The sequence below is a fragment of the Gemmatimonadaceae bacterium genome (assembly GCA_020852815.1).
In the GTDB taxonomy this organism is placed as follows: Bacteria; Gemmatimonadota; Gemmatimonadetes; order Gemmatimonadales; family Gemmatimonadaceae; genus SCN-70-22.
Genome location: JADZAN010000025.1, coordinates 1 through 56,430 on the forward strand (window position 1 = coordinate 1; position 56,430 = coordinate 56,430).

At 69.8% G+C, this 56,430-nt stretch carries 51 protein-coding genes and 2 tRNA genes; 31 read left to right on the forward strand and 22 right to left on the reverse strand.

Features of this window, described 5'->3' with window-relative positions:
- Positions 1–1,846 (reverse strand): S9 family peptidase (locus IT359_14830; GenBank protein MCC6930258.1); only part of this gene is annotated, 1,846 nt, incomplete at its 3' end.
- 314 nt (positions 1,847–2,160) lie between these two features.
- Between IT359_14830 and IT359_14835 the strand changes: the two genes are divergently transcribed.
- Both IT359_14835 and IT359_14840 read left to right on the forward strand, forming a co-directional pair.
- Entirely contained in the window at positions 2,161–3,549 is a 1,389-nt protein-coding gene (locus tag IT359_14835) for an amidase (GenBank protein ID MCC6930259.1), read from the forward strand.
- Positions 3,550–3,600: 51 nt separating this feature from the next.
- Positions 3,601–3,885 carry a 4a-hydroxytetrahydrobiopterin dehydratase gene (locus tag IT359_14840; GenBank protein MCC6930260.1) on the forward strand — a complete coding sequence of 95 codons (285 nt, stop codon included), beginning with the start codon at positions 3,601–3,603 and terminating at the stop codon, positions 3,883–3,885.
- 147 nt (positions 3,886–4,032) lie between these two features.
- On the opposite strand, the gene IT359_14845 is transcribed toward IT359_14840, so the two are convergent.
- The 8 genes from IT359_14845 to IT359_14880 form a co-directional block, all read right to left on the reverse strand.
- The gene (locus IT359_14845; GenBank protein ID MCC6930261.1) at positions 4,033–4,710 is read right to left on the reverse strand and encodes a Bax inhibitor-1/YccA family protein; all 678 of its coding nucleotides are present in this window, start codon (positions 4,708–4,710) and stop codon (positions 4,033–4,035) included.
- Between the two features lie 175 nt (positions 4,711–4,885).
- Positions 4,886–5,692 (reverse strand): DUF4097 family beta strand repeat protein, encoded by an 807-nt coding sequence (locus tag IT359_14850; GenBank protein MCC6930262.1) that lies wholly within the window; start codon positions 5,690–5,692, stop codon positions 4,886–4,888.
- Positions 5,693–5,720: 28 nt separating this feature from the next.
- Positions 5,721–6,821, reverse strand: coding sequence for a DUF4097 family beta strand repeat protein (locus IT359_14855; GenBank protein MCC6930263.1), 1,101 nt, complete (start codon positions 6,819–6,821; stop codon positions 5,721–5,723).
- 40 nt (positions 6,822–6,861) lie between these two features.
- A complete protein-coding gene (locus IT359_14860) occupies positions 6,862–7,719 on the reverse strand; it encodes a zf-HC2 domain-containing protein (protein ID MCC6930264.1) in 858 nt (285 codons plus the stop codon).
- Positions 7,716–8,288 carry an RNA polymerase sigma factor gene (locus IT359_14865; protein ID MCC6930265.1) on the reverse strand — a complete coding sequence of 191 codons (573 nt, stop codon included), beginning with the start codon at positions 8,286–8,288 and terminating at the stop codon, positions 7,716–7,718. The genes IT359_14860 and IT359_14865 overlap by 4 nt, the downstream gene beginning before the upstream one ends.
- Before the next feature lie 176 nt (positions 8,289–8,464).
- Positions 8,465–9,178 (reverse strand): HAD-IA family hydrolase, encoded by a 714-nt coding sequence (locus IT359_14870; protein MCC6930266.1) that lies wholly within the window; start codon positions 9,176–9,178, stop codon positions 8,465–8,467.
- A 15-nt stretch (positions 9,179–9,193) separates the two neighbouring features.
- Entirely contained in the window at positions 9,194–11,746 is a 2,553-nt protein-coding gene (locus tag IT359_14875; GenBank protein ID MCC6930267.1) for a DEAD/DEAH box helicase, read from the reverse strand.
- 89 nt (positions 11,747–11,835) lie between these two features.
- Positions 11,836–15,354, reverse strand: a complete 3,519-nt coding sequence (locus tag IT359_14880; GenBank protein ID MCC6930268.1) for a hypothetical protein — start codon at positions 15,352–15,354, stop codon at positions 11,836–11,838.
- A gap of 121 nt (positions 15,355–15,475) precedes the next feature.
- Here IT359_14880 and IT359_14885 point away from each other — a divergent pair, with 121 nt between their 5' ends.
- Both IT359_14885 and IT359_14890 read left to right on the forward strand, forming a co-directional pair.
- Positions 15,476–16,870: a sigma 54-interacting transcriptional regulator gene (locus IT359_14885; protein MCC6930269.1), complete on the forward strand. Its 1,395-nt coding sequence runs from the start codon at positions 15,476–15,478 to the stop codon at positions 16,868–16,870.
- Between the two features lie 17 nt (positions 16,871–16,887).
- Complete coding sequence (locus tag IT359_14890; protein MCC6930270.1) at positions 16,888–18,132, forward strand: hypothetical protein; 1,245 nt, start codon at positions 16,888–16,890, stop codon at positions 18,130–18,132.
- Between the two features lie 6 nt (positions 18,133–18,138).
- Here IT359_14890 and IT359_14895 read toward each other — a convergent pair whose 3' ends face one another.
- Positions 18,139–19,410 (reverse strand): dicarboxylate/amino acid:cation symporter, encoded by a 1,272-nt coding sequence (locus IT359_14895; protein MCC6930271.1) that lies wholly within the window; start codon positions 19,408–19,410, stop codon positions 18,139–18,141.
- A gap of 86 nt (positions 19,411–19,496) precedes the next feature.
- On the opposite strand from IT359_14895, the gene IT359_14900 reads away from it, so the two are divergent.
- From IT359_14900 to IT359_14930, 7 genes are all read left to right on the forward strand, one after another.
- Positions 19,497–19,859, forward strand: a complete 363-nt coding sequence (locus tag IT359_14900) for a hypothetical protein (GenBank protein ID MCC6930272.1) — start codon at positions 19,497–19,499, stop codon at positions 19,857–19,859.
- Positions 19,860–19,893: 34 nt separating this feature from the next.
- The gene (locus IT359_14905) at positions 19,894–20,496 is read left to right on the forward strand and encodes a CoA pyrophosphatase (protein ID MCC6930273.1); all 603 of its coding nucleotides are present in this window, start codon (positions 19,894–19,896) and stop codon (positions 20,494–20,496) included.
- Between the two features lie 48 nt (positions 20,497–20,544).
- On the forward strand, positions 20,545–22,086 hold the full coding sequence (locus IT359_14910; protein MCC6930274.1) for a serine hydrolase: 1,542 nt from the start codon (positions 20,545–20,547) through the stop codon (positions 22,084–22,086).
- Positions 22,087–22,140: 54 nt separating this feature from the next.
- On the forward strand, positions 22,141–23,178 hold the full coding sequence (locus tag IT359_14915) for a polysaccharide deacetylase family protein (GenBank protein MCC6930275.1): 1,038 nt from the start codon (positions 22,141–22,143) through the stop codon (positions 23,176–23,178).
- Between the two features lie 136 nt (positions 23,179–23,314).
- The gene (locus IT359_14920) at positions 23,315–24,733 is read left to right on the forward strand and encodes an Nramp family divalent metal transporter (GenBank protein MCC6930276.1); all 1,419 of its coding nucleotides are present in this window, start codon (positions 23,315–23,317) and stop codon (positions 24,731–24,733) included.
- Complete coding sequence (locus IT359_14925; GenBank protein ID MCC6930277.1) at positions 24,721–25,182, forward strand: universal stress protein; 462 nt, start codon at positions 24,721–24,723, stop codon at positions 25,180–25,182. The genes IT359_14920 and IT359_14925 overlap by 13 nt, the downstream gene beginning before the upstream one ends.
- Positions 25,179–25,910 (forward strand): metal-dependent transcriptional regulator, encoded by a 732-nt coding sequence (locus tag IT359_14930; protein ID MCC6930278.1) that lies wholly within the window; start codon positions 25,179–25,181, stop codon positions 25,908–25,910. The genes IT359_14925 and IT359_14930 overlap by 4 nt, the downstream gene beginning before the upstream one ends.
- 48 nt (positions 25,911–25,958) lie before the next feature.
- Here IT359_14930 and IT359_14935 read toward each other — a convergent pair whose 3' ends face one another.
- The 3 genes from IT359_14935 to IT359_14945 form a co-directional block, all read right to left on the reverse strand.
- Entirely contained in the window at positions 25,959–26,315 is a 357-nt protein-coding gene (locus IT359_14935) for a hypothetical protein (GenBank protein ID MCC6930279.1), read from the reverse strand.
- Between the two features lie 139 nt (positions 26,316–26,454).
- Positions 26,455–26,709: a hypothetical protein gene (locus tag IT359_14940; GenBank protein MCC6930280.1), complete on the reverse strand. Its 255-nt coding sequence runs from the start codon at positions 26,707–26,709 to the stop codon at positions 26,455–26,457.
- 123 nt (positions 26,710–26,832) lie between these two features.
- The gene (locus tag IT359_14945) at positions 26,833–27,702 is read right to left on the reverse strand and encodes an SPFH domain-containing protein (protein MCC6930281.1); all 870 of its coding nucleotides are present in this window, start codon (positions 27,700–27,702) and stop codon (positions 26,833–26,835) included.
- 105 nt (positions 27,703–27,807) lie between these two features.
- On the opposite strand from IT359_14945, the gene IT359_14950 reads away from it, so the two are divergent.
- The 6 genes from IT359_14950 to IT359_14975 all read left to right on the forward strand — a co-directional run bounded on the left by IT359_14950 (position 27,808) and on the right by IT359_14975 (position 32,566).
- Entirely contained in the window at positions 27,808–28,617 is an 810-nt protein-coding gene (locus tag IT359_14950) for a DUF72 domain-containing protein (GenBank protein ID MCC6930282.1), read from the forward strand.
- A gap of 150 nt (positions 28,618–28,767) precedes the next feature.
- The gene (locus IT359_14955; GenBank protein ID MCC6930283.1) at positions 28,768–29,202 is read left to right on the forward strand and encodes a GspH/FimT family pseudopilin; all 435 of its coding nucleotides are present in this window, start codon (positions 28,768–28,770) and stop codon (positions 29,200–29,202) included.
- Positions 29,199–29,642 carry a hypothetical protein gene (locus IT359_14960; GenBank protein MCC6930284.1) on the forward strand — a complete coding sequence of 148 codons (444 nt, stop codon included), beginning with the start codon at positions 29,199–29,201 and terminating at the stop codon, positions 29,640–29,642. The genes IT359_14955 and IT359_14960 overlap by 4 nt, the downstream gene beginning before the upstream one ends.
- Positions 29,624–30,523: a prepilin-type N-terminal cleavage/methylation domain-containing protein gene (locus tag IT359_14965; protein MCC6930285.1), complete on the forward strand. Its 900-nt coding sequence runs from the start codon at positions 29,624–29,626 to the stop codon at positions 30,521–30,523. The genes IT359_14960 and IT359_14965 overlap by 19 nt, the downstream gene beginning before the upstream one ends.
- Before the next feature lie 139 nt (positions 30,524–30,662).
- Positions 30,663–31,697 (forward strand): hypothetical protein, encoded by a 1,035-nt coding sequence (locus IT359_14970; GenBank protein MCC6930286.1) that lies wholly within the window; start codon positions 30,663–30,665, stop codon positions 31,695–31,697.
- A gap of 155 nt (positions 31,698–31,852) precedes the next feature.
- Positions 31,853–32,566, forward strand: a complete 714-nt coding sequence (locus IT359_14975; protein MCC6930287.1) for an SURF1 family protein — start codon at positions 31,853–31,855, stop codon at positions 32,564–32,566.
- Here the strand turns inward: IT359_14975 and IT359_14980 are convergent.
- Positions 32,563–33,477 carry a DMT family transporter gene (locus IT359_14980; protein MCC6930288.1) on the reverse strand — a complete coding sequence of 305 codons (915 nt, stop codon included), beginning with the start codon at positions 33,475–33,477 and terminating at the stop codon, positions 32,563–32,565. The genes IT359_14975 and IT359_14980 overlap by 4 nt on opposite strands.
- Complete coding sequence (gene mgtE / locus IT359_14985; protein ID MCC6930289.1) at positions 33,474–34,856, reverse strand: magnesium transporter; 1,383 nt, start codon at positions 34,854–34,856, stop codon at positions 33,474–33,476. Before mgtE ends, IT359_14980 begins: the two co-directional genes overlap by 4 nt.
- 234 nt (positions 34,857–35,090) lie before the next feature.
- On the opposite strand from mgtE, the gene IT359_14990 reads away from it, so the two are divergent.
- Positions 35,091–37,685, forward strand: coding sequence for a carbohydrate binding family 9 domain-containing protein (locus IT359_14990; GenBank protein ID MCC6930290.1), 2,595 nt, complete (start codon positions 35,091–35,093; stop codon positions 37,683–37,685).
- A gap of 66 nt (positions 37,686–37,751) precedes the next feature.
- Here the strand turns inward: IT359_14990 and IT359_14995 are convergent, their stop codons facing one another.
- On the reverse strand, positions 37,752–38,024 hold the full coding sequence (locus tag IT359_14995) for a heavy-metal-associated domain-containing protein (GenBank protein ID MCC6930291.1): 273 nt from the start codon (positions 38,022–38,024) through the stop codon (positions 37,752–37,754).
- Positions 38,025–38,048: 24 nt separating this feature from the next.
- Between IT359_14995 and IT359_15000 the strand changes: the two genes are divergently transcribed.
- The 5 genes from IT359_15000 (at position 38,049) to IT359_15020 (ending at position 42,536) form a co-directional block, all read left to right on the forward strand.
- Positions 38,049–38,945 (forward strand): NAD(P)-dependent oxidoreductase, encoded by an 897-nt coding sequence (locus IT359_15000; protein ID MCC6930292.1) that lies wholly within the window; start codon positions 38,049–38,051, stop codon positions 38,943–38,945.
- A gap of 46 nt (positions 38,946–38,991) precedes the next feature.
- A complete protein-coding gene (locus IT359_15005) occupies positions 38,992–40,239 on the forward strand; it encodes a cysteine desulfurase-like protein (protein ID MCC6930293.1) in 1,248 nt (415 codons plus the stop codon).
- 49 nt (positions 40,240–40,288) lie between these two features.
- Positions 40,289–41,464 carry a hypothetical protein gene (locus IT359_15010; GenBank protein ID MCC6930294.1) on the forward strand — a complete coding sequence of 392 codons (1,176 nt, stop codon included), beginning with the start codon at positions 40,289–40,291 and terminating at the stop codon, positions 41,462–41,464.
- Between the two features lie 328 nt (positions 41,465–41,792).
- Positions 41,793–42,209 (forward strand): DUF2203 domain-containing protein, encoded by a 417-nt coding sequence (locus IT359_15015; GenBank protein ID MCC6930295.1) that lies wholly within the window; start codon positions 41,793–41,795, stop codon positions 42,207–42,209.
- A gap of 51 nt (positions 42,210–42,260) precedes the next feature.
- Positions 42,261–42,536, forward strand: a complete 276-nt coding sequence (locus IT359_15020; protein ID MCC6930296.1) for a hypothetical protein — start codon at positions 42,261–42,263, stop codon at positions 42,534–42,536.
- 33 nt (positions 42,537–42,569) lie between these two features.
- On the opposite strand, the gene rnz is transcribed toward IT359_15020, so the two are convergent.
- Positions 42,570–43,535 (reverse strand): ribonuclease Z, encoded by a 966-nt coding sequence (gene rnz, locus IT359_15025; protein ID MCC6930297.1) that lies wholly within the window; start codon positions 43,533–43,535, stop codon positions 42,570–42,572.
- Positions 43,536–44,072: 537 nt separating this feature from the next.
- On the opposite strand from rnz, the gene IT359_15030 reads away from it, so the two are divergent.
- Entirely contained in the window at positions 44,073–44,429 is a 357-nt protein-coding gene (locus tag IT359_15030; protein ID MCC6930298.1) for a hypothetical protein, read from the forward strand.
- Here IT359_15030 and IT359_15035 read toward each other — a convergent pair.
- Positions 44,426–45,907 (reverse strand): deoxyribodipyrimidine photo-lyase, encoded by a 1,482-nt coding sequence (locus IT359_15035; protein MCC6930299.1) that lies wholly within the window; start codon positions 45,905–45,907, stop codon positions 44,426–44,428. The genes IT359_15030 and IT359_15035 overlap by 4 nt on opposite strands.
- Positions 45,908–46,194: 287 nt before the next feature.
- On the opposite strand from IT359_15035, the gene IT359_15040 reads away from it, so the two are divergent.
- A tRNA-Ala gene (locus IT359_15040) sits at positions 46,195–46,267 on the forward strand.
- 227 nt (positions 46,268–46,494) lie between these two features.
- Here the strand turns inward: IT359_15040 and IT359_15045 are convergent.
- Positions 46,495–47,784, reverse strand: coding sequence for a hypothetical protein (locus IT359_15045; GenBank protein MCC6930300.1), 1,290 nt, complete (start codon positions 47,782–47,784; stop codon positions 46,495–46,497).
- 127 nt (positions 47,785–47,911) lie between these two features.
- Here IT359_15045 and IT359_15050 point away from each other — a divergent pair.
- A tRNA-Gln gene (locus IT359_15050) sits at positions 47,912–47,984 on the forward strand.
- 65 nt (positions 47,985–48,049) lie between these two features.
- On the opposite strand, the gene IT359_15055 is transcribed toward IT359_15050, so the two are convergent.
- Entirely contained in the window at positions 48,050–51,094 is a 3,045-nt protein-coding gene (locus IT359_15055; protein ID MCC6930301.1) for a PAS domain S-box protein, read from the reverse strand.
- Positions 51,095–51,438: 344 nt separating this feature from the next.
- Between IT359_15055 and infA the strand changes: the two genes are divergently transcribed.
- From infA to IT359_15075, 4 genes are all read left to right on the forward strand, one after another.
- On the forward strand, positions 51,439–51,657 hold the full coding sequence (infA, locus tag IT359_15060; protein MCC6930302.1) for a translation initiation factor IF-1: 219 nt from the start codon (positions 51,439–51,441) through the stop codon (positions 51,655–51,657).
- 10 nt (positions 51,658–51,667) lie between these two features.
- Positions 51,668–51,922 carry a hypothetical protein gene (locus IT359_15065; protein ID MCC6930303.1) on the forward strand — a complete coding sequence of 85 codons (255 nt, stop codon included), beginning with the start codon at positions 51,668–51,670 and terminating at the stop codon, positions 51,920–51,922.
- A 125-nt stretch (positions 51,923–52,047) separates the two neighbouring features.
- A complete protein-coding gene (locus IT359_15070; protein MCC6930304.1) occupies positions 52,048–52,707 on the forward strand; it encodes an ATP-binding protein in 660 nt (219 codons plus the stop codon).
- A gap of 2 nt (positions 52,708–52,709) precedes the next feature.
- Positions 52,710–53,828 carry a VOC family protein gene (locus tag IT359_15075; protein ID MCC6930305.1) on the forward strand — a complete coding sequence of 373 codons (1,119 nt, stop codon included), beginning with the start codon at positions 52,710–52,712 and terminating at the stop codon, positions 53,826–53,828.
- Here IT359_15075 and IT359_15080 read toward each other — a convergent pair.
- On the reverse strand, positions 53,825–54,400 hold the full coding sequence (locus IT359_15080; GenBank protein ID MCC6930306.1) for a hypothetical protein: 576 nt from the start codon (positions 54,398–54,400) through the stop codon (positions 53,825–53,827). The genes IT359_15075 and IT359_15080 overlap by 4 nt on opposite strands.
- Positions 54,401–54,621: 221 nt before the next feature.
- Here IT359_15080 and IT359_15085 point away from each other — a divergent pair, with 221 nt between their 5' ends.
- On the forward strand, positions 54,622–55,755 hold the full coding sequence (locus IT359_15085) for a hypothetical protein (GenBank protein ID MCC6930307.1): 1,134 nt from the start codon (positions 54,622–54,624) through the stop codon (positions 55,753–55,755).
- Here IT359_15085 and IT359_15090 read toward each other — a convergent pair.
- Positions 55,749–56,366, reverse strand: coding sequence for a GNAT family N-acetyltransferase (locus tag IT359_15090; GenBank protein MCC6930308.1), 618 nt, complete (start codon positions 56,364–56,366; stop codon positions 55,749–55,751). The genes IT359_15085 and IT359_15090 overlap by 7 nt on opposite strands.
- Between the last annotated feature and the right edge of the window lie 64 nt (positions 56,367–56,430).

A 56,430-nucleotide genomic window follows, 5' to 3' on the forward strand; every position in this document is an offset into this window, starting at 1 on the left:
ACTCCCAGTTGATCACGGGATAGAAGGCCAGCGCGGCGCGGAAGCGATCGGTGTGGCCAATCATCCACGCGGTGAGGACGCCGCCACCGCTCCCGCCGGTGACGAAGAGGTTCTTCTCGTCGATGTACCCCTTGGCGATCACCGCATCCACGCCGGAGTTGAGGTCGTAAAAGTCGTCACCCGGATACGCGTGATGGATGAGGTTCCCGAACGTCTCGCCGTAGCTCGTGCTCCCGCGCGGGTTGGTGTAGAGCACCACGAAACCGTTGGCCGCCATGACCTGCTTTTCCTCATCGAAGCGGTCGCCGTAGTTGGCGAACGGCCCGCCGTGGATCTCGAGGATGAGCGGGTACTTGCTGCGCGGGTCGAAGCCCGGCGGCTTGATGATCCACCCCTGGATCTTCCGCTTGTCCTTCGACGACTCGTACCAGATCTCCTCGACGGCGCCGAGGGTCTTTTCCCCGAGCACGTCGGCATTGATCGACGTGAGCGTGCGGGCCGGGGGCAACGGGACCGCCGCGTTAGGCGCCACCGCCGGCGCCAGCGCCACCTCCGACGCGACGGACGGCGTGCTGAGCGTGTAGGCGATGCGCCCGTCACGTGCAACGGAGAACGACCCGCCGCTGTACGCCGAGTTCCCGGTGCCGAGGTTGCGGACCACGATGCGCCACGTCCCGTCGAGCGCAATGCGGGCAACCTTGGTGTTCCCGGAATCGTCCACGGTGACGTAGACGGCGCGCGAGTCGGCGCTCCACACGGGGCTCCCGACGCTGCGATCCATCGCCGTGGAGATGGCCCGCTTTCCCGAACCGTCGGGCATCATCACGTAGAGCAGGGTGTTCTGGTATCCCTGCTTGCGATCGTCGTACCCGACCCACGCGATGTAGCCTCCATCGGGTGACGCGGCCGGTGACTGGTCGGGACCGAAGCGATCGGTGAGGCGGCGATGCGTCCCCGAGGAGACGCTGAAGGCGAAGAGGTCGGTCTCGCGGGCGTTCCATTCCGGGTTCTCGCCCCGACGTGCCGCCAGGAGCAACTCGCGCCCATCCGCACTCCACGCCACCGCCCCGCCGCCATACACCTGCCCGCCGTGCTGGAAGTCGCCGCTCGTGACCTGGCGCGCCGTCCCCCCCTCGGCCGGGACCACGAAGGCGTGCACGAAGCCGCTGGGCAGCTCGCCCAGCTGGTCCTGCCGGAAGACGAGGCGGTCGGTGTACTTGGGTGGGGGAGACCACGTTGCGCCTGGCGGAGGCGCGAGCGGTGTGCCGACCACCAGCGCCGGCCGCGGGACCAGCTGCAGGAAGGCGAGCTGCGTCCCGTCGGGCGACCAGGCTGGGGCACTCGGCGCCGTCGCCGCGTTGGTCACCGCCAGCGCGTCGCCGGTGTCCATCCACCGCACCCATAGCTGCGCACTCCCGCCCCGGTTGGAGACGAAGGCCAGGCGCTTCCCGTCCGGTGACCACGCGGGAGAGTCCTCGCTGAACTTTCCCGAGGTGAGCGGACGATGCCCGCTCCCGTCGCTCTTTACCAGCCAGATGTTGCTGTAGCGACGGTCGGTCATCGGGTCGCTCCAGCGGCGCACGTAGGCAATCCAGCTTCCGTCAGGGGAGATGGCCGGGTCGGCGGCGTACTCCAACTGGAAGATGTCGGCGGGGGAGAGGAGAGAAATGCGACGATCGGCGGAGGAGGATGTGCCTTGCGCCGCGAGTAGCGCCGGCAACAGCGCGGCCACGGCGCCCAGTGCGCGGAGCGCGCCCAGTGCGCGGAGCGCGCCCGATTTGCGGAAGGCGCCCAACGTGCGTCGCATTGGCTGGGCAGGAGCGGTGGGGATGTGGATGTGTTGCATGGCGAGCCTCGAACGGAGAGGTCGAATGGTGCGCCTGTGAGGCACCAGGGCCGGGAAGCGACGAGAGGCAGAACGTGCGCAACGGCGGTTCCGCCGGCAACACCGTGAACACCGCAAACACCGCAAACACCGCAGGGAATGCTGGGGCGCAGGACCGCTTGCACGACCGCTGGCGACGAAATCGCCCCCATGAGTCGCCTATTGGAGGGGAACCGATCATCTTTCAGGGGCGGCTGAAGCCGCCGGAGGCGCAACGACGATGCTCCGGCGAGGCTGCGACGTCCCGCACGTCCCGAATCACGTTCCCGACGAGCATGTCCGCCCTTACGCCCTTTACGGACCTCCAGGATATCGCCAAGGCCGTCACGCACCGGCAGGCCTCCCCGGTCGACCTCGTGCGCGACATCCTCGACGCGATCGGCCGTCACAATCCGTCGCTCAACGCCTACATCACGGTCACCGGCGATGCGGCCCTCGAGGCGGCGGACAAGGTGGAGAAGCTGGTGGCGGCCAAGAAGGATCCGGGGCCGCTGGCCGGCGTCCCGATCGCGATCAAGGACCTGATCCTCACGAGCGACGCGCCGACGACGGCGGGGTCGAAGGTGTTCGGCGACGGGATTCCCGCGGGCGACGAGGCGCCGGTGGTGAAGCGGCTGCGCAAGGCGGGGGCGATCATCCTCGGGAAGACGAACCTGCACGAGGTGGCGTTAGGCGTGACCTCGGCCAACGAGCACTTTGGCCCGGCGCGCAACCCATGGAATGCCGAGCACGTGGCGGGCGGGTCGAGTGGTGGTTCGGGGGCGGCGGTGGCCGCGGGGCTGTGCGCGGCCGCGGTGGGGACCGACACGCGCGGCTCGATCCGCATCCCGGCGGCGTGCTGCGGCGTGACGGGCTTCAAGCCGACCTACGGGCTCCTGCCTAACGAAGGGATCGTTCCGCTGTCGCCCTCGCTCGACCATGTGGGTCCCATGACGCACACGGTGGCCGACGCGGCGATCATGCTGGGCGTCATGACCGGGGCCAAGGGCGGGGTGGAGCGATTCGTGAAGGCGCTGCGCCACAGCAGCAAGGGGCTCGTCGTCGGGGTGTCGGAGTACCACCTGCGCGACCTCGACGGCGAGATCGCCAAGGCGATCGACAAGGCGCTCAAGGTGCTGCGCCCGCTGGTGAAGGAAATCCGCGACGTCGAGATCCCGGCGTTGGAGGGGGCGCAGGAAGCCTCCGGCGTCATCACCGCCAGCGAGGCGATCGCCTACCACGATCGCTACCTCAAGCACAACCCGGCGGCGTACGGCCCGCTGGTGCGCAAGCGGCTCGAAGGGGGCTACAAGCACAGCGCGCTGGACTACCTGAATGCGATGGCCCGCCGCGAGACGGTGCGCGCCGCGTTCGCGCAGACGTTCGCCGAAGTCGACGTCCTCGTGGGGGCCACGCTCCCCGCGCTCCCGCCGCGCATCAACGAGCAGGTGGTGCACATCGATGGGCGCGAGGTGAACGCGGTCGAGGCGTTCACGCGCTTCAACGCGCCGCAGAACCTGGCCGGACTCCCGGCGCTGAGCGTCCCGTGCGGATTGGCGAAGGGGCTCCCCATCGGGCTGCAGTTCTTTGCCGCCGAGGGGGCAGACGAACAGGTGCTGGCCATCGGCGCCGCCTTCCAGCGCGAAACGCACTGGCACCAGCGCCGCCCGCCCATCGCTCGCTGAAGTATCTTCGTGCGGTCGTTGCTTTCTTCCCACGCCCCGTGAGTGGCTGACATGGCCTCGTCGCTCCCGCTGTCGGACATCGAGATCCAGCGCGAACTCGGCTCGCTCCCCGGTTGGGCGCGGCGCGCCCAGGCGTTGGTCAAGACGTTCACGTTCCCGGCCTTCCCCGCAGGGATCGATTGGGTGCGACGCGCCGCCGATGCCGCCGAGTCGATGAACCACCACCCGGACATCGACATTCGCTACACGCGCATCACGGTCACGCTTTCGACGCACGACGCGGGAGGGATCACGACGAAGGACCTGGCGCTCGCCCGCGCGCTCGACGCGCTCTGAGCGCGCGCCGGTCGTCCGCCGGTTGCGCGTCGGCCGCGAGCACGGCACGATGCACGTGAAAGACGACGGCCCCGGTCGCATGACCGGGGCCGTTCACGTTTGCCCTACCGATCGGTTGCCGGCGCGCCGGTCACCGCGTGCCCCAGCTCACTCGCGACGCCCGCCGAGGAGCTGGAGGATGGCGAGGAACATGTTGAGCAGGTCGAGATAGATCGTGACCGCGGCCTGCACGTAATCATCCGGGCCAAAGACGTTGCGAAGGCGCCACGTGTCGAAGACCAGGAGTCCGCTGAAGACCAGGACGGTCGCGCCGGCAAGCCAGAGCGACGCGGTCTGGTTCTGGAAGAACAGGTTGAGGAGCGACGTGGCGATGAGGACCCACAGCCCCACGCTGAAGAACGCCCCCCATGCCGAGAAGTCGCGGCGCGAGACGAAGGCGTAGATCGTGAGGATGCCGAAGGCGCTCGCGGTAAGGAGTCCGGCCTGCCCGATGACCCCCGGGCTGTTGCGCCCGTAGACGTACAGGATCGGGGAGATCGCCAACCCTTCCACGAAGGTGAAGAGGAAGACGAGCCCCAGATTGGCGGGGAAGGCGTTGCGGAACTTGAGCGCCAGCAGCAGCGGGGCGAACATCCCGATCACCGTGATGAACGGATGCCGGGCGACGGCCGCCATGATGCCGGGCTGCGACATGGCGAAGGCGGCGCCACCAATGGTTACCAGGATGCTGGCGAAGACCAGCGCGTAGGTCCGGCGCACGAGCGTCGCTCGCTCGGCACCCGTGCGAACTGCGACGCCCGGGAAGGGGCGGGCCGAGATGCCCATCTCAATCTCCTGCAGTGGGGGGACGCCGAATTCTACCGTCCGGACCGCAGGGACGGGTAGGACGACCGATGAATCGATCGCGTTCTCCCCTATGTACCCGTCACAGGGGGGTGGAGTTCGCGCGCAGGGCTGAGCGGGGTGGAGCGGGGGGGAGCGGGGGGAGCGCGAGGAGCGGTTACATCTTCCGGATGTCGACCGAGCCGTTGACGGTCGAGACCTTGAGGCGCTGACCTCCCTTGCCGATGGTGGCCCGGATGTGGCGCGGGTTGATGCGGCCGGAGATGGTGAGGGGGAAGTCGGACTGCACGCGCCCGTTCACGGTGCGCATGTCGAGGTCGGCGTTGAGCGAGGCGGGGAGCTCGATCGTCACGGAGCCGTTGACCGTCTCGAACTCGAGGTCCTCGGTCCCGGTATCGCGCATGCGGACATCGATCCCGCCGTTGACGGTCGTGGCGCGCACCGGGCCGCCGTTCGTGTAGGCGGTGATGCCGCCGTTCATGGTGCTGGCGTCGACCTCGGAGGTGGCGCCCTCGATGTGGAGCGAGCCGTTCACCGAGGAGGTGACGAGCTTGACGCCGTCGGGAAGTCGGACGGTGAACTCGACGGAGACCTCGTTTCGCCGGTTCCATCCATTCTCACCGCGACTGCGGTAGCCCTCTTCGTCGCAGGACGCGTTGTTGGTCCAGAAGGCGCAAATGAGGATGTCGTCGTTGTTGGATCCCTTCTTGACCTCGATGCGGACGGCGTCGCCGGAGCCGCGGCGCACGCGCTTCTCGGCGGTGACTTCGGCCTTGTCACCCGAGGCGCGTTCGACGCGAATGGCGCCGTTGAGGTTGCGGACAAGGAGCCAGCGGCCACGGGGGATGCGCCCTTCCCAGGAGAAGTCGGGATTCCCCTGCGCCGTGGCCGGGCGCGCGAGTGCGGCGGTCGTGCCGAGGGCGAGGATGGCGAGCGCGAGGGCGCGATGCGCGAGCGGCTTCACGGGGAGCGTCTCCTGGGCCTGGTGGTGCCTAACGCTTGCGGATCTGGAGGTCGCCGCTGAAGGTCTCGGCGACGATGCGCGGGCCGCCGCTGCCGACGGTGAACTCGAAGCGGCGCGGGCGGCGCAGGGAACGGTCGCCCGGCTGCAAGGTGATGGGGAAGTCGGAATCGAGTTCCCCGCTGTAGGTCTCGACGGCGAAGCGGGCGTTGGCGGAGGAGGGGATGGCCAACTCGATGTTGCCGGAGTGCGAGTTGAACTCGTAGCGCCCGTCGCCCGAGATGCTGCCGGAGAAGGTGATGTCGCCGCTGGTGGTGGATGCCTCGATGTCGCGCGACACCACGTGGCCCAGCTGAATGTCGCCGCTGGTGGTGTTGGCGTGCAGTTCCCCCTCGACGTCATCCAACTCGATGGTGCCGGACACCGAGGAGACGTCGATGGTACCGCGGACCTTGCGCGCCGACACGTCGCCGGACACCGACGACAGCTCGACGCGGCGCGTGGCATCCTCCACCATGACGTCGCCGCTGGTGGAGTTTGCCTCGACCGCGCCGCCGGTGCCGCGAATCACGACGTCGCCCGAGGTGCTGCGGGCGATGACGCGCGCGCCGCGCGGCAGGCAGACCTCGTAGCGCGAGTCGTTGCCGCGCCGACTGCCCCACATGGAGCCGCGTCCACGCTCCTCGAGCGTGACGCGCGACGAGGAGACGTCGAGCTCGAGGCGCCCGCGATCCGACGACGCCTTGATGTGCGCCTCACCGCGGCTCCATCCCGTCACGATGATATCGCCCGCGATCAACGAGAGGTCGATCGTCCCGTCGTCGGCGAAGGCGAAGGTCGTGTCGATGCGCGTGCGTCCCTCCTGGAAGTCGTCGTCATCCCAGTGTTCGTAGGCGCCGGACCTGCGCTTGCGATCGAACTCGCGCTCGATGCGGTCGGCCATGATGGTCGCGTGCTTCTCGACGCGGGCGGCCATGCGCTCGGCGGCCGCGGCGATGCTTTCGGCCATCCGTTCGATCGACCGTTCCGTGGAACGTTCATTGGCGCGAGTGCTCGATTGCGCCAGGACGCAGGCCGGGAGCACCGCGGCGAGCGCGATGGCGAAGAGCGGGGAGGAGTAGGAACGTGGCATGGGCGTGTCGGTCAGGTGCAATCGCGATCGGCGGGAGAAGTCAGGTGACAGACGGGAGCAACGCAGCGGTGCGGAGGAGTCCGAGCTTCTTCTCGAGCGCCTTGTTGAGTTGCGTGGACAGGAAGCGCGAGGCCGGATCGGCGTCGAGGGCGCGCCGGGCGTCGGCGATCGCCGAGTCGATCGTGGCGATCGACGTCTCGAGGACGGCCACGGTGCGCGGGTCGAGTTGGTCGCGCCGTTGTGAGACGATGCCGCGCAGCGAGGAGATCTCGGCGTCGTAGGTGTCGCGGGCCGGGAGTCGCGCGTTGCGGCTGGCGAGCGTCGCGGTCGCCTGGGCGCCGGTGGCGGGCGCGCCGGGGAGCGTGGCGCCGCTGCCGGTCGTTGGTGTTCCGGCGTCGACTCGCGGGCCGGGCGAGACATCAGCGCCGCCTGGCGCCGCGGGGGCGCGACCGGAGTCGGGACGCGCCGCCGCCACCGACGCGGCGTTCGAGTCCTGGCCGCGGCGGGTGAGGTAGTAGGTGGAGATGGCGGTGATGCCGACCAGCCCGGCGGCGATGGCGCCGAGGCGGAGGCGATGCCAGCGTGCGGAGCCAGCGACACCACTGGCGCCGGCGGCGGCGTCAGGCGAGCGCTTCGCGGCCGCGTGCGCGCCGAGGTCGGCCACCGGCGCGGCAAGGCGCTGCGCAATGGCCGGCCACAGGTCGTGCGACGGGGTGAGCGTGGGGAGCGTCGCCGCGTCGCGCGTGATGCGCTCGAAGTCGCGCACCAGCGCCGTGCAGGCGGGACATCCCGACAGGTGCAACTCGAGGTCGGCCACGGACGCATCGTCGAGCGACCCTTCGAGGTAGTCGCCCAGCCGTTCGTCCAGTTCGACGCAGGTCAGGTTGCGGGTGGTCATCGGTTCAGGGCCTCTCGTAACAGGTGCCGGGCGCGATGGAGTTGCGCCTTGCTCCCACCAGCGGTGATGCCGAGCATCCCCGCGATTTCCTCGTGCTTGTATCCCTCCACGTCGTGGAGCACGAAGACCTTTCGTGCCCCCGGCGGGAGGAGGGTGACCGCCGCCTCCAGATCGATGGCGGCGCCGGGAACCGATGCCTGGCTCCCCTGCGGGAGGTCATCGATCATGTCGCCCTCATCCTCGAAACGCGAGCGCTTGCGACTCTCCGCCTTCCGCGCGTTCAGGACCACGTTCACCGCCAGCCGGTGCAGCCACGTGCCAAAGGCCGAGTCGCCGCGGAAAAGGGCGAGCTTGTCCCAGGCGCGGACAAAGACGTCCTGCGTGAGCTCTTCGGCGAGCGCCCGGTCGTTGACCATGCGCGCGCAGACGGCGAAGACGCGATTCACGTGCGAGCGATAGAGCTGCTCGAACGCCCGCCGGTCACCCCCCGCCGCTCGCGAGGCGAGGGAGAGGTCGGTGGCGTCGGTCGCTACGGGGAAGGGGGTTGGTTCCAGTGAGGCCACCGTCACGATCGAACCGGTCGTCGTATGCTCACGGGGTGAGATGGCGGCGACGGGCGGAAGGTTTGAATGGGGCAGAGGACGAGAAGACGGGAAGACGAGAAGACGAGGGGTGGGCCCTCGGGTGCGGCACTCTTCGCGAACCACCCCCTCGTCTTCCCGTCTTCTCGTCCTCTCGTCTTCTCCTACGTGCCCTGGGGGGGTGAGAGTTTTGCGATCAGGGCATCCAGTTCGGCGATGGTGGTGACCAGGTGCCGCGGGGAGGCCTCGAGGAGGGAGGCGCGGGCGGCGGCGCCCCAGGTGACGGCGATCGAGATCGCACCCGCGGCGTTGGCCGACATGATGTCGAACGGCGAGTCGCCCACATAGACGGCGCGCTCCGCGCGGTCGCCAAGCTCGCCGAGGGCGAACCAGATCGGGTCGGGGTCGGGCTTGTGCCGGGTGGTGCGGTCGGCGCCGACGACGATGTCGAAGAAGGGCGCGAGGCCGACGTGGGCAATGGAGCGGTTGGCGAGGTGATCGGTCTTCGAGGTGACCACGCCGAGCGGGTGCCCCGCGCCGTGGAGGCGCTCGACGAGAGACGGGATGCCGTCGTAGGCGCGGGTGAGGCGGTCGTGGTGCTCGTACTGAAAGGTGCGATAGCTGTGCACGAGGTGCTGGAGATCGTCGTCGCCGGTGGCGTACTGCCCGAACTGCCAGACGAGTGGGCGCCCGATGGTCGCGACCCATTCCTCGACCGTCGGGCGCGGCCCCTCGCGCGAGTCGAAGGCGTGGGTCATCGCGCTGATGAGGAGCTCGATCGAGTCGATGAGGCTGCCGTCGAGGTCGAAGAGGACGACTGGGTGGCGGCGCGCGGCGCGCGTGGCGGGCGCGACGGTCGAAGTGGGATCCGCAGGCATACGGGGAAGGATAGCTCACGGGGCGGAACGGTCGGGGATGAGGGTGAGCGTCGCCACGACGGTGACCGTTGCGGCAGCGTCGTCCCGCGGCGTTTCGGTATCGCGCCCGGCGACCAACGGTGGAATGCCGAGCGGTAGGAGGGGTGGGCGCGTGGGCGTTTCCGAGAGGCGACGAAGGACGTGTTCGAGCCAGGCTTCGTCGTGCGCGATGGCCGCTGGCGTAGCGACGATAGCCGGCGCGGTGGCGCGCCCACCACGGCCCGGTGGCTGAACGACGGCTGCCGGCAGGTGGGGCGAGTTGCGAGCGATTGCGCCGAGTGAAGCGGCGAATGGGGCGGAGGCCGAGAGTTCGTCGAGGATCCGGTCGGCGCCGGCCCCGGTGTGGCGCCAGGCGAGTGCGCGCGCGGTGGCGGCGCGCGCGGCGACCTGCGAGCGTCTCGTGCGCGGGGCGCGGGCGACGGCCGTGGCGAGCGCCCGCAGGAGTCGACGGTGGGCGAGCGAGTCGTGCGCAATGTCGCCGCGCAGCTGCCGCCGTGCGGCTTCGGTTGCGCACCAGCCGAGAATGGCGCGGTCGGTAGAGCGGTCGATAGAGCGGTCGATAGAGCGGTCGGTGGCGCGCTCAATGGCGGGTTCGATCGCGCGTTCGGTCTCGGATGCCGGTGGCCGGTTTCTGGAGCTTTTGCACTCGCTTGCAGCGCTAGCATGCGGAGCCCATGCAGCTGCAAGGTGTTCCAGCACCGCGCCCACGTCGTGTGGTGCATCGCTCGCGCCCGCGGGCGATGCGACGAGGAGACGCGCGTCGTGCGCGACGCGCACCAAGGCAAGTGTTCGCGGCGCGTCGAGACCGGGTACGGCGATCGGAGTGTCATCGTTCGTCACCCATGACGCACGTCCGACGGCGGCACGATCGATGGCTCGCAGCTTTGCGATGAGCGCGTGGCGTGCGGCTACGGGTGCGTGGTCGTCGCTGCCCGATGCCAGCGGCGCCCACGCTTCAGCACCGAGGAGAATGGTCGAGGCGCCGACGGTTCCCGCGGCGAGCTGCGCCTTTCGGGCCAGGACGCGCACGGCGCTGCCGAGTTCCTCGGCGTCAGCCGGGGGGAGGATGAGATGCGACGCGATCGCGCCGTGCGCCGACCCGATGCGGCGCACGCGTCCCATGCGTTGCTCGAACCGGGCGACGGTCCAGGGGAGGTCGAGGTGCACGATGACTGATGCTGCGTGCAGGTTGACGCCCTCGCTCACGACATCGCTCGCCACGAGGACGTCGACGCGCGCGATGTCGTCGGTCCGTCGCCGGCGATCGCCGTCAGGCGCAAAGGCGGCCAGCAGCTCGGCGCGCGGGATGGCGCCGCTGGCAATGCAGGCCCCGCGTCCGGTGAGGAGGGCGACGCGCGCGTGGTCGCGCAGCGCGCGAAAGACCGACTCGGCGGTCTCGGCGGAGTGCGTGAAGATCACGACCTGGCGATCGCGATGCGCGTCGAGGATGCGGCGGAGCGTGTCGACGCGCACGTGGTCGCGTGCGGCGTGCGTGCGCACGAGCGTTCGCAAGGCTCGGAGTGCATCGGCGTGCCGGCGGACCACGGCGTGCTGCGAGGCGATGTCGCCGCAAGGGGCGGCGGCGACCAACTCCGGAAAGGCGAGTTGCACGCTACCGTCGCCTTGGGGAGTCCAGGCGGCGAGGTCGCGGTGGGTGGGAAGACGCCCGGCGTCGAGCGCGTGCTCGATGGCGGTCGCGGTGGCCAGGCGTCGCCGGATGGCGGCGAGGAGTGCGGCGTCGCTGGAGCACCAGGCTCGCGCCAGCTGCAACGCGACGAGCGCGGTGGCCACGCCGCCATCGGATGGGGGGAGCGGGGGGGGCAGGGCGCGCATGGCGTCGAGCACAGCCGGTGCGCGAGGGAGCGCGTGACGCTGCACGGCGCCGAGCGCCGGGAGGTGCGTCCCCACGTCGTCCACGCGCCGCCGCACGATGAGGGCGCCGAGCGTGGCTGCGTCCAGCGAGGCGGCACCACCTCCCAGGAAGAGCGCCATCAGCGCGTCGAGGTCGCCGCGGCGATTGTGGACCGGCGTGGCGCTGAGGAGGAGGAGCCGCGCCCCCACCGCCAGCTGCGCGATGGCCTGGTAGCGGCGCGTGGCCGGCGAACGCGCGCGATGCGCTTCGTCGAGAATCACCAGTTCCCATCGCGCCGCGGGGGGGAGCCGACCGGCGCTGAGCTGTTCGTATGACACCACCGTCACGGGAACCGCGCACCGCGCGCTCGCGTCGCGCCACATCTCCCGCACCGAAGCCGGCGCCACCACGAGGATGCGCGCCGATTCGCGCGCAACGGCAAGCGCGGTGTAGGTCTTCCCCAACCCCACCTCATCGGCGAGCAGCGCTCCCCCGTGACGTTGCAGGATCGCCCGAAGGCGCGCGGCGCCGGCTACTTGATGCGGGAGGAGCGTGATCTCGCCGAGTGCCGCGTCGCTCGCGGTCGACTCGTCCTCGAGCTGACGCAGGCAGTGGCGCACGAACGTGCGCACGCGCGCCGGGACGGCGAGCGATCGCGCGGCGAGTGTCTCCCGCACGAGGCGCCGCAATGGTGATGGCCATTTCTCTGGCGACACTGGTGACGTCGGCGTCATTGGCGACGTTGGCGTCATTGGCGACGTTGGCGTCATCGCCACGTCCACTCCACCAGCGCGCGGGCGAGCGCCGGGCGCACGCGATAGGCCGCGATGACTGCGTCGAGGAGTTCGTCGCTCCCCAGCGTCTCTCCCGCCACGCCGCGCTGCCCGAGCGGGGCGAGGATGTCGCGCGCGCGTTGCCAGTCGGCGGGAATAGGGAGCCGCGCGACCGTCCAGCCGAGGTAGCGTCGGAAGCCGCCGCGCGCGGGTTCGGCGAGTGCGTCGAGCCAGGCGCCGGCGAGCGGGGAGTTGAGCAGCGCGGCGAGCGTGGCGGCGTCGGTGTCGTCACGGCACGTCGCGACATAGCAGCTGTTGAGCGGAACGACGGGAGAATGCGCGGGGAGGATGCAGGCGCGCGGCCCGCGGCTCATGTCGGCCCATACCACGCGCGGGCGCGTCGATGCGGCCGCCTCGATGCGATGCAACGACCACCAGGCGCGCGAGCCGCGCAGGTCGGTGCGGCGTGAGAGATCGCCGCGCCAGCGGGCGAACCAGCGCGCGGCGTGTGGCGGGAGCGTGGCCAGCGCACGCCCCGCGGGATCGTGCGTCCAGATGATGCGTTCCGGCGTCGCGATCGCCGTCCAGGCCCGCGCCTGTTCGCCGCGCAGGACGGGGCGCAGGAGCGAGGCTTCCAGCGTGCATTCGCGTCCGGCGCCGCGCACGACGGCATGGGTGCTCCCCTTCCCGACGTCCTCGACCAGGAAGGCATCGTTGCACCCGCACTTCACGCCGAGGATGGGGCGTCCGAGCCCGCTCTCAGCGAGCGAGGGGCCGGCGGCGGCGAGGCGCGCGAAGGCGGCGCGCGCCGGGGGCGGGAGGATGAGCCACGGCGCCCCCGGCGTCTCGTCCAGCGGGACATCCCGCCAGCTGCACGACCAGCCGATCGCGAAGTCGCGGCGGTGCACGCCGAGGCGCACCATCGGCGGCGTCTCGCTCGCGGCGAGGCGCTTGCGCTTTGGCGCTGGCGCTGGCGCTGGCGCAGTTGCCGCAGTTGCCGCAGTTGCCGCAGTTGCCGCTGCCGTTGTTGCCGTTGTTGCCGTTGTTGCCGTTGTTGCCCTTGTGGCCGTTGTTGCGGCTGCCGGAATTGCTGCGCCGGCCGCTGGCGCTGCAGCAGCCCGTGGTGGGGTCGCGCGCTCGCTGGCAGCGGCGCTATCCGTCGGCTGCAACTCGCCGCGGCGCCGCGCCACCACCAAGGAGGGGTACGCGGCGGCGTCGAACGAGGCCGGTGCCTCGGACCAGTCTTCCAGCAGCTGCAACTCGTGATCGGCGCCGAGCAGCCGGCGCACTCCGCCGCCGGCCAGGGAACGCCAGAGCTTGAGCGGGAGGAGGAGCGCCAGCGTCCCGCGTGATCGCAGGAGCGCCATGGACCGTTCGGTGAAGAGCGCGGCGAGATCGACCTGTGCGGCAAAGCCGGCGCCGGCGCCGGCCGCCGCCGCCCCTGCCTGCCATGCCGCGTTCCTGAAGACCGCGAAGTCGCGGCGGAACGCCTCGCGATGCTCGGCGGGGATGCGATGCAGGCGCACCCAGGGCGGATTGCCGAGGATCATGTCGAAGCCGCCCGCCGCGGCGACGTCGGCAAAGTGCGAGGCGAAGCGGAACGGCAGCGCGCCGCCGCGCGCGAGGGAGCGTTGCGCCTGGCGGATGGCACGCACGCGCTGGCGCACCTCGGCGAGCGCGTGACGCTCGTCGCCCACCGCCCCGCGCCGGTTGCCAAACAAGTCACGACCGCGCGCCGCATGCACGAGCGCGCGCCGCCCTTCCGTTGCCGCGCGCAGGCGATCGTCGAGCTCCGCTCGCGCGGCGCGGCGTTCCACGCGATCGAGCGCGCGGGCCAGCGACTGCTTGCGAGGACCTGTCGCCCGCGCGTATCGCGCGCGCAGCACCGCCGTGGTCTTCGCGTCGCGCGAGCTCTCGCGCGCCCCCTCGCGCGCCCCCTCGCGCGCCCCCTCGCGCGCCCCCTCGCGCGCCCCCTCGCGTGCACCGCCGCGCCGGTCATCGCGCGACAATCCCAGGTCGCCCCCCGCCAGTGTGTCGCCCACGCGCACATTGCGGTCGAGGTTGGGGAGGGGCGGGACCTCGAGCGGATCGGTGACGTCGAAGTCCATCACCACCGAGAGCCACAGCCGCAACTCGCACAGCCAGACGGCCATCGGGTTGAGGTCGACGCCGAAGATGGACGAGGTCAGCATGGCGCGGCGCAGCGCCGACGGCGACCGCTCGTCGCCCGCCGCCGAGGCCAGGTGCGCGATGCGCTCCAGGGCGTGGACGAGAAAGGCCCCCGAGCCGCACGCCGGATCGAGGAGGCGGATCGAGACGAGCGCACCATGCATCGCCCGGCGCTCGTCAGGTGCAAGCGCCGCCGGGTCGCGAAGCGCCAGCGCCGGATCGCGCACCGCACCGCTGGCGCCGAGCACGTCCTCGAGTGCGGCGTCGGTCAGGCGCGATACGAGGGCGTGCGGCGTGTAGTACGCCCCGCTGTCGCGCCGCTCGCGCGACGCCATCAACGACTCGAAGGCGCGCCCCAGGATCTCGGGGTCGATGGCGCTCTCGGTCCAGTCGCGCTGCTGCTCGCGCCCGGTGAAGCGATAGCGCGCCAGGAGCTCGTCGAAGAGCGCCCCCACATCCTCGTCCCGGAAGCGCAGGTGCCGGTGCCGGCACTCCAGCGGGGACCGGGCAAAGAGACCGCCGTTGAGGAAGGGGACGCGACCGAACGCGCGCGCGGCCGCCGCCCGCTGCGAGACGCGCGTGTTGAGCGTCCCGAAGGCGAGCGGCTCGAGGAATCGCCGGTGCGCGTCACCTCCCGAGGCGAGGATGCGGTCGAGGTGTCGCGCCAGGAAGTCCGCGTCGCGGTCCAGCCAACCGCGGGATTGCAGGAAGGCGAGGAAGAGGAGCCGCGACGTGGTGACCAGGGCCAGCTCGCGTCGCGCGTCGGACGGGGCGCTGCCGCGCGCTCCCTCGCCCAGTGCAAGGACATGATGTTCGAGCGCGCGATAGAAGCGGTGGGACAGCGCCTCGCGCCCCAGAATCTCGCACCACCGCTCGTGCACGACGACGTCGTCGCCGCTCGACGCGGCGTGCAACGCCATCACGACTTCCGCATCGCTCTCGAGTACGCGCTCGCCGTGGAAGATGAGCGCGCTCACGCGCGCCTTGGCGCCCTCGCTTCGCCAACTGGCGAGCGCGCCGTTGGCGCCGGCACTCACGAGCAGGAGCCAGTCGTGGTGTGGCGCGTCGCGATGAAGGCGCTGTGCCAGCGAGGCGACCATGGTGCGCAGCGGGACGTGCGGCGCGAGCGCGACCAGCAGCGCGCGTCGCGCCCCCGCCCCACCGCCGTGGCTGGCCGGTGTCGCCACCTCGGCGCGCGCGACCGGGAGCCCCTCGAGCAACGCGATGGACGCGTCGAGTGGGAGGGGCGACTCGCCGAAGCCCAGGAAGGGGAGGATGTCGTGCGGAGGCTGCCCGTTGGCGAAGCGGGTCAGCAGGTCGGTGGCGTGGCGTCGAGTAAGCACGCCTGCACCGTATCGGTGAAGTCAGGCGCGACCCGTACCAGAACGTTTCGCGTTTGGCCATTTCACGCACAGCGCCCGCCTTGGCGGGGCTTGTACTGTCCGTCATAGAGCCAGGTCGTCGGTGCCGTCCACGCACCGAGCGAGGAAGAGTCGGGAAGGTCCGCTCGCCGCCGTGCAGTGCGCCGCACGCCGCGCGCACTTCCTCGAGAGCGAGATGGTTGGCCATGCGGAGGGGGCCCTCACGGACGCCAGCGCCGCCAGACACGGACTGTTCGAGCTCGCCAACGGCGGCAAGCGCTTCATGGACGAGACCGGGCATTGGTCGTTAGGGCTGCAGGGGAAGCTGCTGCGCACACTCGCCGATGGCGGCGCACTGTTCGTGGCGCGTGCGGGGCGGTACTATCTGGGGCACGCGTTACCCCCCTCTCCTCGCCACGACATGTCGTCTCCCCGCCCGGGCATCGGCGCACTGTTCCAGGGAGTCGTCTCCCGCCTTGTTGTCTACTACGCCGCGCTCAGCGCCGCACTGGTCGGCACATGGGCACTGCTCACGCCGGGGACGCGCGACCAGGTGCGCGAGGCGCTGGCGCCGATCATGGGCCTCGGGATTCACGTCCCCGTCAAGGTCAACGAGATACTGCCGGGCGTTGCGGCTGGCGGCGTACTCTCGGCGCTCCCGCCGGAGCTGGTGGCGCTGCTGGCCGCCGTCGCCTGCGTCGCGGCGGTCCTCCTCGCCCTGCCAATCGCGTGGGTCTACATGTTCACGCGACAGAAGAAAGGGTACTCGCAGTCGGTGGTGCACACGCTCGTCCTCCTCCCCGCCGTGGTCGCGGCGGTCGCGGTCCTCGTGCGCAACAGCGTGGCGCTCGCCTTCTCCCTGGCGGGGATCGTCGCCGCGGTACGCTTTCGCACCTCGCTCGAGGACTCCAAGGACGCGGTGTATGTCTTCGTGGTGAGCGCCCTCGGGCTCGCCTGCGGCGTGCAGCTCGAGGTCGCGCTCGTCCTCTCGCTGCTCTACATCATCGTCGCCCTGGCGCTCTGGCAGACCGACTTCGCGCGCACCCCGCCCGGGATCGAGGGAAAGCGCGCCGAAGAGCACATGGCGCGCGCGATGGCCATCGCCAACCGCACCAGCCAGTTTGTCGCACGTCTCGACCGGGAGATCCTCGAGACGATGGCGCCAGAGCAGCTCGATGCGCTGGCCAAGCGCGTGCGCCGGCGACGCGACGAGGTCGAGGTCGCGGGCGAGGAACCGTCTGGCGAACGCCCCAGGTTCGATGGCCGCCTCACGGTGGTCGTGGCGGGAACCGACGATGCACGCCCCGCCGTCGAGGCGGTACTCAGCACGCACGCCCGGAAGTTCGAGTTCGTGCGCAGCGCCATGGACAACGGGGAAACGACCCTCGTCTATGCCGTGCGCGCGCGCAAGGGACAGCGCCTCGCCGATGTCGCGAGGATCGTGCGGGACGAGGGCGCGCCCTACGTGGCGCGCGCTGCCGCCGAACAATGGATGTAGGAGCCAGGAGGCGATCCATGACGCGTACGCGACGCACCGGGTTGTGGCTGGCGGTAGCGGGGGCCGTGACGCTCGCACCCGCCCTCCCCACGTTAGGCCCCCTCGCCGGGCAGGACACCACGGCCGCGAAGGGGAAGGGAAAGGGGGAGAAGAAGGCAAAAGGCGAGAAGGGAGACAAAAGCGACAAGGGCAACAAGGGCGACAAGGGCGCGACCTCCCCCGCCGACGGCATCACGGCGGCGGTGAACGCTCGCGCCAGGCTTGCACGCGACAGCGCCGCAGCCGTGGCGCGCCCCCTCTTTGCCACGCGCGACCCGCTCCCCTTTACCCTCATTGCCAACTTCACCAACATCGGGAAGGACCGCGATTCGCTGAGCAGGACGCGACATGCGGCGACGTTGGTGGTGACGGACAACGGCGGCGCCGAGCGCCGCATCGCGGTGCAGCTGCGCACGCGCGGGCACTTCCGGCTCAAGCGAAGCACCTGCCGCTTCGTGAACCTCCTCGTCCTCTTCCCCGGGAAGAAGGGAGAACTCGAGGGGACGCCGTTCGAGGGCCAGAAGTCGCTCAAGCTCGGCGCCCATTGCCAGAACGACGATCGCTACGAACAGCTGCTGCGGCGCGAGTACCTCGCCTACACGCTCTTCAACGAGCTGACGCCGCGCTCGTTCCGTGCCCGCCTCGCCTCGGCGACGTACGTCGATTCGGCAAATGGGAAGGTGGTCGCCGCGCGCGCCGCGATGTTCCTCGAGAACGAGGACGACATGGCGGCGCGGCAAGGCGGGCGCGTGCGCGAGCTGCGCCGCGCACTCTTCGACGACGTCGACCCCGGTACGCTCGATCGCATGGCGCTCTTCGAGTACATGATCGGCAACACCGATTGGTCGATCTACGCCTTGCACAACGTGCGCCTCGTGGTGACCGACTCCGTCGGCGTCCTCCCCATCCCCTACGATTTCGACTTCTCGGGCCTCGTCAATGCGCCCTACGCGGGCCCCGCGCCGCAACTACAGATCCGCAGCGTGCGCGAGCGCCTGTACCGCGGCCCCTGTCGCACGTGGGATGCGCTCGCCCCCACGGTCGCCGACTTCACCGCGCGCAAGGCGACGCTGATGGCGCTCGCCAGCAAGGTTCCGGGGCTGGAGAGCGGCGAGCGTCGCGACGCCGAGGAGTTCCTGTCGGACTTCTTCACCACCGCGGGCGACCGCGGCAACGCAACGCGCGCCTTCATCGACGGCTGCTTGCGAAAACCGGGCGCGTAGAAACGGTCATCCCGGCGCAGGCGCCGCCGCCGGGGCGCGCTCGCCCTCGCCGCGACTCAGTACCGAAGCGGCCACCATGTCACCGGTCACATTGGTCGTGGTGCGGAACATGTCGGGAATCGTGTCCACGCCGAGGAGGATCCCCATCCCCTCCACCGGAAGCCCCGCCGCCAGCAGCACGGGGACCATCACGATGATCGAGCCGGCCGGGATCCCGGGGACGGAGAACGTCGTCAGGACGACCGTGACGACGATCGTGGCCAATTGGGCGGGGGCCAGCGTGACGCCGTACAGGTGGGCGATGAAGACGATCCCCGTCGTGATGCCTAACGCACCGCCGATGCGGAAGGTGCTGGCGGCCAGCGGAAGGAAGAACGTCGTCACCTGCTCGGGAAGGCGCAGCCGCTCCCGCGCCGCCTCCATCATCGCCGGAAGCGCTGCCAGCGACGAGCGGGCGCTGAATGCCACCGCCTGCGCCGGGAAGGTGCCACGCGCAAAGGTCGCCACGGATGCCCGCCCGCCCACCGCCGCCAGCGGGTACATCACCACGACGGCAAACAGGACGCAGACGAACGCTGTGACGCCGATGTACCCCACCAGCGCCCCCGCCGCCGACAGCCCCAGCCTGGCCGCCAGCGGGACGGCGAGGGCAAAGACGCCCAGCGGCGCCGCCGCAAGCACCCAGCGCACGAGCGTCAGCGCCGCATCGGCCACGCCGCGAAAGAAGCGCACCATCAGCTCCTTCGTGTCGCCCGTTAGGCGCGTGAGCGCGAGCCCGAAGCACACCGAGAAGACGATCAGCGGAAGCATCGCCCCGTCGGCCGCCGCCTTGACCGGGTTGATCGGGACGAGGTCGGTGAGCCACTGCGCGAAGCTCGGGATCTTCTTCACACTCTCTGCCGCCGCCGTGGCCGCGGTGGCGCCGCTCTCGCGCAGCGCCGCGGCCGCCGCGGGGTCGATCGGGATCAGCCCGATCAGCGGCGGGGCCACGACGGCGGCGAAAACTCCCCCGGCAACCAGCATCACCAGAAAGAACGCCAGGGCCCGCGTCCCGATGCGCCCGATGGTCCGCGCGTCGGGGGCCGAGGTCACGCCGACGATGATGCTCCCCATCACCAGCGGGACCACCGTCATGCGGATCGCATTGATCCAGAGCGTCCCCACCGGTTCGATGATGGGCACGAGGGCGTCGAGCGCCGGCGACCCGGTGGTCGAGACCAGGATCCCGACACCCATGCCCAACGCGAGCGCGATGAGGACTTTCGTCGTGAGCGACACGCGCCCAAACTACCGACGCGTCGCGGGAGGCGCGAGCAGCCCGCTCCCGACGGCACAACCCCCGACAACCGACGAGACCACCCCTCATGACCCACAAGACGGCGAGCGACCTGTTCACCGAGGCGCGCGCGCGCATCACGCAGGTAACGCCGCAGGAGACGATGCGACTGCGCGAGGCGCACCCCGAGACGGTGCTCATCGACTGTCGCGAGCCTAACGAATGGAATCTCGGCCACATCCCGGGGGCCGTCTTCATCCCGCGCGGCATCCTCGAGTCCAACGTGGAAGCAGCGGTCCCGCGCACGGCGCGCGTCGTGATCTACTGCGCCAGCGGCAATCGCTCGGCGCTGGCCACCGAGACGCTCCTCCAGATGGGCTACGGCGACGTGGCGTCGATGAGCGGCGGGATTCGCGGCTGGGTGGACGCGGGGGGCGACATCGAGGGGTGATGCACGCCGCGCGCATTCGCCGCCCGGGTCCGCCATGTTGACCGGTGACCCGCGCCTCACGCACCCGCTCCTGGTGCAGCTGGCGGGGGCGCTCGCCGTGCGCCCGGGCGCATCGGCGGAGGACGACGGGGCGCCGGCGCGTGCCGCGGTGGCCATCACGCTGCGCCCGGCGGTGGAGGGGGTGGAACTCCTCCTCATTCGCCGCGCCGAACGCGCTGGCGACCCGTGGAGCGGGCAGATCGCCTTCCCCGGCGGGCGTTGGTCGCCTAACGACGAGTCGCTCCTGCAGACCGCGCTGCGCGAGACCTGGGAGGAGACCGGGATCGACCTCGCGGGGCACGGGGTGGTGCTGGGGACGCTGGACGAATTGCGCCCGCGCACCGCGACCCTTCCCGCCATCATCGTCACCCCGGTGGTGGTCGCGCTCGACCAGCCCGTCACGCTCGCGCTGAGCGACGAGGTGGCGGATGCGTTCTGGGTACCGCTGGACCTCCTGCGTGCCCCCGAGACGTCGCGCGAATCGCAGGTGCGCGTGCGTGGGGCGACGTGGAAGGTCCCCTCGTTCGTGGTGCACGAGCACGTGGTGTGGGGGATGACCGAACGCATCCTGCGGCAACTGCTCTCGCGGCTGGGCTGATGCGGCGTAGATTGCTCGCGCCTCCACTACCCATCCCCATCGCGTCGTATGCGCCGACTCCTCCTGGCGACCACCGTCGCCTCGCTCTGCACCGCGCCTAACGCCCTCGCGCAGCGCTCGCCCGCGCAGGGCGCTTCCGCCCAGCGCCCAGACCTTGCCGCCTTCGACGCCTACGTGGCGCAGGCGGTCAAGGCGTGGAACCTCCCGGGGCTCGCCATCGCCGTCGTCGCCAACGACTCGATGGTCTTCGCCAAGGGCTACGGCGTCCGCACGCTGGGGCGCCCCGAGCCCGTCGACGCGCATACGCGCTTCGCCATCGGGTCGACCACCAAGGCGATGACGTCGCTCGCCCTGCTGCAGGCGAGCGACGAAGGCGCGGTCTCGCTGGACCAGCCCGTGCTGCGCTATCTCCCCACGTTGCAGCTGTACGACCCGGTCATGACGCGCGAGATCACGGTGCGCGACCTCCTCACCCACCACACCGGACTGCCCGGGTCCGACCAGCTGTGGACCGGAGGCGACTACGGCATCGACGAGATCATCCGCCGCATGCGATTCCTTCGCCCCGTGGCGTCGTTCCGCAACCACTACGCGTACCAGAACGTGCAGTACGCGATGGCTGGCGAGGTGCTGCGTGCCGGAACGGGAAAGGCGTGGGCCGACTGGCTCAAGACGCGCATCTGGGAACCGCTCGGCATGCGCGAGACGCTGCCGACCGTGGCCGCCACCGAGGGGGAGCCCAACGTGGCGTCGCCGCACGAGGTCATCGACGACACGATGCGCGTCATCGCCAACCGCGCCGTCGATCCGGTGGCCCCCGCAGGTTCCGTCTGGTCCAGCGTCTCCGACATGGCCAAGTGGATGCGCTTCGTCCTCGACTCGGGACGCGTCGGCGGACGCCGCCTTGTTTCCGAGCGCGCCTTCAACGACTGGCTCTCGCCGCAAGTCGTCGTCCCGGTCTCCGACTTCTATCCCACCTCGAGCCTCGCATCGGTGCGACGCGTGAACTATGGACTGGGGTGGTTCCTCCACAACTACGGCGGCGATGAAGTGGCCATGCACACCGGGAGCATCGATGGCATGAGTGCGATCATCGGCCTCATCCCCGAGCGCCGCGTGGGGGTCTACATCCTGGCCAACAGCGATCATGCCGAGCTGCGTCACGCGCTGATGTTCCGCGCGTTCGACCTCTTCAATGGCCGGCGCCAGCGCGACTGGTCCGGCGAGGTGAAGACGCTGTTCGACGGCCTGGATGCGGCGGCACGCGCCCAGCGAACCGCCTTCGAGAAGTCGCGCGTCGCCGGCACGCGCCCCTCGCTCGCGCTCGAAGGCTATGCCGGGACGTATGCCGACTCGCTCAATGGCACGGTGGTGGTCAGCGTGCGCGATGGCGCCCTGCGCGTGGTGCGTGGCAAGGGATTCGCCGGCCGGCTGGAGCACTGGCACTACGATACGTTCGTCGCGCGCTGGGACGACCGGCGCTCGTCGTTGGCTCCCGTGACCTTTTCGCTCGACGCGCGAGGACGCGTCACCTCGCTCCGGATTGGCGCCGCGACCTTTGGCCGCGCCGCCGACGGCGCCTCGCGTTAGGCGTCGGGCCCGGCATTGCTGCAACGCCCAACTCGGCTCTCGCGGAGGGTCCACATGTCGTCGTTTGTCACGCGCCGGAGTGCCGGCGAACCGCGCCCCGCGTCCCGAGGACGCGCACGGGACATCGTGCACCGCGCGCGGCGCGCCGCGGTGGCGGGGCTGGCGCTCATGCTGCTGCTTCCCATGCGAGCGTCAGGTGCACAGAACCCGGTGAAGCAGGGCTGGGAGTGGTCAACGGACACGGTGATGCAGGTCGTGCATGCGGTGCGCGCCGGGCGCTCGCTCCAGCCCGAGCGGTGGCCCAACGGCGCGCGCGTCGCGGTTGCCCTCTCGTTCGACGTCGACAACGAGACGCCGAACCTGCGCTTCGGGCAGCCGACCGTTGGCGAGCTGTCGCAGGGGCAGTACGGGGCGCGCGTCGGCTTGCCGCGCGTGTTGCGCCTCCTCGATCGCCACGCCATCCCGGCGTCGTTCTTCATCCCGGCCATCTCGCTGATGATCGACCGCGACCAGGTCGAGCAAATCAGGAAGTCCGGACGCCACGAGTTCGCCGTGCACGGCTGGATCCACGAGATGAACACGCAGCTCCCGGCCGACGTGGAGCGCCGACTGGTCCAGCAGGCAATCGACACGCTTACCGCGCTCACGGGGAGCCGCCCCGTTGGCTACCGCGCCCCATCGTGGAACTTCTCTGCCGCCACGATGTCGATCGTGAAGGAACTCGGCTTCATCTACGAGTCCTCGCTCATGGCCGACGAGAGCCCGTACGAGCTGCTGCACAACGGCCAACCCACCGGCGTCGTCGAACTTCCGGTGGAATGGATCAACGACGACGCCCCGCTCTTCTCGCCGCGCGGCAACAACTACGCGTCGCCGCGGGAAATCGCGCAGGTCTGGATCGACGAGTTCGACAAGGCCTATGAGGAAGGGACGCTCTTCCTTCTCACCATGCACCCGCACGTGTCGGGACACCGCTCGCGCATCAAGGCGCTCGAACTCCTCATTGCCCACATGAAGGCCAGGCCCGGCGTCTGGTACGCCACGCATCGCTCGGTCGCGGAGTACGTGAAGCGCGAGGCGGGGATGAAGTAGGAGAGGGATGGCGGGGACGGAATTGCGGGCGAGCGGGACGAGTAGTAGGATTTAGTGCGAGCTAAATCTCAAGTTGCCTCAGGCGAATTCGGGCGTCCTTGAGAGGCTCGCGACGATCCGAATCCGTCCCTCGCGCATGAGTGCATCCCCCATCACCTCCACGCCTTCCCCTGGCTCACCGGCGCCCGCTGGTGCGCCGCCCGGGGTACCAGCGGGTACGCCGCCGGGCGGGGAGTCGGGGTGGCGCCGGGCGCGCGAAACGCCGTCGCTGGCCGAAGTGCACCGCACCATCCCGGTGCACGGGCTCACCTGGTGGCGCAAGCTGCTGGCCTTTGCCGGGCCCGGGTATCTCGTCGCCGTCGGCTACATGGACCCCGGCAACTGGGCCACCGATCTCGCGGGCGGGTCGCGCTTCGGCTACACGCTGCTCAGCGTCATCCTCGTCTCGAACCTCATGGCGGTGCTCCTGCAGGGGCTCGCCTCCAAGCTGGGAATCGTCACCGGGCGCGATCTCGCGCAGGCGTGCCGCGATCACTACTCGCCGGGGGTGAACTTCGCCCTCTGGATCCTCTGCGAGCTGGCGATTGCCGCCTGCGACCTGGCCGAAGTGATCGGGACGGCGATCGCGCTCGACCTCCTGTTCGGCATCCCGCTCGCCTGGGGGGTCGCGATCACCGCGCTCGATGTGCTCCTGGTGCTCTGGCTGCAGCACAAGGGATTCCGGATGCTCGAGGCGCTGGTGATTGCCCTCGTCGCGGTGGTGGGGCTCTGCTTCCTGTTCGAGATGTTCATCTCGCGCCCCGACCTCGTCGCGGTCGCGCGCGGCTTCGTCCCGTCGACGGAGATCCTGAAGAACCGGGAGATGCTCTACATCGCGATCGGCATCCTGGGCGCGACGGTAATGCCGCACAACCTCTACCTGCACTCGTCGATCGTGCAGACGCGCAAGTACGAAGAGTCGGCCGAGGGAAAGCGCGAGGCGGTTCGCTTCGCCTTCCTCGACTCGACGATCGCCCTCTCGCTGGCGCTCTTCATCAATGCGGCGATTCTCATCGTGGCGGCCGCAACCTTCCATCGCACGGGCAATACGCAGGTGGCCGAGATCCAGGATGCCTACCAGCTCCTGTCACCGTTGCTGGGGGTGGGGGCGGCGAGCGTGGTCTTCGCCCTCGCGCTCCTGGCGTCCGGGCAGAACTCCACACTCACCGGGACGCTTGCCGGGCAGATCGTGATGGAGGGCTTCCTCAACATCCGCATGCGCCCGTGGCTGCGGCGGCTCATCACGCGGGCCATCGCCATTGTGCCGGCGGCGATCACGGCCATCTTGTATGGCGAAAGCGGGACGGCTCGGCTCCTCATCCTGAGCCAGGTGGTCCTCTCGCTCCAACTCTCGTTTGCCGTCTTCCCGCTGGTGATGTTCACGTCCGACCGACTGAAGATGGGGGAATTCACCAACCCCGCGTGGCTCAAGGTTCTCGCCTACGCCGTGGCCACGGTGATCGCGACGCTGAACCTGTGGCTGCTCGTGCAGACCGTGAGCGCGTGGATGGCCTGATGTACCGGCGCATCCTGGTTCCGCTCGAGCATTCCGCGACCGACGCGTGCATCCTGGACCATGTGCGCCTGCTGGCGCGCCACAGCGGCGCGTCGGTCGTGCTCATCCACGTGGCCGACGGGTGGGCGGCGCGCAACATGGAAGCGCTCAAGCTGCGTGAGTCGGAGGAAATCCGGAGCGATCGCGACTACATCGAGCGCGTGGCCCGTGAACTCGTCGCCGAGGGAGTGCAGGCCGAGGCGGTGCTGGCCAACGGCGATCCGGCGCGCGAGATCTGCGCCTCGGCCATGCGCGAGCAGTGCGACCTGATCGCGATGGCGACGCATGGGCACAAGTTCATTGGCGACGTGATCCACGGCAGCGTGGCCAACACCGTGCGCCACGAGACGTCGATTCCCGTCCTCCTGGTGCGCGCCCCTTCGGGTGCGCGCCGCGCGTCGCCATCATGAGCGCACGCAAGGCCAAGGGGGCGCCGCTGTCGGCGCCGACCGCGCCGCCGGCGTCGATCGCCGAATGGTCGCTGACCGCTCCCGTCGAGGACTACCTGAAGGCGATCTACGCGATCGAAGCCGGGGGCGACGCGGCGGCGACCAACGACATTGCCGCGCGGCTCGAGATCGCCGCCGCCTCGGTGAGCGGGATGGTGCGGCGCCTGGCCGACCAGGGGTTGGTGTCGTACGAGCGCTACCGCGGCGTGCGCCTCACCGACCTGGGACGTCGCGCGGCGCTGCGCACGATTCGCCGGCACCGGGTGATCGAGACGTACCTGGCGCAGGCGTTAGGCTACCCCTGGGACCGGGTGCACGAGGAAGCCGAGCGCCTGGAGCACGCGGTGAGCGACGAGCTGGTGGACCGCATGGCGACGGCGGTCGGCGAGCCGCTCACCGACCCGCACGGCCACCCGATCCCGACGCGCGACGGGGAGATCGATGAGACGCGTCATCGCACGCTGTCGGACCTGGCGCGAGGGCAGCGCTCGCGCGTGATGCGTGTGAGCGACGAGGACTCGGAGCTATTGCGCTACCTGGCGCAGATCGGGATACGACCCGGCGTGGTGGTCACGCTGTCGGACAGGGCGCCATTCGACGGTCCGCTCACGCTGCAGGTGGGGAAGGGGGCGTGCCAGGTGGGGCCGGCGCTTGCCTCACGCGTGATGGTCGAACTCCTCCCGGACTGAGGCGATCGCGCCGCACCGCGCGATCGATCGTCGCGGCGCACCGCGCGATCAATCGTCGCGACGCGCCTTGATGACGACCGCGACGACCGCCGCCACCAGGACCGCGGCAAGGGAGATGAGGACGATCGGCGGCGGCGCGCTCCCCGTCTTCTGCGCGATGCTCACCAGCAACCCGATCCCGATCGCGATCGTCAACCCGGCGATGGTGGCGACGAGCGCCCCCGCCATGTTCGCCGAACGCCCCTGCGACGGGGGCTGGACCTCGTGCAACGCCTGCGCGATCTCCTCCCTCGTCACCTTGGGTTCGCGCGCCTGGAAGTCGGCGATCGTCGTGCGCAACCGGGCGGCCAGCGCGCGCGAGCGCGCCGATGCCTGCGACGTGGTGTGCGGGGGTACGATGACCATCGGGGGTGGCTCAGGTGGAGTGGGGTTGCCTAACGCAACACGAGGTACATGCCGCTCACCAGGAGCGCCATCGCACCCCCGATGAGTGTTGCCGCGAGGATTGGTGGATGTCCTCGTTCGCGCAGCCGGTGGACCAGCATCATGAGCCCTGCTCCTGGTTGTCCGCGAGCGTGTCGTTCGAGCGCGACTCCTCAGGCGCCGTGCCTTCCGCGCCTTGTGCACCCTCCGTGCGTTCCTCGCGCCCCTCTTTCGGAAGGCGCCCAGCGTCCCGCAACGCCATGCGCAGCAGGTACTCGATGTGCCCGTTGAGGCTGCGCAAGTCGTCGTTAGCCCAGCGCTGCACCGCGTCGAGCACATCGGGGTCGACGCGAAGCAGGAACGAGCGCCGCGCCATCATCGCCTCCTCACCTGCCGCACTCGCCGCACCTGCCGCTGGCCACGACCGCGGGACGGCGCCGAACTGGCACCATCCCGCGAGACGTCGACACCGCGCACGCCAGGCGCTGCGTGGTCATCGTCACTGGTAGATCGTCCCCGCGTTCACGACGGGCTGTGCGTCGCGGTCCGAGCACAGCACCACCAGCAGGTTGCTCACCATCGATGCCTTGCGCTCCTCATCCAGCGTGACCAACCCGCGGTCGCCGATGAGGGCGAGCGCGTTCTCCACCATCCCCACCGCCCCCTCCACGATCTTGGAACGCGCGGCAATGATCGCCGCCGCCTGCTGGCGTCGCAGCATCGCGCTGGCAATCTCCGGCGCGTACGCCAGGTGACTCAGTCGCGCCTCGATCACCTCGACCCCCGCCTTGTGCAGCCGCTCCGACACCGCCTGCTGCAACGCGGCAGAGATCTCGGCCGGGTGCGTGCTCAGCGCGATCTCGCCCAGTCCGTGCGCGTCGTAGGGATACGACTGCGCCAGGGCGCGCACCGCCGCCTCGGACTGCATCACCACGAAGTGCTGGTAGTCGTCCACCTCGAAAACCGCCTCCGCCGTGTCGACCACCTTCCACACCACGATCGCCCCGATCTCGATGGGGTTGGAATGGTTGTCGTTCACCTTGAGCTTGGCCGTCTCGAAGTTCCGCACGCGCAGCGACACGGCCTTCTTGGTGAAGAACGGATTGGCCCAGAACAGCCCCGACTCGCGCACCGTCCCCACGTACTTGCCAAAGAGGTTCAGCACCTTTCCCTCGTTTGGCTGCACCGTGAACAGCCCCGACAGCGTCAGGATGGCGATGAGCAGGAGGATGGCCCCGGAGACCGCGGTGAGGGGGTCGGCGCCGCTAGCGCCGACGATGATGCGCCAGACGCCGAGTCCGAGGAGAACGATGCCCAGGAAGAGCATGAGCAGACCGCTGGTCCCCGGCTTGTTGATCTCGCGTAGCATGGAACGAAGTCTCCAGAAGGTGGTATCTAGATGATATCACTTTGATATTCATGGCGCAAGACTCCCCCGCTTGACTTCGACCGCGCGATCCCGAGCATTGCCGGCATGAACGCGAACATCCGAGTCGGCGCGCAGGGGTGGAACTACGACGCCTGGGTCGGCCCCTTCTATCCCACCGGGACGCGAAGTGCCGACTACCTCACCACCTACGCGCGGGCGTTCGACACGGTCGAGGTCGACTCGACGTTCTACGCCATCCCCCCAGCCAAGACGGTGAAGGGGTGGGGTGAGAGAGTCCCGCGCGACTTTCGCTTCGCGCTCAAGCTCCCGCAGGAGATCACGCACGAGAACCGGCTTCGGAACTCAGCGGAGCAGCTTGCGCTCTTCACGGACAGGGCGCGTCTCCTCGGCGAAAAGCTCGGTCCCATCCTCATCCAGCTCGGCCCCGACTTCGCCCCAGTGGAGCTTCCGGCGCTGGCGTCGTTCCTCCCCACGCTCCCCCAGGATCTCGATTTCGCCATCGAGTTCAGGCAGCGCGGCTGGATTCACGACGGGATCATCGCTCTCCTGGCCGAGCACAAGGTGGCGCTGGCGCTGACCGATGCGCGCTGGATTCCACGCAAGACAATGCTGGCGCTGGCCGAGCGTCCCACGGGGAACGTGGCGTACGTGCGATGGATGGGGCCCAACCGTGACATCGTCGACTACTCGCGCCTCCAGGTCGATCGTTCCCGCGAGTTGGAGTCCTGGTCGCGGGTGCTGCCGGCGCTCGCCAAGCGGGTGCGGACGGTGTACGGCTACGTGAATAACCACTTCGCCGGCCACAGCCCGGCGTCGTTGCGCGAGCTGCAGCGCCTGCTTGGGCTGCCCTCGGTGGCACCCGAGGACCTGGGTGAGCAGATGAGTCTTTTCTAGTTCTCGACTTTCGCGCCGCCCCGTTAGGGGGTAGCGTAATGCGGGTATTTCTCCCGCCGGCTCCAAGGCCGCGGCGTGCCGCCCGGCGCGCACGCGGTGCTGCGGCGCCTTTCTCTCCCGCGGAAAGCCTGTCCAGTCGTTCCTCTCCCGGTGCGCCCGCGATTCGGATTCACAGCGATCGAGATGATCACGGTGCTGGCGATCGTCGCCATCGTGGCGGCGTTCGGCTATCCGCGATTGGCCGCGCAGCTGCAGCGGACGCGCGTGCACCAGGCGGCGCGGGTGCTGGCGGCCGACATCGAGGTGGCGGCGTCGCTGGCGGCGCGTGACCAGCGCCCGATGATCTTCGAGGGGGTCGCGAACGGCTACCGCATCCGTGACCGCACGACCGGTGCGGTGCGTTTCCGCCGCACCATTGGCCCCGGAACCGAGTTCGGGGTGCGCGCGCTGCACTTCGAGCCGACGAGCGTGGAGTTCTTCCCGTCGGGGATGACGTCGTCGCCGATGTGGGTGCGCCTGACCAACTCCGGCTACACTCGGCAGGTGCAACTGTCGCGCGCCGGCTTTGTGCGGGTGACGCCATGAACAGGGCGCGTCGCCGTGTCCACGGGCGGTCGCCGGGCGTTGGCGCGCGCGCACGCGCCGGGCTCTCGGTGGTGGAGGTCCTCGTGGCGGTCATGCTCTTCGGCGTGGCGACGACGGGGCTGGCGGCGATGACCTTCTGGGTCGGGACACGCGCTGGGGTGGCACGCGAGGCCAACCAGCGCGCCGACGCCGTCGCCGAGGAGGGCGATTTGCTGGCGTCGATGCCGTTTGACTCGCTGGAGTCGCAGGGCGGCTGCAAGGAGCGCGCGTATGCCGGCTTCGCATACTTGCGCTGCGTGCGCGTCGACGAAGTGGCGGGCGATCGCCGCCGCGTGCTGCTGACGGTGGCCCCGATGGCGCAGGCGGGTTCGCGGTCGCTGGCCCCCGATACGCTCCAGCTCGAGCGGACGCGCACGGCGCCGTGGAATCCGCTGCAGTAATCCTGGAGGCGCCGCTGCGGTGCGTGCCGTTGGTGCGCCGCGCGCGGGTTGCGCGCTGGCGCGCCTTCACACTGGTGGAACTGCTCGTCTCGCTGGTCCTGCTCGGCGTCATGGGCGCGGCGATGCTCCGTTTGTTCGTATCGCAATCGCGCTTTGTGGACCAGCAGGTCAAGCAGCGCGCGGCGCGGACCGTGTCGCGCGTCTCGCTCAACTTGCTGCTGCAGGAGCTGCGCACCGTGGAGGCGGAAGGTGGGGTGGTCACCGCGTCGCAGCGCGCCATCGGCGTGCGGGTGCCGTACGCGTTAGGCATCACCTGCGGGACGGCGGGGGGGCGGACGATCGTCTCGCTCCTCCCCGTGGACTCGGTGCTGTATGCGCAGGCGGTCTTTGCCGGCTATGCGTACCGCGTGCAAGGCGGCGACTACCGCTATGTCGACGTCGGGGCCTCGACGGCGCCGAGTGCGGCGGTGGGGACGTGCGTGGCGGCAGGCGTCACCACGTTGCCGCGCGGACAGCTGATCCAGGTTGCCCCGGCCATTCCGGCACCCTACGACAACGGCGCGCCCGTCCTCGTCTTCCAGCGCATCGACTACGACTTCAGTGGCTCGGTGGTGGTGCCGGGCAGGATGGCGCTCTGGCGATCGGTGCAGGGGGGGCGGCATGAGGAGGTGGCGGTTCCCTTCGATTCCACCTCTGCGTTCCGGTTTTTCACCGTTGGAGATGACACGTCGCTCGCCGCGCCGCCCGCCAGCCTGACGGCGATTCGTGGCGTGGAGCTGCGCTTCACCGGGGCCAGTGAGGAGGCGCGCGCGGGGCGGCTTGCCCCGGAGCTGTCACCGCAGCGCTCGGCGGTCTTCTTCCTGAATGCGCCCGAGCACTGAGATGACCCGCCCTCCCACGCCCACCTACCCAGCGCAAGCCGGGATCCATTTGTCCTCGACACACCCACGATCGGCTGCCCGCCGACGCCTGGCCGCTCGCACATCGCTGCAGCCGCGGCGTGGGCTCGCGCTCCCCACGGTGCTGATGCTGATCGCGCTCCTCTCGGTGATGGCGGCGGGCGCCATCACGCTCGTGGGGACGGAGCGCCGCGTGGTGGGGAACGATGCGATGGCCACACGCGCCTATGCGCTCGCACGGGGAGGGCTCGACCGCTTCCTGGCGTCGCGCGATTCGCTTGGCTTCACCGCCGTACCGCCGGCCCCGGTGGAGAGCGTGCGCGTGGCTATGAACGGCGGCTATGCCGACGTGATCATGGAGCGCGTACGCGACGAGGCGGGGATTTCCACGCCGGCCATGTACGTGGTGCGCTCGCGCGGCGTGCTGCTGGATCGCGCGGTGCGGCCGCGCCCCGTGGCCGAGCGGACGCTGGCGCAGTATGCGCGCTGGCAGCGCGCCGGGATGCCGGTCCTTGCCGCCCACGCCTCGTTAGGTGGGGTGGACAACCAGGGAAGTGCCGGAACGCTGAGCGGCTTCGACGCCTGCGGCGCCGCGGCGGCGGTGGCTGGCGTCGCGGTCCCCACCACTCCGGGCTATGTGCAGCCGCACGGCGCCCCCTTCGCTTCGGGGAGCCCGAACCTCCTCGACCTCGGAAGCGCGGCGTCGGCCGCGTCGGCCATCACGATCGACTGGGGGGGGATCGTTGCCAAGGGGATCGGGGCGGCCAACGTGACGCTTCCCGGCGGGGCATGGCCGCCGTCGGCGCAGTGGGGCGACGCCACATTCTGGCCGGTGATCGTGGTGCGCGGCGACTTCGTACTCCCGACCGATGGTCGCGGGCTCCTCGTCGTGACCGGGACGCTCACCTTCCCGCCGCTGCGCCAGTGGGACGGCGTCGTCCTGGTCGGTGGGGCGATGGTCGTTCCCGCCGACGCCACGGTGAACGGCGCCGTGGTGACCGGGCTCAACGCGACCATTGGCGGCGCCGTGGGCGTGGACCAGATCGCCGGGCGCTACGTGGCGCAGTACAACTCGTGCGACGTGGCGCACGCGCTCTCGGTCTTCAACGGCCTCACCCCGTTGCGCAACGCCTCGATCGATCGCTGGGCCTACTGATCGCCGCGCGGCCTTCTGCGTCACGGCCGGTGCGTCGGCTATACTTCGCGCACTCGTCCGGGGTCCGTGCCAGGCGAGCGTTCCGCGCGCGTTTCACGCTCGCTTCTCGCGCGTTTCCCCTGCGCTAATTCCGCGCGTCACCGTCGCGTCCACGCATGCCCCGTCGCACCCTCGCCTTCGTGATCTTCGCCGTTGTGGTGGCGGCGGCGTGCGTGCGACTCGGCTTCTGGCAGCTCTCGCGCCTTGGGGAGCGGCGCGCGCTCAACGCGACGATCGCGGCGCGGCTCGAGGCCCCTGCGGCGCCGTGGGACGAGGTCACGCGCGACTCGGCGAGCGCGCGATACCGGCGGGTGCAGCTGACGGGGCGCTACGACTATGCACGCGAACTCGTTCTCACCTCGCGCGCGCGCAACGGCGCCCCGGGGGTGTACGTCCTCACGCCGCTGGCGGTGGCAGGATCGCCAAGCGTCCTCGTCAACCGTGGCTGGGCCTACGCGGCCGACGGCATGAGCATCGATCTCTCCAAATGGAACGAGGGCGACAGCGCAACCGTCGATGGATTCCTCGAGGCGTACGTCCCGGCGGGAGGGATGGTCTCCACGCCGTCGCAGCCGCGCGGCGTTCGCCACCTGGTGCGCGACTCCATCGAGCAGCGGCTCGGCGAGCGCGTGGCCCCCTTTCTGGTCGTGCAGCGCCTGGGGCGCGACCAGCGCGATTCGCTCACGCACCTGGTGCGCGTGGAACCGCCGCCCATGAATGAAGGGTCGCACCGCAGCTATGCGATCCAGTGGTTCGCCTTTGCCCTCATCGCCCTAGTGGGCGCCGCCGTCGTGGCCCGCCGCGGCCCCGGGGGGGACGCCGCGCGTTAGGCGGTGCGCGCCTCGCGCTCGGGGCGTTGCAGGATCAGCACCGCGAGTGCGATCAGTGCCCCGCCCGCCAAGGTCGGGAGCGTCACCGGCTGCCGCAGCACCAGCGCCGCGAGGACCGCGGCGCAGAACGGCTCGGCTGTGGAGATGATCGCCGTCCGAACGGCGCCGAGCGACTCCAGCCCGCGCAGGATGAGCTGGAAGGCCACGACCGTGGGGACCACCGCGAGCCAGGCAATCGCCCCCACGCTGCTCGTCGTTGGGGTCCAGGCCAGTCGGCCGCGCGCGGCGGCGTAGACCAGGAGCGAAAGGCAGGTGCCGATGGCGATGTAGAAGGTCGCCACGGTCGCCGTGGTGCCGACTTGCAACTGGCGGAGCAAGGGAAAGTACAGCCCGTAGACAAAGGCGCCGGAGAGCGAGAGCGCGGCGCCTATCGGCGAGATGGCGTCGGCGCCCGGGGCCCCGATGATCACGACGATCCCCGCCAGCGAGAGGGCGAGCGCGAACAGGCGGCGTGGCCCTACCCGGTCGGTCCCGCGTATCGCCGAAATGATCGTCACCCACGCCGGATACGTGTAGAACAGGAAGACCACGGTCGCTGCCGGCATGTAGGCCAGCGCCGACAGGTTGAGCAGGTTCACCGCCGCCTGGCCGGCACCCCCCTGCACGATGAGCCGGTGCCGGTGCGCGCGCGGCAGCGTGAGGCCACGCCATCCGCCTGCCAGCGGGAAGAGGAGGAGCGCCGCCACGAGAAAGCGCCCCATGACCACCGTGGCGAGCGGCGTCCCGTCGCGCGTCCCGATCACCGTCGCAATCGAGATGCTGGAGAAGCCGAACGCGGCGGCCACGACCGCCAGCGTGGCGCGGCCGTGCGACAGCGGCGCACGCGCCATGGCATCACCGACCACGCTCATGCGAGTTGCAGCAGGCGGCGCGCGATGTTGAAGTAGATCACGAGGCCCGTCACGTCCACCAGCGAGGCAACGAACGGCGATGACGCGATGGCCGGGTCGAAGCCAAGCCGCTTGAAGACGAGCGGCAGCATCGCCCCCACCACAGAGCCCACGATCACGACCATTACCAGCGTGAGGGAGACGACGAGCGAGAGCGTCCACGTGTTCCCCCACATCATGGCGCGCACGAAGCCGATCGCCCCGAGGCACCCCCCAAGGACGAGCCCCTGGCCCAGCTCGCGCACGAAGACGCGCAGCGCGTCGCGCAGGTCGACGTCGCCAACGGCGAGCGCGCGCGTGATGAGCGTGGCCGACTGCGAACCCGAATTTCCGCCGGAGCTGATGATGAGCGGGATGAAGAGGGTGAGCGCAATGGCCGACGCCAGCGTGTCCTCGTATGCGCGCATCGCCGTCCCCGTGAACATCTCGCCCACGAAGAGGAAGACGAGCCATCCCACGCGCTTGCGGGCCACGCTCCAGAAGCCCGCCGAGAAGTACGGCTCCTCGAGCGGCTGGACCGCGCCGAGCTTCTGCATGTCCTCGGTCTGTTCCTCGACAATGGCATCGATGACGTCATCGACCGTGATCACGCCGATGATGCGATCGAAGGCGTCCACCACGGGGACGGCAACGAGGTCGTACTCGGAGGTGATGCGCGCGACTTCTGCGCGGTCGGCCGTGGCGGGAACCTTCACCACCTCGGTCCACGCCAGGTCGGCCACCTTGCTTCCCTCGGCGGCCGCAACGAGTTCGCGCAACGACATCACGCCGACGATCGCGCCACGTTCGTCGGTGACATAGATGGCGTGCATCGCCTCCTTGCGCCCAGAACGCGCCGCGACGCGCACGATGTTGAGCGCTTCCTCCGATGTGAGGTCCTGGGTGACGGAGACGAACTCCGTCGTCATCAGCCCGCCGGCGGAGTCGTTCTCGTACTGGAGCAGGCGCTCCGTCTCCTGCCGCTCAGCCTCGGGGAGGTCCTGGAGAATCTCGTCGGCCGTCTCTTCCTCGAGTTCCTCGAGGATGTCGGCGCGATCGTCCGGCGTCATTTCCGAGACGAGGGCGACCGCCTGCTCCGTGCTCATTGCCTCGAGCAGCTCGTAGCGCAGCTCTTCGTCGAGGTATTCGAGGACGTCGGCGGCGCGCGCGGCCGGCAGGGCGCGCAGGAACTCGGCGACGCGGTCGCGCGGCATCGCCTCCGCTACGTCGGCGAGGTCCTTGGGATGGAGCTCTTCCGTCTCCGCGGCCACGTCCTCCGGCGATTCCTCGAGCATGACGAGGATGTCCGGGGCCAGGAGCTGCGCGAGCTCGGAATCCTGGTTGCGTTGTGAGGGCGTCATGGTCGCCGTCCGTTCGGAGTGGACAGGCGCACGCGCGTGCGGGCGAGGCAGAAGGGCAAAGCCGGCCGGCGCGGCGGGCGCAAGTTACGGGCGTCGTTCAGGGCGAACAAGCGCGCCGCGTGGCTCGCGCAGTACGTCTCGTCCTCGCTGCACACCTTCTGGCGGTCTCGCGCTGTCCAACGGCAGTTCACTGCACGCCGCCCCCTCGAAGGCCAGCGTCCCGAGTCCATCTGCATGCGTATCGTTCGTATTGCCCCCCTCCTGCTGGCGCTCGTCGTCGTTCCGCGTGCTGGACACGCGCAGCGCTTGCGTCCCGACGATACGCGCGCGGCGCGGACGACCGCTGTCGGAGGCGAATCGGCGACCGCCGTTGCCGCGACGGCGACCACGACCAGCGCCTTTCGCGTGAAGATCGCGCCGGCCATCGACGGCAAGGATACCGACGAGGCGTGGCGCAGTGCCCAGCGCATCGACGGTTTTCGCGTCTTCGATCCCGTCGAGGATGGGGCGCCGGCCATGCAGACCGAGGCGCGCGTGGCCTATGACGATCGCAACCTCTACGTCTTTGTGAGGGCCTTCGATGCGCACCCGGACAGCATCATGGCGCTCCTGTCGCGTCGCGACGAGCGCACGCAGTCCGACTACATCAGGGTGATTGTCGACTCCTATCACGACCGGCGCACGGGGTACGAGTTCATGGTGAATCCGGCCGGCGTGCAGCGCGACATCTATCTCTACAACGACTCCAACGAGGATGTGACGTGGAATGCCGTCTGGGACGTGAAGACGGAGATCGACTCGCTGGGGTGGACGGCCGAGTTCCGCATCCCGCTCAGCCAGTTGCGCTATCCGCGCAAGGACGAGCACACGTTCGGCATCGGGATTCACCGCGAGATTGCGCGCCTCAACGAGCGGTCGAGCTGGCCGTTGTGGCGCCGGTCGCGCTTCGGGATCGCGTCGCAGTTGGGTGAGGTGCGCGGGCTTGTCGGGATCTCCAGCCCGCGTCGCCTCGAGCTGATGCCGTACACCGTGCAGGCCAACGACTCGAAGCTGCGCGCCGACGGGTACGGGCGTTCGCAGCGAATGTCGTTAGGCGCCGACGTGAAGTACGGCCTCTCGTCCAACCTCACGCTCGACGCGACCATCAATCCCGATTTCGGGCAGGTGGAGGCCGACCCGGGGGTGCTCAACCTCGGCGCCTTCGAGCAGTTCTTCGAGGAGCGGCGCCCCTTCTTCCTCGAGGGGACGGGGATCTTCCGTTACGACGTCGACTGCAACGACGGCCAGTGCACGGGGCCGTTCTACTCGCGGCGCATCGGGCGCAGCCCGCAGGCGGGCTTCCTGAGCGAGGACCAGAATGCGGTCCCGCTCAACTCGACGATCCTTGGTGCGGCCAAGGTCACGGGGCGGCTGGCCAACGGCTTGTCGTTAGGTATCCTGAACGCGGTGACGGGGCGCGAGAGTGTCGCCGAGTCACTCACCGTCGAGCCGCGCACCAACTACTTCGTGGCGCGCGCCCAGCAGGACCTGCGCGGCGGGCGCAGCGGCGTGGGGCTCATCGTCACCGCCGTGAATCGCAACCTCGATGGATACACGGAGGACTTCATCCGTCGCGAAGCCTACACCGCCGGTGTCGACGCACGTCATCGCTTCGGGAAGGACGCGATGTACGAGCTCACCGGGCAGCTGTTCGGGTCGTTGGTGCGCGGCAGCGAGCAGGCCATCGCGGCCACGCAGCGCTCGGCGGTGCACTTCTACCAGCGTCCCGACGACGACGTGACCTACGATTCCACGCGCACCGCGCTCAGCGGCGTCGGCTCGCAGGTCGGGTTCTCGAAGAACGGCGGGCTCACGCGCTTTCACACGGGGGTGTGGTATCGCGGGGCCGGGCTCGAGATCAACGACGTCGGCTTCATGCAGAACGCCAACAACATGGGGCAGAGCAACTGGTTCGCCTTCGTCTTCCAGCAACCGCGGTGGTGGTACCGTCGCTGGCAGGTGAACTTCAACCAGTGGAGCAGCTTCACCGCCGACGGGCTCAGCACGGGGCGCGGCGGCAACATCAACATGAACGCGCAGTTGCGCAACATGTGGTTTGTCTACGGCGGCTTCGGTGGCGAGCTGGGGAGCAACTGCGCCGCCTGCCTGCGTGGCGGCCCCGCGCTGTGGGAGAATCACTCGGTCCAGGGGTGGGCCGGCTTCACCGGCGACCAGCGGCGGCCGGTCTACGGCTCGTTCAGCGCCTCCTTCAGGCGCACCGACGGCGGCCGCTCCATGAGCTACTTCCTTGGCCCCAGCCTGCAGGCGCGCGTGGCGTCATCGTTCTCGGCGAGCGTCGGGGCGTCGTTCAGCCGCAACGTGGACGATCGCCAATGGCTGGAGAACTTCGGCGACCTCGGGAGCGACACGACGCACTACACCGTGGCACGCCTCAACCAGAAGACCGTGGCCCTCACCACGCGCCTCAACTGGACGGCATCGCCCACGCTGTCGCTGCAGGTGTACGCCCAGCCATTCGTCACCGGCGGTGCGTACTCCAACTGGCGCGAGGTGAGCGCCCCTCGCTCGCGCGACTACGCGGATCGCTTCGAGCCCTACACGCAGGGTGGCGATCCCGGCGGCTTCAACTTCAAGCAGTTCCGCTCCAACACCGTGCTGCGCTGGGAATACCGTCCCGGGTCGACACTCTTCCTCGTCTGGGCGCAGGGACGGCTGCAGGACGGACTCGACGCCGGCTCGTTTCGATTCAACCGCGACTACCGGAACCTGTTCAGCGCGCACCCGGACAACACGTTCCTGGTAAAGGCGAGCTACTGGTTCTCGATGTAGGACGGGCGGACGGGGGCGTTAGGCGGGGCGCCCGTTCGTTGCGTCAGGCGATGCGCGGGCGGTGCGTCAGGCGGTGCGGGGGCGGCGACGCCCCGAGTCGAGGCTGGCGTCGTGAAGCGGCAGGCGACGGCGGTCGGTTTCGATGTGGCGAAGGGTGTAGCCCACCGCGGCGACCGCGTGCGCGAGTGACGCCTCGTCGAGCGCGACATCGTGTTCCAGCGTCGCCCGGCCGATGACGACGTCCGCCGTCGCGATGCCGGGGACCTGGGCCAGCGACGTGTGCACGGCGCGCGCACAGTGCACCGAACGCATCCCGTCGATCGTCAACGTGGTCAGCATGCGGAGAGAATGTATATTCGCCGCATGAACATCGCCTTTCTCGGGCTGGGGGCCATCGGCGCACCGATGGCGCGGCACCTCGCCGCCCAGCACACGCTCACTGTCTGGAATCGCACGGCCGCCAAGGCCGACTCGTTCGCCAAGGCCCACGGCGCCTCGGCCGCCCCGACCCCTGCCGCCGCAGCACGCGGTGCCCAGGTGGTCATCACCTGCCTCCCGACCTCGCGCGAAGTGGAGGCGTTGCTCGACGGCCCCGCGGCGGGCGACGCCCTCCTGGCGGGGATGGGTGACGGGACGCTCCTCATCGACTGCACCTCGGGCGACCCCGCGACCTCACGTCGCATCGCGGAACGGCTCGCCGAGCGTGGGATCGCCTTCCTCGATGCCCCGGTGTCCGGCGGCGTGGTCGGGGCGGAGAAGGGCGCGCTCACCGTGATGTGCGGCGGCGACGACGTCACTTTCGCGCGCGCACGCCCGGTGCTGGAGGCGTTCGGGAAGAAGATCGTGCTCGTGGGCCCGGTCGGGGCGGGGCACGCCCTAAAGGCCGTGAACAACGCGCTGCTCGCCGTCCACATCTGGTCCACGGTGGAAGGGCTCGCCGCGCTCACGCGCGCCGGCGTCAAGCCGTCGGCGGCGCTCGACGTCATCAACGCTTCCAGCGGGCGCTCCAACACGTCGGAGAACCTCGTCCCGCAACGCGTCGTCACGCGCGCCTTCCCGCGCACCTTCAAGCTCGCCCTCCTCGAGAAGGACATCGCGATTGCCGCCGAGTTCCTGCGCGAGCAGCGCATCCCGTCGATGGTGATCCAGCAAGTGGCCGATCTCTTCCGACTCGCGCGCCACGAGCTGGGCGAGGAGGCCGATCACGTCGAAGCCGCGCGCCTCATCGAGGAATGGAGCGGCGTCGTGATCCAGGACTAGAAGACCGCCCTCGTCCCCATCGCCTCACCCGTTTTCCAACGCCACGATGTCCGCCCACCGCCTGAGCACCCTCGACGAGATCCGCGCCCACTTTCCCGCGTTGGAGCGCCGGGAGGGCGACCTCCCCGTGGCGTACTTCGATGGCCCGGGGGGAACGCAGGTGCCGCGCCGCGTGGTGGATGCGATGGTGGACTACCTCTACCATCACAACGCCAACACGCACTGGGCGTACCCCACGTCTGCGGAGACCGACGCGCTCCTGCTCGGCGCCCGCACGGCCGCGGCCGACCTGCTCAACGCGCAGGTCGACGAAGTCGTGTTCGGTCACAACATGACGACGTTGACCTTTCACCTGTCGCGAGCGTTAGGCAGGGGATGGGACAGCGGCGACGAGGTCATCGTCACGGAGCTGGACCACCACGCCAACATCGCGCCCTGGCGGGAGATGGCGCGCGAGCGCGGCGTCACCGTGCGCACCGTGCGCATGGATCCCGCGAGCGGCACGCTCGACTGGGACGACCTGCGGCGCGCCTTCACGCCGCGCACGCGCCTCCTCGCGATCGGCGCCGCGTCCAACGCGCTGGGGACGATCAACGACATCCCGGCGGCCGTTCGCCTTGCGCACGAGCATGGCGCGCTGTGCTTCGTGGATGCGGTGCACTACGCCGCGCATGCCGTGATCGACGTGAAGACGTGGGACTGCGACTTCCTCGCCTGCTCGGCGTACAAGTTCTACGGTCCCCACGTGGGGATTGCCTTTGGCAAGCGAGCGCTGCTCGACGCGCTCGACGTTCCGCGACTCGAACCGGCCTCGAACGTGTCGCCCGAGCGCGTCGAGACGGGGACGCTCGATCACGAGGGGATCGTGGGGGCGGGCGCCGCCATCGATTTCCTGGCCTCGCTGGCGCGCGACCTGCCGCCAGGGGCAACGCGTCGCCAGCGCCTAACGGCGGCGGTGGGGGGGCTGCACGAGCGCGGCGATGCCCTCGTGGCGCGCCTCTGGCAGGGGCTGCGCGCCATCGACGGCGTCACGCTCTATGGCGTCACGCCGGGCGCGGGGGCGCGCACCCCGACGGTGATCTTCACGGTCGCCGGGCGCACATCGACCGAGGTGGCGGCGGCGCTCGTCCCGCGCGCCCTGTACCTCTCCAACGGCGATTTCTACGCGCTCACCGTGGTGCAGCGCCTTGGCCACGAGGGCGACGGCGTCGTGCGGGCCGGGTGTGCCTGCTACACGTCGGAAGCCGAGGTCGCTCGACTCGTCGCCGCCGTCGCCGACCTCGCCGCTCGCTAGGCACCGGGATCCGCATCGGCGTCCCCGGGGCGACTATATTGCGCCGGGCATGAATCCTCGTCGCCTGGTCTCGATTGCCGCCTGCGCCGCGCTCGCCGCAGGGTGCGCGGAGCGTCGCGCGCCACGTTCGGAGCTGCCACCGCTTTCCTTCCTGGTGTCGGCTGGCGACTCGACCTTCTGGGTCGAGCAGGCATCGTCGCGACTCACTGTTCGCCGCTCGCCCATGCTGCTGACGGAGGTGGCGGGGCGCTTCTACGAGTTGTACCTGACGGATGACGACCGGTCGTTCTACGACGCCGTCATCGTGGGCCAGCGCATCTTTCGCCGCGACCTCGCCAGCGGCGACTCGCTCCAGCTTTTCGAGGACGCCACCCTGGCGCGGCTGGCGGCCGACTATGCCGCGAGGCATCCCGGCGAGGCGCCGCTCGGCCCCGACGATGACGCCGCCGATGCGCCGTCGACCACCGCGACGACCGAGACCGAGTTGCTCGAGGCGACCGGACCGTACCTCACCATCGAGCAGCACGTGGACATCGACGTGCGCGGCGGCAGCGACCAGCACCTGACGCGGCGCGCCGTGCTCGACGTTCGCGATGGTCACGCCGTCTCCATCGCCGACCTGGTCGGCGCGCGCCAGGCGGCGGACATCAACCGTCAGGCGCAACGCGTGCTCGCCGCCACCCTGGATTCCGCGCGCCGCGCCGGCGACGAGCGCGCCCGTCGCGCCTCTGCCGCCCTCACCGGCTTTACCTTCGACTCGACGTCGTTTGCACTGGTCGACGACGACGGGGCCCCCGCCATCGCCTTTCTCGTCCCCGGGCGCGGGGCGCACGCGGGGGGCTACTCGCTCCCGCTCGCCCCGCTGCGCATCAGCGAAGGGCCGTGGTGGGCGCCGATTCGCGCCGGACTTCCTTCCCTCCGCGGCGAGGCGCTCACCTGGCGCGGCGACGCCTACGATGTGGTGGTGCGCGAGGACTCGGCCGGCGACTCGGTGCAGTTGGTCGTGCGCGCCGGACCTAACGAATGGCCGGTGGCACGCGTCCCGGCGCCGGTGCGGCGCGTGACGCGACTCGACCATCCGCCGGCGCCGGCAACCACGCGCGACGCCCTGCGGCGCGCCTTCAGCGAGTCGGCGCTGTACTCCGGCGAGTTGCGTACCGCGTCCGCGCCGCACCGCCCGCGAAACCCTGCGCCGGCAATCGCCCACTGGGCGGCGCAGCGATGATCCGCCAGCGCCGCCCGGGGAACGAATCGTCGTTGTCGCCGCGCCGCACCGCCGCCGCGGTCACTCCCGGTGGGGACACACGGCGCCCATCAGGCACGATCTGTCGGATCTGTGCGAGGATGCGGCGCCCCCGAGGTCGAATCTTCCCCTTGATGCCGGGGCGTTGTCCGGCGTTCTTGCATGCAGGGCTCGGCGTCCTCGAGTTCTCGCTTCCGTGGCCGGCTGATTGTCCCCTGTTCCTCCCCCTGCACGTCCCCCTGCATCGGCCCGCGCGAGTCTCGCCTACCGCTCCATCCCCCAACGGCTCCCGTTGCACCTGGAGAAGCTGATGACGAAGAAGTTCTCGCTCGACGAAGCCAACCGGATGTTGCCGCTGGTATCGCGCATCGTGCGCGATGTCATCGACCACTACCGCGAGTGGCAGCGCGTCGTCGAGGCGTTCGAGATCGCGGCCACGCTGAGCCGCTCGGAGAAGCCCACCCCCGAGGCCGAGGCGCTGCAGCACAAGGCGCAGGAGCTGGCGCGCGACATTCAGGGCTTCGTCGCGGAGCTCTCGAAGCTCGGGCTCGAGTTCAAGGGGTTCGAGTTGGGGCTCGTCGACTTCCCCGCCGACGTCGAGGGACGGCCGATCTTCTGGTGCTGGAAGCACGGCGAGACGGCAGTGACGCACTGGCACGACGTCGACGCCGGATTCAATGGACGACAGCCAGTCGAATCGCTCCTCGCTCCAGCCCACCAGGCGTGACGCCGGATCGACACTGCCGCCCCAACGCCATCACTCACTCTGCGCCCCACGATGAAGAACTTCCGCGCCTCCGACGGCACCAGCTGGAACGTCGCCGTGCAGCTTCCCAGTCATTCGAGCGCGATCGTCGTCTTCCAGAACGCGAACGGAAATTCGCAGCTCGATCGATACGCGATCCACAACGCGCACGATCCGCAGGTGAACGACCCTCGCGGGCGCCTCGACGGGAAGTCGGTCCTCGCGGGCCTTGGCGACCGGGACATCGCGCGCCTCTTCCGCCGCTCCGTCCCGGTCAACACGCAGTACCCGGCGTACATCGTTTCCTAACGAGTTGGCACGCCTCCGGTGTGGCGGCGGTTCCTAGCCGCCAGCGCCGCTCGCCTTCGGCACAACCTGCGCATCGCCCGCGTCGCGGAAGGGGACATCGATCTCCATCCCGTCGCGGGCGATCGTCGTTCGCGGGAAGACGCTGCGCGCCTCGCGCTCGAGGTCGGAGACGTCGCGCGTGTAGCGCGCCGACAGGTGCGTGAGGACGAGTCGCCGCACGCCGGCATCGCGGGCGAGCGTGGCGGCCTCGCGCGCCGTTGAATGCCCGGTCTCCACCGCCCGGTCACCTTCCTCGTCGCCAAAGGTGGACTCGTGCACCAGGAGGTCGGCGTCGGTCGCGGCAATGCGAGTGGCGTCACAGGGGCGCGTATCGCCGGTGATCACCACCCGGCGTCCGGGGCGCGTCTCGCCAACCAGGTCGCGGGCATGCACCACGCGTCCGTTGTCGAGGGTGATGGATTCGCCGCGGTGAATGCGTCCCCACAGCGGGCCCTCGGGAATTCCCATCTCGCGCGCCAGGTCGGGATTGAAGCGCCCGCGTCGCAGGTCCTCGACGAGCGCCCACCCGAGGGCGGCCGCGCCCCGGTGATCGGCTGCGAACGCCTGGATCTCATAGTCCTTGCGTCGCACCGACTCTCCGGGTGAGAGCTCGGCGATCTCCATGGGAAAGGAGAGTCGGTCGGCGCCGAGCGCTTCGCACTTCTTGAGCATGCGCGCGGCGCCGCGCGGTCCCCAACAGCGCAGCTTCTCGGTACGTCCCTGCAGCGCCATGGTGCGCAGCAGGCCGATGATGCCGAGATAGTGATCGGTGTGGAAGTGCGAGAAGAAGACGTCGCCGAAGTTGAAGGAGACGCCGTAGCGCATCATCTGGCGCTGCGTCCCTTCGCCGCAATCGAAGAGCAGCGTCTCGCCTTCACGTTCGAGGGCGATCGAGGAGACACCGCGCTCGACCGTGGGACGCGAGGCCGATGTGCCGAGGAAACGAAGAGAGAGGGGCATGTCGACGCGGAATATAGCGGCTGAGGCCGCTGTGACGTGGCGCCGAGATTGCTTAGGAGGCGGCCGGTCCGGGCGGTGTGCGCGCGTGAGAACGGTGACGGTCGGGCAACGTTAGGCCACCGGACTGACCGGACTGTGATGTAGCTCGCTGAGGTTGGCAGAGACGTTGGGCAACGTATCCAATGCGTCGCGCATGGAGCGGGCGCGACCGTACCTGGTCGAAGCGTGAGAACGGAACGCGCCGGAGCGCGTGTGTGATCTGCGTCTCACTCGATGGCTGCACCACCGTGTGTTCGATCCCACGGTCCTTGTGTCCGGGGACGCGAGGGGGCCAGCACCGGTACTGCCGAGTTTGCTTGAGTCGTCGGCGGGAACGATGCGAATCGTGGGAGTGATTGTTCGCTCTCGTGCGTTAGGAAGGAGGACGGGGAGCGGCGCTCCTGGTCCGACTTGCGATGCCGAGGTGCGAAGTACGCCGGCAGCCCGTGACGCGCACGGGTGGGCGGCACAGGTCGTATCGCTGGAAGGGAGGACACCATGAGCAACAAGAGCAAGCGAGGGTTCGCGTCGATGGACCCGGAGCGGCAGCGCGAGATTGCCAGCAAGGGAGGGCGTGCGGCGCACGCGAAAGGGACGGCGCACGAGTGGTCGCGCGACGAAGCGCGGACCGCCGGGCGCAAGGGCGGCGAAGTCGTCAGCCGCGACCGCGCGCACATGGCGGCGATCGGGCGTGAAGGGGGCGAAGCGCGCGGCCGGTCCACGGCGCGGGCGCGGATGCTTGGCTTCTCGGACCGTGAGTCGGCGGTGTCGCTGACGCGCGAAGGGATGCCGGGGCATGCGTCGCACGGCGACCGTGGTTTGGGCGGTTCGACGCAGGACGAGGTGACGCGTTAGGCCTGGAGGGGAAGTTCCGGCTGCGTGGTCGCCTGCGTCCCGGCGCCACCCAGCCAGCGGTGCACGTAGCGCACCGTGTCCCACTTCTCACGGGCTCGCTTGAGTGACATCGGGCGAATCACCCCCAGCACGGGGCGATCGTAGAAGGGGCGGTCGAACTTCCCGAAGCACCACTGGATACCGCCGTAGCTACTGGGGTCACGGCCGTCCAGACCGTACTTGTTGTTGAGGTGTACGAGCCACGCCAGCGCATCGGCGTAGTGCGCGGTCCACGACAGGACGCTCTTTCCCCAGAGCATGCGCACGACGTTATGCATCACGCCGGATTGCACGAGCTCGCGCTGGGCGGCATTCCACAATTCGTCATGCGTCGCGCCGCGCTCGAACGCCTCGAGCGTGTAGGTCGCCTCCCGCGTGTCGCCGGCGTGCCTGGCCATGGTCCGGTGCACCCACGCGGGCAGGCCCGCGAGCGTCCCGAAGTCCGGGTTGCGCAGGCAGAAGTTGAGCGACAGCTCGCGCCACGTGACCAGTTCGTCGACGAAGCGCGCCGCCTCCCCCGCGTTGGGCGAGGCGAGCGCGGCGCGCACCACCTCGGCAGCTGCAATCTGGCCGAAGTGCAGGTACGGCGAGAGCCGGCTCGATCCCTCCTCATCGGTGGGGTCGGACCGCCGCTCGCTGTATCGCGGCAGCGCGTCGTTGCAGAAGGCGGCCAGGCGGCGGCGCGCGGCGGCCAGTCCGCTGGGGAGCGCCACCGGCGGCACGGCATGGTCGATCTCGCAGCCCGCGATCGCCGCGCCGAGGTCGGCGGTGCCAAGGTCGAGCGCCGCCACCTGCAACGTGTCGCGCAACGACGCCGCGAGCGCCGCCGGCACCGCCAAGCGCGGGGCGCGCTCCTCCACCGGCTCCAGGGCAAGCGCCAGCAGCCGCTGCAGCTTGGGGCGGATGGTGCGCGCGGCGTACTCCTCCTTCCCGATTGCGCCTGACGGAACCACCGCGTGCGACTCGATCGCCACCACCCGGCAGTTGGCGCGCTGGGCAAACCGGTGCGTCCGCTCGGCGATCCCGCACGTGGGAAACCGGTCCGTCACGACCAGCGCCGCACGCGCCGCCAATCGGTCGACCACCCGCCGGTCGTCGTCGCGCCGCCGGCGCAGGACGAACTGGTAGTGCAGCCCCAGTCGCGCGGCGCGCGCCGAGAGTTCACGCGCGTTATGCAGGATGAAATGATGGATGCGGTCGTTCGCGTGCTCGTACGTCGGGTCGAGTCCCTGGTGGATGACCAGCGGCTTGTTGAGCCGGTCCGCCTCGAGGACAGCAAAGCGCAGCGCCCAGTTCTCCTCGAAACGGTGGGTGCTCTGCATCCAGTACAGGACGTAGTCTCCCTCGGGTTGCGTCCTCTTCTCGTTGACGCGCGTACCCCGGAGCGAGAGCTGGTCGCGGACGTACTGGCTGGTGAGCAGGTGCGGTTTGGAACTCACGCAGGCGTTCGGGATAAGTAGGAGAGTGACGGTTGCACCGGCCGCATGGCTTGGCGGGGAACGTCACTACACGGCGGTGACACGAGCGTGACCAGAAGGTGGCCGCGCGGTGATTGCGCCGTGTGAACAGTGCGTCAAGTTGTACTTGTTCCAGCGGTTAGCTTCGGTCGGCTTGACATCGAAAGGGAGGGGGCTAGGTTTACGACCAACGCCGGCCCCGCCCATGCGGGGCCGAGTCGTTACGCCGGAGTGCGACCGTCGTCCAATTGGTGGCGCTCAGGTATTCCGGGGCTGTAGCTCAGCTGGGAGAGCGCTGCAATCGCACTGCAGAGGTCAGGGGTTCGATCCCCCTCAGCTCCATAAAGACCGGCTCATGCCGGGGTTCGACTCAAGGCCCGCTCTGGCGGTCCGACAATTCAAGCGGTAGACCCAGCGCAGGGACAACTTGCCAGCCGTTGTCCGGTAGGACGTAGAGTTCCAATGGCAACGCGCTCGGCGACCCTGCCGGGCTCCACCGCAAACGGATGCAAGGCCGCCGATCACTCGGCGGCCTTTCTCGTTTCCGGGGGTTATGGCGAGAGTGACGGCTAGGGCGCCGCGGTGAGCGCCGCCACGTCGAGGCGCATTGCGGAGAACATCTCGTAAAGGAAGCGGTTCTCCTCGACCTCCGAACTCCCGGTGAAGTCGCCGAACGCGCTGGCGCCGAGCCCGCCCAGCCAGCGCATGATGGCGCTCTCGCGAACGGCGGTGCGAATCTGCCGCACGCTCATGGCCTGGTTACCGAGGTCGTCGCGAATGGCGAGGCGCAGCTCGCTCCCGCGCCCCTCGAAGGGGCGGCGGAGCGGGGAGCGGATCAGGCGTTCGGTGGCGAGAGGGAGGTCCCACTGCGGTTCTCGGCGGAACTGCATGGCCCAGGCGCGGGTGTGCTCGCCGCGCTCGATCGTGAAGTCGCCCACGAGGTCGTGGAATCCCACGCGGAAGATCATGAACCTGGCGGTGGCGTCGACCCGCAGCCGCAACGAGTCGGGCATGGGGCGCGGCTGACCGGCGAGCGAGACCAGCCGTCCGTCGCGCGCGCGCAGCCGGGTGGTCCACCGGCCGTCGCGAATGGCGAGGTCGGCGTACGTGGCGCCGGCGCGATCCGTCAACTGCAACCGTGCGCGGCTCTCCATCAGGTACTTGTCGAGGTACCTGGCAAACGATGGGTAGCGCCCGCGCAGCGAGTCGGGCGAGATCGTCACGTGCAGCGCGAACGACGTGGAGCCGTCGGCCAGCGCCGTGGTGCGTAGCGAGTCGATGGTGAAGAGCTGGCCGAGGTGTCGCGCCGTGCGCGCGAAGGTCGTGCGCGACTCCGCGAGGAGGGCAGAACTGGAGACGCCCTCGAAGGCGGTGAAGAGCGCGCCGATCGCGGCGCCGGCCTGCGGGGCACGCACGGGGCCGATCGCGTGGTCGACATGCGTGATCCACTCGTAGTCGTCGCTCCCGCGCGCACCGAGCCGCGTGAGCTGGAGAAAATGCCGCTCGTCTCCCACGCGATCAGGGTACGCGGCCGACTGCCGGGCAGTGAACTGGTACCCGCGCTCGGTCAGGGCGCCCTGCACGTACAGCGCGCGCACCGAATCCGGGGACATCGTGGACCAGATCGCGCTGTCGCTGAACAGGCGCGACGGGATGAGGGCGTAGCGCCCCATGCGCGTGCGGGCGATTCCGAACCTGGCGTCGCGCTGCGGGAGGTAGAACCGGAAGGCGAACGCGGCGAAGGCGTTGTCCGCGTTTCGTTTCGCGACCTCGAACGTATTGCCCCACGGGGGGACGGCTTCGCGGCACGCCGCAAGGGCAAGTGACGCGATGAGGAGAATCGGGCGGATGCGACGCACGAGCGGGGAGGGGGGTGTCGAGGGGTTGCCCGGCGTGTCGGCGCCCGGATATTTTCTCGTACGCGTTTCGTTCGTCGGAAGGTCCACACCGAACGGTGCCGCTCACGGCGCCTGTTTGGTGTCGCACTGCCCCTTGGTGTAACTGGCAACACGTCTGACTCTGGATCAGAAGAGTCCTGGTTCGAGCCCAGGAGGGGCAACTGTAAAGCCCGGTCGCATACCACGCGATCGGGCTTTTCGTTTGCCGGGAGACCAAAGTCGCGCGTCACCCGTCCAGCGCCTCGCGCACCCGCTGAACGAGAAGGTGCGGGGTGAACGGCTTCTGCAGGAAGGAGACACCCTCTCGCCGGAGTTCGTGCTCCCCGATGCGGTCCTTTGCATAGCCCGAGACGAAGAGGACGCGAAGCAATGGGAGTTGCTCGCGCAGTGCGTCGGCAAGGGCGGGTCCGCTCCAACCGGGCATGATCACGTCGGTCACGAGGAGGGCGAAGGGGAGCGCCGCCCGTCGCACGAGCGACAGCGCATCCTCGGCTGAGGCGGCGGCCTGCACGTGGTACCCGGCTTCGGTGAGTGCGCGCACGGTGAGGGACCGGACCGCCGGATCGTCCTCGGCGACCAGGATGCGCTCGGAGCCGCGCCGTTCGGGGCGGGGCGCGAGTTGCTCGGGCGATTCCGGCGCCGGGGCGGTGGCGCGCGGGAGGTAGATGCGGAATCGCGTCCCGATGCCGGGAGTGCTCTCCACGTCGACCATGCCGCCGGCCTGGCGCACGATCCCGTAAACCGTGGCGAGGCCGAGCCCAGTTCCCTCGCCCTGGCGCTTGGTGGTGTAGAACGGCTCGAAGAGGTGCGGGAGCGCCTCGGGAGGGATCCCCGATCCGGAATCGCTCACCGTGAGCAGGGCAAAAGGGCCGGCGACCACGCCCTGTCCCTCGATCAGGTGTTCGTCGGTGAGCACGACGTGCTCCGTTCCCAGCGTGAGGAGCCCGCCCTCCGGCATCGCGTCACGCGCGTTGACGGCGAGGTTGAGGATGACCTGCTCCAGCTGCGAGGGATCGATGTAGACGAGCCACGGCGTGGGATCGAGCTCGGTGGTGATCGCGATGTCCTCGCCCACCAGCCGCCGCAGCATGCGTTCGGATGCGGACACCGCGGCGTTGAGGTCCACGGCGCGGGGGGAGACCAGCTGGCGACGCGCGAAGGCCAGCAGTTGCGAGGTGAGCGCGCGTGCCCGCTCGGCCGCCAGGCGCACTTCACGCAGGTCGTCGGGCTTGATCGCCTCGCCGCGGGTCAGGTCACCTTCCAACAGTTGGGTGTATCCGAGGACGGCGGTGAGGATGTTGTTGAAGTCGTGCGCCACGCCCCCCGCCAGCCGCCCGATCGAGTCCAGCTTCTGCGACTGGCGCAACCGGGCCTCGAGGTCGCGCTGCTCGGTGACGTCGCGCAGGTTGGCCACCGTGCCCCGCACCGCGCGCACGTGCAACAGCGACCGGACCGTTCCCTCGAACTGCCGCCACTCGCCGCTGCGGTGGCGCGCACGGACGGCCAGTTGCGTGGACTCGCGCTTGCCTTCGCACACATCGCCCAGGCTCGTCCCTGACTGGGCGACGTCATCGGGATGCAGCAGGGCGACGAGTGAGAGGCCGACGGCTTCGCTGGCGGAGTAGCCCAGGATTGCGCCGACCGATGGGCTCGCGAAGCGGATGATGGCCGATCGATCGAGGGTGAGGACGAGGTCGAGTCCGTTCTCGATCAGGGCGCGAAAGCGTTCCTCGCTCTGGCGCAGCGCTTCCTGCGCCAGGCGACGATCGGTGATGTCGACAAACGAGGCGCTGATGCGCTCGTTCTCGCCACGCGCGTTGCGGACGACGGCGGCGGAGAGCGCGACGAGAAAGGTGGAGCCATCGGCGCGGAGCGCCGTCAACTCGCCCTGCCACGAACCCACGTCCAGCAACCGTGCAGTCACCTCCTCGGCCTCCTCGCGATGCAGCCAGAAGTCGCTGGCCTTGCGCCCCAGCGCCTCGCGCGGCGAGCCGAGGTGCCACATGCGCTGGAAGGCAGGATTCGTGTAGGCCAGGACGCCGTCGAGCGTGGCGATGGCGAGGCCGTTGAGCGACGCCTCGATGGCGGCGTCGCGGGTACGCAGCGCCTCCTCGCGCTCGCGCTGGTCGGTGACGTCGGCGATGGCGCCCACCGTGCGCGCCGCGCGCCGCCCTTTCCCGCTCCCCTCGAAGGTGGTGTGGGCGCGCGAGCGCACCCAGCGCACGCTGCCGTCGGGACGTACGACGCGATATTCCACGTCATAGTCGCCCGCACCGGCGGGGTCGTGCGCGCTGGCAATGGCCGACACGACCGCCGCACGATCGTCGGGGTGGATGCCGTGGACGATGGCGGAGAGGGTGATCGGTTGGTCGACCGTCCAGCCGCGCATCACGCGCAGGGCGGGCGAGTAATAGATCCGGTCGGTGCGGTGATCGTGCTCGAAGATCCCGATGCCGTAGGCGCGCACGGCCTCGGCCAGCCGTTCCTCGCTTTCGCGCAGTGCCCCGTCGGCCTGGCGGCGCGCGGTGATGTCGCGCGATACGGAGAGGACGGCGTCGATCGTGCCTTGGGCGTTGCGCAGCGGGACGGCGTTGCTCTCGACCCATCGGCGCGTGCCGTGTCGTCCGGCAAGCTCGAAGGTGAGCGTGGGCGAGTCGCCCCCAAGCACGCGTTGCAGCATGGCCGCGAACGCGGTGCGGTACTCGGGGCACACGACGTCGGCGAGCGGCGCGCGCTGCGCCGTGGCGAGGTCGGGGACCTCGAGCATGGCCAGACCGGCCGCGTTCATCTCCAGCAGCGTTCCGTCAGGCGCAATGACCATCACGCACTCGAGCGTGGCCTCGAGGATGGCGCGCAGCCGGCTGGCGTTGGCGTGCGACTCGGCGTCGCGGCGCGCGCGCTCGGTGACCTGGCGGACGATGGCGAGTCGGCGGTGCCCGGAAAGCGGGATGATCTGCGCCTCGTAGACGCGCATCCCGTCGGCCATGGGGAGCGAGTACTGGACGCGCGCGGAGCCCAGTGTTTCGGCGTCGCGTAGCGCGGCGTCGATCGCGCCGGTCGACTCGGGGGGGAACAAGTCGCGGATCCGGCGCCCGAGGAATTGCTCGGGGGGGAGGAAGAGGTCCTCGGGGGTGCCGGCGCGGTAATCGTGAATCTCCCCGTCCCCCGACAGGAGGAAGAGGAATCCGTCGATGGCCGGAAGGATCTCGCCGAGGTTCAGAGCCTCCAGCGCCGGCGATTCATGCGCGCCGTTCGCGCCGCCCGTACCCATGCCCATTGCTCCAGTGAAACGAGGTGCGACGGAGAACCTCGTCGCTGATACCCCCGAGTGCAATGCCGGGGCCGTGGCGCGGGGGGCGGGGGCACGCAGATTGCCAAATGGTGTGCCGGCGGCTATCCTCCAACGAGCGATACGCGCGCCCTGGCGCGCGGACAAGTTCCGACGGTTCAGGGGCCTGCCAATGCGAGCGGGCCCTTTGTTGTTGGCGCCGGCCGCGGGGTGGACCAGACGCGAGGCCGGCCGCTGAACGGTGGGAGCGGGAAGACGACGCCTGGCGCAGCGCTGGTTCGTCACGCGTCCACTCGCGCCTCACTCCAGCACTAGAGGTACCATCGATGGCGAAGGAAGAGATGATCGAGCTCGAGGGGGCAGTGAAGGAAGTCCTGCCCAGCGCCATGTTCCGGGTCGATCTCGAGAACGGACACCAGCTGCTGGCCACGACGGCGGGGAAGATGCGCAAGTTCCGCATCCGCATCCTCGCGGGCGACCGCGTCACCGTGGAGGTGTCGCCGTACGACCTGACCCGCGGCCGCATCACCTTCCGTCACAAGTAAGGAGCCTCGTATGACGATCCCCGACCGCATCACCCCCCGCTGGATTGCCGGGCTGACGAACGAGGAGCTGCAGGCGGCGGAATTGCAGCTGCACGACACGTACGCGGAAGAGGAATCGACGGAGAAGCGGCGCGCGGGGGGAGCCTTCAGCCTGCTGCGTGGTCCCGACTCGCTCACGCAGGCGTGGCTGCGCTGGAGCATGGTGTGCAACGCGACGCGCGATCGCGGGCTGCGGACCTCGGCGCGCAACGCACCTCCCGCCTAGGACGCGCCGCCCCGCCTAACGCCAGCGCCGTGGCGCGAGCGCGTGTGGACGAGTCGGCGCGCGTACCGCGCGCCGGCCGGGCGCGGCGGGCCGGCTGATCCCGAACGTCTTCGTTTCCTTCCTCGATGAAGCCCTGCGATTGTCGCGAGCGGCACGAGCCGCGTCGTGTGGTGCTGACCGGTGGTCCGGGTGCGGGGAAGACCGCCGTGCTCGAGTTGATCCGCCTCTTCTTCTGCGTGCACGTGAAGACGCTGCGCGAGGCTGCCGGGATCGTCTTTGGCGGCGGCTTTCCGCGAAACCAGCAGTGGGAGCTGCGGCAGGCGGGGCAGATGGCGATCTACCATGTGCAGCGCGCGCTGGAGCTGACGGGCGACCTGGAGAATGCGGCTGTCGTGCTCTGCGATCGTGGTACCGTCGACGGGGGGGCGTACTGGCAGGGGCCGGGCTCGCTGTGGGAGGCGGTGGGGACCACGCAGGCGGCGGAGATTGCGCGCTACCACGCGGTGATCCACTTGCGCACCCCGACGTCGCCCGACGCCTACGGGCACGAGAATCCGTTGCGCATCGAGTCTCTCGACGAGGCGGCGGCAATCGACGCGCGCATCGCCGAGTCGTGGTCGTTGCACCCGCGGCGCTATTTCGTGGATGCGACCCCCGACTTCCTCACCAAGGCAGCACAGGCACTCGCCCTCCTGCGCGACGAAGTTCCGCCGTGTTGCCGGCATCATGTGAAGCCCTTCCTCTGGTCCACGTGGCCGGGGGAGGTGGAACCGCACGGTCCCTAAGCATGCGCACCATGTCGGCGTGCGGCGCGCGCGGTGCGTTGCGGCGTGGCCTTCGATGCCGGCTGGCCGTCGGCCTCGTGGCCCTGGTCTCTGCCGTCAGCTGCACGACGCCCGCCCGACCCGCGCCGGCCTTGGCCGGTGCGCCGGCGTCGGCGCAGTCGCCGTCACCGTCGCTGCCCACGCTGCACCATGTCGGGCTCAACTCGGTCGACCCGGAGCGGGCGATCGCCTGGTACCTGGCGCTCTGGCCCTCGGCCAGGCGCACCGAGGTGGCGGGGGTGCCATCGGTGCAGGCGGAGATGCTGCTCATGTTCCATCGTATCGCGCGCCAGGCGCCGGGAGCGTGGCGCCACGACCTGCATCGTCCCGAGGAGCAGTCACCGTTCTGGCACATTGGCGCCTTCGTGAACACCACGACGCTTCTCGAGCGTCTGGCGGGAACAGAGGTCGCGCCACTCCCGCTCTGGATCTCGCCGACGGACACCGTGGGGACGTGGCGGTCGGGGCTCGCCCCCTACGCGGGGACGCTGACGGCGGCGCAGCTGGCCACGGCGGCGGCGGCCCCTCCGCGCGATGGCGGCTTTGCCTATGTGGTTGCGCCTGACGGTGTCCTCTTCGAGCTCACGGGCGGCCCCGGGACGCGCGAGGCGCTGGCGCACGTGCACTTCCTCCACGAGCAACCGCTCTGCGCCGCCAACTGGTACGTGGCGCACCTGGGCTTTGCCCTCCCGCCGGTGCGCGACAGCAGCGGCGTCGAGCACGCGCGAGCGCCGCACGAGCCGTGCGCCGTGCCTAACGGCGAGGCGGGGTGGCCATCGCTGGAGCGCGTGGGGACGATTCGGCAGCCGGCGGCGACGGTGCGCTATGGCAATGGCAGCATGGGGTGGTACCCGCGCCAGTGCACGGGGACGCGCTGCGGCGGCGAGCGGCGGCTCGTGCGTTCGCGCGGGCAGGTGCTGGACCACGTCGCTTTCGGCATCCGCGACTTCGACGCTCGGTACGCCACCCTGGTGCGCGACGGCGTGACGATCCTCGAGCGGCCGCATCGTCTTGGCACCACCCGCGCCTTCATGCTCGAGGACCCGGACGGACTGGCGATCGAGCTGGTCGAGATTCCCTAAGGGTTGGGAGCCGGAGCGCGCGTCATGACGGCGCGCTGGCGCCCCTCGACGCGATAGCTCCGCACGGTGGCGCCCCCTTCGCTGTTGGCCCCCTCGCCGCGTGTGGTCGTTGTCGGCGTGGCGCTCCACCACGTGATGTCGTGCGTCAGGGTGTCGGCGCGCAGTGTGTACCGGCTCTCCAGGACGCGACCGCCGACCTCGAAGACGCTCATCAGCGAGCCCGCAATGAACGTCTCCTCGAGCAGGAGACCGTTCCCCTCGTCGGTGGCATAGTGGCCGCGAACCGAGTCGCGCACGAGCAGTCGGTAGGCCCTCACCCCGCGCACCGTGTCGGCGTTGAAGACGGTGCGCCATTGAAAGCCCTGGCCCGCCGCCTCGCGCGCAATCTCGAGCGTGATGGGAAGAGAATTGCGAACGCTGTCCGGCGGCGCGTAGGTGGTGAGCGTTCCGGTCCAGCGACCCAGCCATCCGCCAGGGAATGACGGGGTGCCTTGCGCCACGAGCTGTCGCGTCGGGACTATCGACGCGGCAAGGAGGAGCGCACACAAGAGCGCCAGCGGGGGCGCGAGCATTCGGGACGGCAGTGGAGCATCGGGCACGGTGGCGACCTCCTGCGCGAGTTGCGCCAAAGCTACGACGCGCAACCGCCGGCGTGGAGCGTCGACACGCCGGACGGGGTACATGGCAGGGGGAGTGCACGATGCACCGCCATCATGCGAGATTCCATTCCGACGTTTCGCACGCGCCCCGTCGCGCTTTTTTGCGATCCGTCCCCCTCACTCAGTCCATGCCGATGCAACGACTCCGTGTGCGCGTGAGCGCGCTCTCGTCCCTCCTCCTCGTCCTTTCCGCGTTCGCCAGCGTCCTGCCGGTGCGTGTGCTCGATGCGCAACAAGCCGAGAAGAACACCGCCAGGAAGTCGACCGGCAAGGGGGCGACGAGCAAGCGAAGCGCAAGCAAGCGAAGCGCAGGCAAGCGCACCACAGCGAAGCCCAAGGCAGCCGCCGCCAGGAGCGGCGGCGATACCACCAGGAAGCGCACGAGCGCCGGCACGCTGGGGCGCGTTGCGGGTGACCGTCACCTTGCCTTCCGCGGGATGGGGAGCGACCTCGATTCGCTCTGGCCACCCAAGATGCCCGCCCCGCTTCCGGGTTCGATCCTCCCCGCCAGGCGCATCATCGCCTTCTACGGCAACCCGCTGTCGCGCCGCATGGGAATCCTCGGCGAGTTCGACCCGCCGGAGATGCTCCGGAAGCTGGACGCCGAGGTGGCGGAGTGGAACCGACTCGATCCCGAGCACCCGGTCCAGCCGGCGTTGCACCTGATCAGCGTCGTGGCACAGGGCGCGGCCGGAAGCGACGGGAAGTACCGCGCCCGCATGGACAGCGCGATGGTCGAGAAGGTCTACGGCTGGGCCAGGAGCCGCAACGCGATTCTCTTCCTCGACGTGCAGGTGGGGCTGTCGACGCTACAGGCCGAGCTCCCGCTGCTCGAGCGATTCCTCAAGCGTCCCGACGTCCACCTGGGGATCGACCCCGAGTTCTCGATGAAGAACGGCGGCAAGCCGGGAAAGCGGATCGGGACATACGATGCCAGCGACATCAACTACGCGTCGCGCTTCCTGGCCGGGCTCGTGGACAAGTACCAGTTGCCGCCCAAGCTCCTCATCGTGCACCGCTTCACGCAGAAGGGCGTCACCAACGCGCGCGACATCCGCCTCGACCCCAAGGTGCAAGTGGTGATGCACATGGACGGCTTCGGGGCGCCGTGGCTCAAGCGGGATTCGTTCTACGCCTACGTGAAGCGGGAGCCGGTGCAGTTTGCCGGGTGGAAGCAGTTCACCAAGTCGCGGAACGACTCGCCGCCGACGAGCAAGCCGGAGATCCTTCGCCTGTGGCCGGTGCCGCTGTACATCCAGTATCAGTAGACGTCATCATACGAACGGTCGCCGGCGCGCCGGCGACCAGCGCCGGCCGGGAACCGTCGGCCATCCGCAACTTGCCCTGAAGCGCTCGGGGGCGACCGTCGTCGCGACGCGATGGGAATGACCCGCTCGAAGAAGGCGAGCGGGATGTCGTGGAAGCGATGCCGCGCCACGCAGCGATAGCCGCATCGCAGGTAGAAGTCGCCGGCGCCCGCTGCGTCGTGGTAGGTGTCGAGCCGCAGGCTGTCGCCCGGCCAGTCGATGGCCTCGCGATAGGCGGCGTCGACCAGCAGCCGTCCGATTCCCTGTCGTTGGGCATTAGGGGCCACGGCAACATCGACCACGTAGAGCGGGCGTCGCACGGGCGTGAAGTCGGCGATCCGGATCGATCGCGGCCGTTGCCCCTGGAGGCGCAACGTGCCCACGACGCCCGAGCCGGCACGCGCCACGAGCGTCAGCGGAGTCACGAGCGACTCGGCGACCGTGCCGTCGGCGATGCGCATGGACCATGGGCCACCGCCGAACACCTGCGTGAGGAACTCCGCGGCCCGTGTGCGCACGCCGGCAATGGCGGCGGCGTCTGCCAGCGTGGCCTGCTCGATCTCGATCCTCATCGCCTCGTGCCTCCGCTCGGGGGAGGTGCGCTCCCTTCAATGACGGACACGATGGCTGGGCGGC

What these genes read in the sequence shown, in the direction of transcription:
- IT359_14995 (MCC6930291.1), bottom strand. Translation starts at nt 38,024, where the DNA reads ATGCTGACCACGTTGACGATCGACGGGATGCGTTCGGTGCACTGTGCG.
- infA (MCC6930302.1), top strand. Translation starts at nt 51,439, where the DNA reads ATGGCGAAGGAAGAGATGATCGAGCTCGAGGGGGCAGTGAAGGAAGTC.
- IT359_14950 (MCC6930282.1), top strand. Translation starts at nt 27,808, where the DNA reads ATGAACGCGAACATCCGAGTCGGCGCGCAGGGGTGGAACTACGACGCC.
- IT359_14935 (MCC6930279.1), bottom strand. Translation starts at nt 26,315, where the DNA reads ATGGTCATCGTACCCCCGCACACCACGTCGCAGGCATCGGCGCGCTCG.
- IT359_15075 (MCC6930305.1), top strand. Translation starts at nt 52,710, where the DNA reads ATGCGCACCATGTCGGCGTGCGGCGCGCGCGGTGCGTTGCGGCGTGGC.
- IT359_15030 (MCC6930298.1), top strand. Translation starts at nt 44,073, where the DNA reads ATGAGCAACAAGAGCAAGCGAGGGTTCGCGTCGATGGACCCGGAGCGG.
- IT359_14945 (MCC6930281.1), bottom strand. Translation starts at nt 27,702, where the DNA reads ATGCTACGCGAGATCAACAAGCCGGGGACCAGCGGTCTGCTCATGCTC.
- IT359_14870 (MCC6930266.1), bottom strand. Translation starts at nt 9,178, where the DNA reads ATGCCTGCGGATCCCACTTCGACCGTCGCGCCCGCCACGCGCGCCGCG.
- IT359_14940 (MCC6930280.1), bottom strand. Translation starts at nt 26,709, where the DNA reads ATGGCGCGGCGCTCGTTCCTGCTTCGCGTCGACCCCGATGTGCTCGAC.
- IT359_14840 (MCC6930260.1), top strand. Translation starts at nt 3,601, where the DNA reads ATGGCCTCGTCGCTCCCGCTGTCGGACATCGAGATCCAGCGCGAACTC.
- IT359_14930 (MCC6930278.1), top strand. Translation starts at nt 25,179, where the DNA reads ATGAGCGCACGCAAGGCCAAGGGGGCGCCGCTGTCGGCGCCGACCGCG.
- IT359_14990 (MCC6930290.1), top strand. Translation starts at nt 35,091, where the DNA reads ATGCGTATCGTTCGTATTGCCCCCCTCCTGCTGGCGCTCGTCGTCGTT.
- IT359_14960 (MCC6930284.1), top strand. Translation starts at nt 29,199, where the DNA reads ATGAACAGGGCGCGTCGCCGTGTCCACGGGCGGTCGCCGGGCGTTGGC.
- IT359_15080 (MCC6930306.1), bottom strand. Translation starts at nt 54,400, where the DNA reads ATGCTCGCGCCCCCGCTGGCGCTCTTGTGTGCGCTCCTCCTTGCCGCG.
- IT359_14905 (MCC6930273.1), top strand. Translation starts at nt 19,894, where the DNA reads ATGTTGACCGGTGACCCGCGCCTCACGCACCCGCTCCTGGTGCAGCTG.
- IT359_14890 (MCC6930270.1), top strand. Translation starts at nt 16,888, where the DNA reads ATGACGCGTACGCGACGCACCGGGTTGTGGCTGGCGGTAGCGGGGGCC.
- IT359_15000 (MCC6930292.1), top strand. Translation starts at nt 38,049, where the DNA reads ATGAACATCGCCTTTCTCGGGCTGGGGGCCATCGGCGCACCGATGGCG.
- IT359_15020 (MCC6930296.1), top strand. Translation starts at nt 42,261, where the DNA reads ATGAAGAACTTCCGCGCCTCCGACGGCACCAGCTGGAACGTCGCCGTG.
- IT359_15015 (MCC6930295.1), top strand. Translation starts at nt 41,793, where the DNA reads ATGACGAAGAAGTTCTCGCTCGACGAAGCCAACCGGATGTTGCCGCTG.
- IT359_15005 (MCC6930293.1), top strand. Translation starts at nt 38,992, where the DNA reads ATGTCCGCCCACCGCCTGAGCACCCTCGACGAGATCCGCGCCCACTTT.
- mgtE (MCC6930289.1), bottom strand. Translation starts at nt 34,856, where the DNA reads ATGACGCCCTCACAACGCAACCAGGATTCCGAGCTCGCGCAGCTCCTG.
- IT359_14915 (MCC6930275.1), top strand. Translation starts at nt 22,141, where the DNA reads ATGTCGTCGTTTGTCACGCGCCGGAGTGCCGGCGAACCGCGCCCCGCG.
- IT359_14920 (MCC6930276.1), top strand. Translation starts at nt 23,315, where the DNA reads ATGAGTGCATCCCCCATCACCTCCACGCCTTCCCCTGGCTCACCGGCG.
- rnz (MCC6930297.1), bottom strand. Translation starts at nt 43,535, where the DNA reads ATGCCCCTCTCTCTTCGTTTCCTCGGCACATCGGCCTCGCGTCCCACG.
- IT359_15070 (MCC6930304.1), top strand. Translation starts at nt 52,048, where the DNA reads ATGAAGCCCTGCGATTGTCGCGAGCGGCACGAGCCGCGTCGTGTGGTG.
- IT359_15065 (MCC6930303.1), top strand. Translation starts at nt 51,668, where the DNA reads ATGACGATCCCCGACCGCATCACCCCCCGCTGGATTGCCGGGCTGACG.
- IT359_15085 (MCC6930307.1), top strand. Translation starts at nt 54,622, where the DNA reads ATGCAACGACTCCGTGTGCGCGTGAGCGCGCTCTCGTCCCTCCTCCTC.
- IT359_14980 (MCC6930288.1), bottom strand. Translation starts at nt 33,477, where the DNA reads ATGAGCGTGGTCGGTGATGCCATGGCGCGTGCGCCGCTGTCGCACGGC.
- IT359_14845 (MCC6930261.1), bottom strand. Translation starts at nt 4,710, where the DNA reads ATGGGCATCTCGGCCCGCCCCTTCCCGGGCGTCGCAGTTCGCACGGGT.
- IT359_14910 (MCC6930274.1), top strand. Translation starts at nt 20,545, where the DNA reads ATGCGCCGACTCCTCCTGGCGACCACCGTCGCCTCGCTCTGCACCGCG.
- IT359_14855 (MCC6930263.1), bottom strand. Translation starts at nt 6,821, where the DNA reads ATGCCACGTTCCTACTCCTCCCCGCTCTTCGCCATCGCGCTCGCCGCG.
- IT359_15090 (MCC6930308.1), bottom strand. Translation starts at nt 56,366, where the DNA reads ATGAGGATCGAGATCGAGCAGGCCACGCTGGCAGACGCCGCCGCCATT.
- IT359_14900 (MCC6930272.1), top strand. Translation starts at nt 19,497, where the DNA reads ATGACCCACAAGACGGCGAGCGACCTGTTCACCGAGGCGCGCGCGCGC.
- IT359_14860 (MCC6930264.1), bottom strand. Translation starts at nt 7,719, where the DNA reads ATGACCACCCGCAACCTGACCTGCGTCGAACTGGACGAACGGCTGGGC.
- IT359_14975 (MCC6930287.1), top strand. Translation starts at nt 31,853, where the DNA reads ATGCCCCGTCGCACCCTCGCCTTCGTGATCTTCGCCGTTGTGGTGGCG.
- IT359_15055 (MCC6930301.1), bottom strand. Translation starts at nt 51,094, where the DNA reads ATGGGTACGGGCGGCGCGAACGGCGCGCATGAATCGCCGGCGCTGGAG.
- IT359_15010 (MCC6930294.1), top strand. Translation starts at nt 40,289, where the DNA reads ATGAATCCTCGTCGCCTGGTCTCGATTGCCGCCTGCGCCGCGCTCGCC.
- IT359_14835 (MCC6930259.1), top strand. Translation starts at nt 2,161, where the DNA reads ATGTCCGCCCTTACGCCCTTTACGGACCTCCAGGATATCGCCAAGGCC.